Annotated in this window: 49 protein-coding genes (1 of these 49 running past the window's edge); 14 read left to right on the top strand and 35 right to left on the bottom strand. The window is 54.2% G+C overall.

What is annotated here, in order from left to right:
* The 6 genes from rpsM to ACIKP9_RS08270 form a co-directional block, all read left to right on the top strand.
* Positions 1-97: the final stretch of a 30S ribosomal protein S13 gene (gene rpsM / locus ACIKP9_RS08295; RefSeq protein ID WP_011478670.1), read on the top strand. It extends 266 nt beyond the left edge of the window; 97 of the gene's 363 nt are visible here — the last part of the coding sequence; its start codon lies off the left edge, out of view; it ends in the stop codon at positions 95-97.
* Between the two features lie 13 nt (positions 98-110).
* The gene (gene rpsK / locus ACIKP9_RS08290; protein WP_230346590.1) at positions 111-500 is read left to right on the top strand and encodes a 30S ribosomal protein S11; all 390 of its coding nucleotides are present in this window, start codon (positions 111-113) and stop codon (positions 498-500) included.
* Positions 501-581: 81 nt separating this feature from the next.
* A complete protein-coding gene (locus ACIKP9_RS08285; protein WP_400881388.1) occupies positions 582-1,568 on the top strand; it encodes a DNA-directed RNA polymerase subunit alpha in 987 nt (328 codons plus the stop codon).
* Between the two features lie 10 nt (positions 1,569-1,578).
* Entirely contained in the window at positions 1,579-1,974 is a 396-nt protein-coding gene (gene rplQ, locus ACIKP9_RS08280) for a 50S ribosomal protein L17 (RefSeq protein ID WP_230346588.1), read from the top strand.
* Between the two features lie 264 nt (positions 1,975-2,238).
* On the top strand, positions 2,239-3,678 hold the full coding sequence (gene mgtE / locus ACIKP9_RS08275; protein ID WP_230346587.1) for a magnesium transporter: 1,440 nt from the start codon (positions 2,239-2,241) through the stop codon (positions 3,676-3,678).
* On the top strand, positions 3,675-4,979 hold the full coding sequence (locus ACIKP9_RS08270; protein WP_400881386.1) for a mechanosensitive ion channel family protein: 1,305 nt from the start codon (positions 3,675-3,677) through the stop codon (positions 4,977-4,979). Before mgtE ends, ACIKP9_RS08270 begins: the two co-directional genes overlap by 4 nt.
* 1 nt (position 4,980) lies before the next feature.
* Here ACIKP9_RS08270 and ACIKP9_RS08265 read toward each other — a convergent pair whose 3' ends face one another.
* The 5 genes from ACIKP9_RS08265 to coaBC form a co-directional block, all read right to left on the bottom strand.
* A complete protein-coding gene (locus ACIKP9_RS08265; protein WP_400881384.1) occupies positions 4,981-5,337 on the bottom strand; it encodes a GIY-YIG nuclease family protein in 357 nt (118 codons plus the stop codon).
* Positions 5,338-5,716: 379 nt separating this feature from the next.
* Entirely contained in the window at positions 5,717-5,872 is a 156-nt protein-coding gene (gene rpmG, locus ACIKP9_RS08260) for a 50S ribosomal protein L33 (protein ID WP_011478679.1), read from the bottom strand.
* Between the two features lie 10 nt (positions 5,873-5,882).
* Positions 5,883-6,119: a 50S ribosomal protein L28 gene (gene rpmB, locus ACIKP9_RS08255; protein WP_011478680.1), complete on the bottom strand. Its 237-nt coding sequence runs from the start codon at positions 6,117-6,119 to the stop codon at positions 5,883-5,885.
* An 86-nt stretch (positions 6,120-6,205) separates the two neighbouring features.
* On the bottom strand, positions 6,206-6,658 hold the full coding sequence (gene dut / locus ACIKP9_RS08250) for a dUTP diphosphatase (protein WP_400881381.1): 453 nt from the start codon (positions 6,656-6,658) through the stop codon (positions 6,206-6,208).
* A 37-nt stretch (positions 6,659-6,695) separates the two neighbouring features.
* On the bottom strand, positions 6,696-7,895 hold the full coding sequence (gene coaBC / locus ACIKP9_RS08245; RefSeq protein WP_400881379.1) for a bifunctional phosphopantothenoylcysteine decarboxylase/phosphopantothenate--cysteine ligase CoaBC: 1,200 nt from the start codon (positions 7,893-7,895) through the stop codon (positions 6,696-6,698).
* Between the two features lie 68 nt (positions 7,896-7,963).
* Here coaBC and radC point away from each other — a divergent pair, with 68 nt between their 5' ends.
* Positions 7,964-8,638, top strand: a complete 675-nt coding sequence (gene radC / locus ACIKP9_RS08240) for a RadC family protein (protein ID WP_400881377.1) — start codon at positions 7,964-7,966, stop codon at positions 8,636-8,638.
* Between the two features lie 19 nt (positions 8,639-8,657).
* Here the strand turns inward: radC and ACIKP9_RS08235 are convergent, their stop codons facing one another.
* The 15 genes from ACIKP9_RS08235 to ACIKP9_RS08165 all read right to left on the bottom strand — a co-directional run bounded on the left by ACIKP9_RS08235 (position 8,658) and on the right by ACIKP9_RS08165 (position 30,178).
* Positions 8,658-8,939, bottom strand: a complete 282-nt coding sequence (locus tag ACIKP9_RS08235; protein ID WP_400881375.1) for a hypothetical protein — start codon at positions 8,937-8,939, stop codon at positions 8,658-8,660.
* 205 nt (positions 8,940-9,144) lie between these two features.
* Positions 9,145-13,305, bottom strand: a complete 4,161-nt coding sequence (locus tag ACIKP9_RS08230; RefSeq protein WP_400881373.1) for a sulfite reductase subunit alpha — start codon at positions 13,303-13,305, stop codon at positions 9,145-9,147.
* Between the two features lie 12 nt (positions 13,306-13,317).
* A complete protein-coding gene (nirD, locus tag ACIKP9_RS08225) occupies positions 13,318-13,719 on the bottom strand; it encodes a nitrite reductase small subunit NirD (RefSeq protein ID WP_400881371.1) in 402 nt (133 codons plus the stop codon).
* A 17-nt stretch (positions 13,720-13,736) separates the two neighbouring features.
* Positions 13,737-16,301, bottom strand: coding sequence for a nitrite reductase large subunit NirB (gene nirB, locus ACIKP9_RS08220; RefSeq protein WP_400881369.1), 2,565 nt, complete (start codon positions 16,299-16,301; stop codon positions 13,737-13,739).
* Positions 16,302-16,703: 402 nt separating this feature from the next.
* On the bottom strand, positions 16,704-18,398 hold the full coding sequence (locus tag ACIKP9_RS08215; protein WP_400881367.1) for a protein kinase domain-containing protein: 1,695 nt from the start codon (positions 18,396-18,398) through the stop codon (positions 16,704-16,706).
* An 11-nt stretch (positions 18,399-18,409) separates the two neighbouring features.
* Positions 18,410-19,621 (bottom strand): nitrate/nitrite transporter, encoded by a 1,212-nt coding sequence (locus ACIKP9_RS08210; protein WP_400881365.1) that lies wholly within the window; start codon positions 19,619-19,621, stop codon positions 18,410-18,412.
* A 43-nt stretch (positions 19,622-19,664) separates the two neighbouring features.
* Positions 19,665-20,417, bottom strand: a complete 753-nt coding sequence (gene cobA / locus ACIKP9_RS08205) for a uroporphyrinogen-III C-methyltransferase (RefSeq protein WP_400881363.1) — start codon at positions 20,415-20,417, stop codon at positions 19,665-19,667.
* 22 nt (positions 20,418-20,439) lie between these two features.
* Positions 20,440-21,156, bottom strand: coding sequence for a type IV pili methyl-accepting chemotaxis transducer N-terminal domain-containing protein (locus tag ACIKP9_RS08200; protein ID WP_400881361.1), 717 nt, complete (start codon positions 21,154-21,156; stop codon positions 20,440-20,442).
* A gap of 70 nt (positions 21,157-21,226) precedes the next feature.
* Positions 21,227-22,645, bottom strand: coding sequence for an alginate export family protein (locus ACIKP9_RS08195; RefSeq protein ID WP_400881359.1), 1,419 nt, complete (start codon positions 22,643-22,645; stop codon positions 21,227-21,229).
* An 83-nt stretch (positions 22,646-22,728) separates the two neighbouring features.
* A complete protein-coding gene (locus ACIKP9_RS08190) occupies positions 22,729-23,535 on the bottom strand; it encodes an ABC transporter ATP-binding protein (RefSeq protein WP_400881357.1) in 807 nt (268 codons plus the stop codon).
* A 14-nt stretch (positions 23,536-23,549) separates the two neighbouring features.
* Positions 23,550-24,449 (bottom strand): nitrate ABC transporter permease, encoded by a 900-nt coding sequence (gene ntrB / locus ACIKP9_RS08185; protein ID WP_400881355.1) that lies wholly within the window; start codon positions 24,447-24,449, stop codon positions 23,550-23,552.
* 71 nt (positions 24,450-24,520) lie between these two features.
* Complete coding sequence (locus tag ACIKP9_RS08180; RefSeq protein ID WP_400881916.1) at positions 24,521-25,822, bottom strand: CmpA/NrtA family ABC transporter substrate-binding protein; 1,302 nt, start codon at positions 25,820-25,822, stop codon at positions 24,521-24,523.
* A gap of 360 nt (positions 25,823-26,182) precedes the next feature.
* Positions 26,183-27,454 carry a nitrate- and nitrite sensing domain-containing protein gene (locus tag ACIKP9_RS08175; RefSeq protein WP_400881353.1) on the bottom strand — a complete coding sequence of 424 codons (1,272 nt, stop codon included), beginning with the start codon at positions 27,452-27,454 and terminating at the stop codon, positions 26,183-26,185.
* A gap of 131 nt (positions 27,455-27,585) precedes the next feature.
* Entirely contained in the window at positions 27,586-29,313 is a 1,728-nt protein-coding gene (locus ACIKP9_RS08170; RefSeq protein WP_400881351.1) for a protein kinase domain-containing protein, read from the bottom strand.
* A gap of 52 nt (positions 29,314-29,365) precedes the next feature.
* Complete coding sequence (locus ACIKP9_RS08165) at positions 29,366-30,178, bottom strand: formate/nitrite transporter family protein (RefSeq protein ID WP_400881349.1); 813 nt, start codon at positions 30,176-30,178, stop codon at positions 29,366-29,368.
* 243 nt (positions 30,179-30,421) lie between these two features.
* Here ACIKP9_RS08165 and ACIKP9_RS08160 point away from each other — a divergent pair, with 243 nt between their 5' ends.
* Positions 30,422-30,565 carry a hypothetical protein gene (locus ACIKP9_RS08160; RefSeq protein WP_400881347.1) on the top strand — a complete coding sequence of 48 codons (144 nt, stop codon included), beginning with the start codon at positions 30,422-30,424 and terminating at the stop codon, positions 30,563-30,565.
* 78 nt (positions 30,566-30,643) lie between these two features.
* Here the strand turns inward: ACIKP9_RS08160 and ACIKP9_RS08155 are convergent, their stop codons facing one another.
* Both ACIKP9_RS08155 and ACIKP9_RS08150 read right to left on the bottom strand, forming a co-directional pair.
* Positions 30,644-32,440: an ABC transporter transmembrane domain-containing protein gene (locus ACIKP9_RS08155; protein ID WP_400881345.1), complete on the bottom strand. Its 1,797-nt coding sequence runs from the start codon at positions 32,438-32,440 to the stop codon at positions 30,644-30,646.
* A 77-nt stretch (positions 32,441-32,517) separates the two neighbouring features.
* Positions 32,518-32,826: a hypothetical protein gene (locus ACIKP9_RS08150; protein WP_400881343.1), complete on the bottom strand. Its 309-nt coding sequence runs from the start codon at positions 32,824-32,826 to the stop codon at positions 32,518-32,520.
* Between the two features lie 127 nt (positions 32,827-32,953).
* Here ACIKP9_RS08150 and ACIKP9_RS08145 point away from each other — a divergent pair, with 127 nt between their 5' ends.
* Positions 32,954-35,023 carry a carbon starvation CstA family protein gene (locus ACIKP9_RS08145; protein ID WP_400881341.1) on the top strand — a complete coding sequence of 690 codons (2,070 nt, stop codon included), beginning with the start codon at positions 32,954-32,956 and terminating at the stop codon, positions 35,021-35,023.
* The gene (locus ACIKP9_RS08140; RefSeq protein WP_400881339.1) at positions 35,023-35,226 is read left to right on the top strand and encodes a CstA-like transporter-associated (seleno)protein; all 204 of its coding nucleotides are present in this window, start codon (positions 35,023-35,025) and stop codon (positions 35,224-35,226) included. The genes ACIKP9_RS08145 and ACIKP9_RS08140 overlap by 1 nt, the downstream gene beginning before the upstream one ends.
* Before the next feature lie 13 nt (positions 35,227-35,239).
* Here ACIKP9_RS08140 and ACIKP9_RS08135 read toward each other — a convergent pair whose 3' ends face one another.
* The 4 genes from ACIKP9_RS08135 to lgt all read right to left on the bottom strand — a co-directional run bounded on the left by ACIKP9_RS08135 (position 35,240) and on the right by lgt (position 40,500).
* Positions 35,240-36,673, bottom strand: a complete 1,434-nt coding sequence (locus ACIKP9_RS08135; RefSeq protein ID WP_400881914.1) for an aminotransferase-like domain-containing protein — start codon at positions 36,671-36,673, stop codon at positions 35,240-35,242.
* Positions 36,674-36,770: 97 nt separating this feature from the next.
* Positions 36,771-37,088, bottom strand: a complete 318-nt coding sequence (locus tag ACIKP9_RS08130; RefSeq protein WP_230346564.1) for a hypothetical protein — start codon at positions 37,086-37,088, stop codon at positions 36,771-36,773.
* A complete protein-coding gene (locus tag ACIKP9_RS08125) occupies positions 37,078-39,402 on the bottom strand; it encodes an FdhF/YdeP family oxidoreductase (RefSeq protein WP_400881336.1) in 2,325 nt (774 codons plus the stop codon). The genes ACIKP9_RS08130 and ACIKP9_RS08125 overlap by 11 nt, the downstream gene beginning before the upstream one ends.
* Before the next feature lie 300 nt (positions 39,403-39,702).
* Complete coding sequence (lgt, locus tag ACIKP9_RS08120) at positions 39,703-40,500, bottom strand: prolipoprotein diacylglyceryl transferase (RefSeq protein WP_400881334.1); 798 nt, start codon at positions 40,498-40,500, stop codon at positions 39,703-39,705.
* Between the two features lie 60 nt (positions 40,501-40,560).
* On the opposite strand from lgt, the gene ilvD reads away from it, so the two are divergent.
* Genes ilvD through ACIKP9_RS08105 form a run of 3 tightly spaced genes read left to right on the top strand, consistent with a single transcriptional unit; the run spans position 40,561 to position 43,762 of the window.
* Entirely contained in the window at positions 40,561-42,411 is a 1,851-nt protein-coding gene (gene ilvD, locus ACIKP9_RS08115; RefSeq protein WP_400881332.1) for a dihydroxy-acid dehydratase, read from the top strand.
* 57 nt (positions 42,412-42,468) lie between these two features.
* Positions 42,469-43,380, top strand: a complete 912-nt coding sequence (locus ACIKP9_RS08110; RefSeq protein ID WP_400881330.1) for a D-hexose-6-phosphate mutarotase — start codon at positions 42,469-42,471, stop codon at positions 43,378-43,380.
* Between the two features lie 55 nt (positions 43,381-43,435).
* The gene (locus ACIKP9_RS08105) at positions 43,436-43,762 is read left to right on the top strand and encodes a c-type cytochrome (protein WP_230346559.1); all 327 of its coding nucleotides are present in this window, start codon (positions 43,436-43,438) and stop codon (positions 43,760-43,762) included.
* An 82-nt stretch (positions 43,763-43,844) separates the two neighbouring features.
* Here the strand turns inward: ACIKP9_RS08105 and ACIKP9_RS08100 are convergent, their stop codons facing one another.
* Positions 43,845-45,743 (bottom strand): sigma-54-dependent Fis family transcriptional regulator, encoded by a 1,899-nt coding sequence (locus tag ACIKP9_RS08100; protein WP_400881328.1) that lies wholly within the window; start codon positions 45,741-45,743, stop codon positions 43,845-43,847.
* A gap of 302 nt (positions 45,744-46,045) precedes the next feature.
* On the opposite strand from ACIKP9_RS08100, the gene ACIKP9_RS08095 reads away from it, so the two are divergent.
* On the top strand, positions 46,046-47,917 hold the full coding sequence (locus tag ACIKP9_RS08095) for a methanol/ethanol family PQQ-dependent dehydrogenase (protein ID WP_400881326.1): 1,872 nt from the start codon (positions 46,046-46,048) through the stop codon (positions 47,915-47,917).
* A 187-nt stretch (positions 47,918-48,104) separates the two neighbouring features.
* On the opposite strand, the gene ACIKP9_RS08090 is transcribed toward ACIKP9_RS08095, so the two are convergent.
* The 8 genes from ACIKP9_RS08090 to ACIKP9_RS08055 all read right to left on the bottom strand — a co-directional run bounded on the left by ACIKP9_RS08090 (position 48,105) and on the right by ACIKP9_RS08055 (position 57,579).
* Positions 48,105-49,505 (bottom strand): APC family permease, encoded by a 1,401-nt coding sequence (locus ACIKP9_RS08090; RefSeq protein WP_400881324.1) that lies wholly within the window; start codon positions 49,503-49,505, stop codon positions 48,105-48,107.
* 94 nt (positions 49,506-49,599) lie between these two features.
* Complete coding sequence (hemF, locus tag ACIKP9_RS08085) at positions 49,600-50,517, bottom strand: oxygen-dependent coproporphyrinogen oxidase (protein ID WP_400881322.1); 918 nt, start codon at positions 50,515-50,517, stop codon at positions 49,600-49,602.
* A gap of 33 nt (positions 50,518-50,550) precedes the next feature.
* The gene (locus ACIKP9_RS08080; RefSeq protein WP_400881320.1) at positions 50,551-51,093 is read right to left on the bottom strand and encodes an L-threonylcarbamoyladenylate synthase; all 543 of its coding nucleotides are present in this window, start codon (positions 51,091-51,093) and stop codon (positions 50,551-50,553) included.
* 12 nt (positions 51,094-51,105) lie between these two features.
* A complete protein-coding gene (gene purD, locus ACIKP9_RS08075; protein ID WP_400881318.1) occupies positions 51,106-52,374 on the bottom strand; it encodes a phosphoribosylamine--glycine ligase in 1,269 nt (422 codons plus the stop codon).
* A 184-nt stretch (positions 52,375-52,558) separates the two neighbouring features.
* Complete coding sequence (purH, locus tag ACIKP9_RS08070) at positions 52,559-54,145, bottom strand: bifunctional phosphoribosylaminoimidazolecarboxamide formyltransferase/IMP cyclohydrolase (RefSeq protein ID WP_400881316.1); 1,587 nt, start codon at positions 54,143-54,145, stop codon at positions 52,559-52,561.
* A 27-nt stretch (positions 54,146-54,172) separates the two neighbouring features.
* Positions 54,173-54,406 carry a Fis family transcriptional regulator gene (locus tag ACIKP9_RS08065; protein ID WP_230346553.1) on the bottom strand — a complete coding sequence of 78 codons (234 nt, stop codon included), beginning with the start codon at positions 54,404-54,406 and terminating at the stop codon, positions 54,173-54,175.
* A complete protein-coding gene (gene dusB / locus ACIKP9_RS08060) occupies positions 54,406-55,434 on the bottom strand; it encodes a tRNA dihydrouridine synthase DusB (RefSeq protein ID WP_400881314.1) in 1,029 nt (342 codons plus the stop codon). The genes ACIKP9_RS08065 and dusB overlap by 1 nt, the downstream gene beginning before the upstream one ends.
* A gap of 195 nt (positions 55,435-55,629) precedes the next feature.
* Entirely contained in the window at positions 55,630-57,579 is a 1,950-nt protein-coding gene (locus ACIKP9_RS08055; RefSeq protein WP_400881312.1) for a methyl-accepting chemotaxis protein, read from the bottom strand.
* Positions 57,580-57,671: the final 92 nt, after the last annotated feature.

The following is a 57,671-nucleotide window of genomic DNA, read 5'->3' as shown; positions in this document are numbered from 1 at the left end:
CCGTCATCGTCGCGGTTTGCCTGTTCGTGGTCAACGTACCAAGACCAATGCGCGCACTCGCAAGGGTCCAATCAAGCCTATCAAGGCATCCAAGTAAGGAATAGCAAATAATGGCTAAAGCTAACGTACGCGTACGCAAGAAAGTCAAAAAGAATATTGCCGAGGGCATTGCTCACGTGCATGCTTCTTTCAACAACACCATCATTACCATCACTGATCGCCAAGGCAATGCTTTGTCTTGGGCTACATCGGGTGGTCAGGGTTTCAAGGGCTCTCGTAAGAGCACCCCTTTTGCTGCTCAGGTAGCTGCTGAAGCTGCTGGTAAGGCTGCTCAGGAATGTGGTGTTAAGAATCTTGAAGTGCGCATCAAGGGCCCAGGCCCAGGTCGTGAATCTGCTGTACGTGCATTGAATGCCGTTGGTTTCAAGATCACCAGCATTTCTGACGTAACCCCTGTGCCGCACAATGGTTGCCGTCCACCGAAAAAGCGCCGTATCTAAGCTGGATATAAGGTTGCAGCCACGATAACCTGGTTGTCGTGGTTGATTTATTTAAAGTAATCGAGGACCGTAAGGATAGCTATGCAAAACAGTCCGACTGAATATTTGAAGCCACGCGTTGTTGATGTCGAGGTGATTTCGCCCGTGCGTGCACGTGTGACACTGGAGCCAATGGAGCGCGGTTTTGGTTACACGCTGGGTAATGCCTTGCGTCGAGTATTGCTGTCTTCCATTCCTGGCTTTGCTATTACAGAAGTCAAGATTGATGGTGTAGTGCATGAGTACTCTACACTGGATGGCGTGCAGGAAGACGTGGTAGATATCCTGCTGAACCTCAAAGGTGTTGCACTCAAGCTGAATAGCAAGAGTGAAACTACGCTGACACTGAACAAGAGTGTTGAGGGTGTGGTAACTGCAGGTGACTTTGAAACAGGTCATGATGCAGAGATTGCTAACCCTGAGCATGTAATTGCTCATCTGACTAAAGGCGGTAAGCTCAATCTTGAAGTGAAGGTTGAAATGGGTCGTGGTTACCAGCCTGTTCCACAGCGTCAGAAGAGCGAAGATGAAGATCGTGTACTTGGGTTTATCCAGGTGGATGCTTCTTTCAGCCCGATTAGCAAGGTAAGTTACCAAGTTGAAAGTGCTCGTGTTGAGCAGCGTACTGACTTGGATAAGTTGATCATGGACGTTGAAACCAACGGCGTGGTCGAGCCTGAGCAAGCTATCCGTGATGCCGCACGTATCTTGATGGGGCAGCTTTCCGTGTTTGCTGATTTGGAAGGTGCTCCTTCTGAAGTGGAAGTAAAGCAAACACCTCAAGTGGATCCTATCCTGCTGCGTCCAGTGGATGATCTGGAGCTGACAGTACGCTCTGCAAACTGCTTGAAGGCAGAAAATATTTATTACATTGGTGACCTGATTCAGCGCACTGAAAATGAGCTGTTGAAAGCACCAAATCTAGGCCGTAAATCTTTGAATGAGATTAAGGATGTACTGGCCTCCAAGGGCCTGACATTAGGCATGAAACTAGAAAACTGGCCACCTGCGGGCCTGGAAAAGGTGTGAGGGAATCACTATGCGTCATCGCAACAGCAATCGTAAATTAAACCGCACCAGCAGCCATCGTCAGGCTATGTTGCGTAACATGGCTAACTCTCTGCTACGCCATGAAATCATCAAGACAACCTTGCCAAAGGCAAAGGAGCTGCGTCGTGTTGCAGAGCCTTTGATTACTCTGGGCAAGGAAGCAACGCTGGCTAACCGCCGTTTGGCATTCAGCCGCCTGCGTGATCGTGATATCGTTGGCAAACTGTTCAATGAGTTGGGTCCTCGTTACCAAACTCGTAACGGTGGTTACCTGCGTATCCTCAAGTGCGGCTTCCGCGTAGGTGACAATGCACCTATGGCGCTGGTTGAGCTGGTTGATCGCCCAGAATTGGCTACAGATGGTGAAGTTGTAGCAGCTGAATAAATCAGCAGTAGTTATCCATGAAAAAGCCGGTTTTTAACCGGCTTTTTTATTGTCAAAATACGTGGAAGTAATTGCTGGTGTTTTACGCTTGATGGTCTCTTGTGAAATATCAAGTTATAGAAAAATCTTGCGCTCATCCAAGATACTTAAAGAAATAGTTTAGTATTCGCTGAAGTGATCTTGATGCTGAATATATAATTTCTTACGGTAACCAATGCCTGCCAGGCATTTTCCTCAACATATTGGCACAGGTTTCAAAAGCATATGGCGGATATTCAGGAATCAAAGGAAAGTTTGCAGGAGAGCCTGCAGCAGGTGATTACCCTGCTGAACAAGCATCGTCTGGTTGAGGAGTTGGTGCATAAGCAGGAAATGCCTAAGCAGGAGTTAGTGCAGACGCTGGTACATAGGCAGAACCTTGCAGAGCTGCAAAAGAAGCTGGATAGCCTACATCCTGCCGACGTTGCTTATATCCTGGAGGCCTTGCCATTAGAGCAGCGTCTGGACGTCTGGGATCTGGTCAAGGCCGAGCGTGACGGTGAAATCCTGCTGGAAGTGTCGGATGCTGTGCGCCAGACGCTGATCGCAGACATGGACAGCGACGAATTGCTCGCTGCCGCTGAACAGCTGGATACGGACGAGTTGGCTGACCTGGCTCCTGACTTGCCGAAAGACGTGTTGCAGGAGTTATTGGAAAGCCTGGACAGCCGTAATCGCGAGCGTTTGCAGTCTGCGCTGTCGTATTCCGATGATGCCGTAGGTGGCTTGATGGACTTCGATATCATCACGATTCGAGAGGATATCAGCCTGGAGGTGGCTTTACGCTATTTGCGACGTATCGGTAGCTTGCCTGATCATACCGATAAGTTATTTGTCGTTGACCGCAATGATGTATTGCGTGGCGTACTGCCCTTGAAGCGTTTGGTGGTCAATGACCTGGATTCCGGCGTGGCTGATGTCATGGCGGACGATGCTGTGGTATTTCACCCGGAAGATAAAGCTGATGAGGCTGCCAAGGCCTTCGAGCGTTATGACTTGGTAACGGCTCCTGTGGTGGATGACAATAATCGCCTGGTTGGCCGGCTGACGGTAGATACGGTGATGGACTACATCCGCGAGGAAGCGGAAAGCGATATGCTGTCCATGGCAGGTTTGCGTGAAGAAGAAGATATCTTTGCCTCGGTATGGAAGTCAGTCCAAAACCGCTGGATGTGGCTGGCCATTAACTTGGTGACAGCATTCGTTGCCTCTCGCGTCATTGGCTTGTTTGAAGGCTCCATTGAGAAGATCGTGGCGCTGGCCGCCCTGATGCCGATTGTGGCAGGTATAGGCGGCAATTCAGGTAACCAAACGACAACTATGATCGTACGTGGCCTGGCGCTCGGGCAGATCGCAGGTCACAACACCAAGTCACTACTCATCAAGGAAACTGGCGTTGGTCTATTGAATGGCCTGATCTGGGGTAGTGTGTTGGGGATTCTTGCGTATCTGCTGTATGGCAGCATTGCCTTAGGGGTTGTGATGACTGCGGCGATGACATTGAACTTGTTGCTGGCAGCCGTGATGGGGGTCATGATCCCACTGGTAATGACGACAAAATTCAATCGTGATCCTGCGGTGGGTTCCAGCGTCTTGATTACGGCAGTCACGGATAGTGGCGGATTCTTTATTTTCCTCGGGTTGGCGACGATTTTCCTACTATGAACAATACGATATTCACGGTCTGGCAAGAGCTGGTTGATGATTTCTCCTCTGCAGCTATGCTATGGCAGGTCGGCATTATTCTGGGTAGCCTGCTGATTGCCTGGTCTATCAACAGCCTGCAGCGCGCTAGGCTTGCCAACAGCAATGTGCATCAGGCCGCGATCGAGGGATTAACGCGTGTCTTGTTCCCGATTTCGTCTTTATTGATGGTGTGGTTGGGGCAGTTGGTGATCAGTCATTGGTATAACGCCAACTTGTTGGAGCTTGCTTCCAGGCTATTGATTGCGATGGCGGTGATTCGCCTGGCTGTCTATGTATTGCGGTATGTATTCTCCCCCAGTGGGTGGCTAAGAGCGACCGAAAATGTATTTTCCACGGTGGTCTGGCTGATCCTGGTGTTACATGTGACTGGCTTATTGCCGGACATTATTGCGGCACTGGATAGCGTGCGCTTTAACATCGGCAAGAGTGCGGTCAGTCTGTGGTTGGTGATACAAGGCTTGTTCACGGTGCTGGTTACTGTATTTATTGCCTTGTGGTTGAGTCGCCTGATCGAAAACAAGTTGATGCAGGCGACCAATATCAACATCAATATGCGTGTGGTGATCAATAAAGTAATCCGCATTGCTTTTGTGTTTATTGCCGTTCTGGTGGCTTTATCTGCGGTCGGGCTGGATATTACCTTGCTGTCTGTATTTGGCGGCGCCCTGGGCGTTGGTTTGGGCTTTGGCTTGCAGAAAATTGCCAGCAACTATGTCAGTGGTTTTATCATCCTGCTCGATGAGTCTATGAGCCTGGGGGATTTTGTTACTATCGGTTCCTATTACGGTAGTGTGCAGGAGTTACGCTCAAGGTATATGGTATTGCGCCAGCTGGATGGCACTGACGTGATTATTCCCAATGAAACCTTGATTACCAGTGCCGTGGTTAATCATACTGCGACACGCAGGCGGGTGAAGATTGCCTTGCCTATCCAGGTGGGATATGACACTGACCTGAGGGCGACGTTGGAGCTAATGAAGGAGGTTGCAGGCCGTCATCCTCGTGTGATGAAGGAGCCAGCGCCGGATGCCAAACTGGTGGGCTTTGGGGAGAGTGGTATCGACCTTAACCTCACTGTATGGGTGCCCGATCCTGAGAATGGCGCAGGGGATATTCCCTCCACCGTGTACCTCAATTTATGGGATGAGTTCAAGGCTCGTGGTATTTCCATTCCGTTCCCGCAACGCGAGGTGCATGTGTTTGGGCATGGCATCAGCACCGAACAGGTAGGCGATGCACTTGATGGGGCTGTGAATTGAATCAAATAGCTTGTATGCTTTGTTTTTGAATCGCATGGTGTATTTCAACGATTCTCTCTATATAAGCCAGCGCTTCCTCAGTAAAGAACTCTCTCGACTTATTTAATCTGAAGTTTGCAAGCAGCTTGTGTAGGGCTTGCTCTAGTTCAATATGGTTAGAAGTTTGATATACCGCATGAATGATGAACTCGAATGGAACACCTGTGGTGTACAGTTGAGATATTCGTTGTGATACATCTTGCGAGGTATATCCAATTTTTATTATTTCTTTTCCATTTTTGGTAAAAGTCCCGGTTCTCAATACATAAACTTTACCTGAAGTGCTCTCAAAGTCTTCAACTTCAGGAATATCATCCATTAACTCTGTTCTACTCAGAGATATTTTCATCGGTTTAGAAGATCTGTCGCAAAAGAAATCTTCGTTGGTGCGAACTGCACCATAAATTTGAGCAAGGAGAGCGTGCCAGATTGGTGTAATTGCCTTTTGCTACATTGCGTTGATGTGATTCAGTGCTATAAAACTGTGGGTAATGTAGTTTAATTGCTTCTCTAATCTCCTGAGGCGTGAGCACAAGATTTGCTTCAGATAGAATATCCTTAATTACTTCCGGCAATGTGCTTATAGATATATCAAGATTAAGCATGATGAATCGATCAGAATTAAATAAAGTTGTTCGGTAGTATTGTGCAATAAAAAAAGCCCGCATTTGCGGGCTTTTTTATCTACCAATGCCGAATTACTTCAGCTTGGTTTCCTTGTACAGGACATGCTTACGAGCAACGGGATCAAACTTCTTGATCTCCATTTTTTCTGGCATGGTGCGCTTGTTCTTGGTCGTGGTGTAGAAGTGACCAGTACCTGCGCTGGATTCCAGTTTGATTTTTTCACGCATGATTCAGTCCTTAGATCTTTTCGCCGCTGGCGCGCAGATCAGCCAGAACAGCATCGATACCATTCTTGTCGATAGTGCGCAGAGCAGCATTGGTGATACGTAGGCTAACCCAGCGGTTTTCGCTCTCAACCCAGAACTTGCGGTTTTGCAGGTTAGGAAGGAAACGACGCTTGGTCTTGTTGTTTGCGTGGGAAACATTATTCCCAACCATCGGCTTTTTGCCGGTTACCTGACATACGCGTGCCATGGCGGACTCCGAAATTCGAAAAGACCGCATTTATACCATGAAAAACCAATTCTTTTCAAGTGGATTCAAAGATTTTTGTTAGAAACTTACTGTGTGCCTGTACTGCCAAATCCACCTGTGCCGCGCTCACTGGCGGCGAAATCCTCGACGATATTGAAGCTTGCCTGTATGACGGGGACAATGACCAGTTGAGCGATACGTTCCATCGGGTTAAGCAGGAAGCTTTCTTTACCGCGGTTCCAGCAGGAGACCAAGAGCTGACCTTGATAATCGGAGTCGATCAGGCCGACCAGATTGCCCAGGACGATACCGTGTTTGTGGCCCAAGCCAGAGCGGGGCAATATCAAGGCAGCATAGTTTGGGTCAGCAAGGTGAATGGCCATGCCGGTAGGGATCATGATGGTCTCGCCTGGTGCCAGGGTTTGCGTGTGTTCTATGCAGGCACGCAGGTCCAGGCCTGCGGAGCCTGGCGTCGCATAGCTGGGTAACATATGTTGCAAGCGGCTATCCAGTATTTTGACGTCTATGTTGAGGCTCATGAGTGTACTTTCTTGGTTGGGTTGTTCTGGGCGTGGTTTATGCAGCCTGCTGTTGATCCAGCATCCTGGCAATATGCAGTAGAAGGCCCCGTGCCAAAGTAAGCTTGGGGCCCTGTGGCAAGGGATGCGAGCCTGCGTCATCAAGCAATACCAGGCTGCTATCATCTTGTCCTAAAGCTTCGCTGGCAATATTGGCGGCGATCAGCGGCAGATGTTTTCGGCGGCGCTTTTCCTCGGCATATTGCAGCAGATTCTCGCTCTCTGCCGCGAACCCTACACAGAAGGGCGCATCGGTTCGTGCAGCAACAGTGGCGAGAATATCTGGATTGGCTTCCAGTGTGATAGTCAGTGATGCTGTGCTTTTCTTGATCTTGTGCTGGCTTGCCTGGGCTGGCCGATAATCTGCGACGGCTGCGACCGAGATAAAGATGTCCTGGCCATTGAGGTTGTCTTCAACCGCCGCGAGCATTTCCGCCGCGCTGGTGACCTGAATAGTGCGAGCGCCTGTAGGGTGGGCTAGCGAGACCGGGCCGCTGACCAGCGTAACATCGGCCCCCATGGCGATAGCGGTTTGCGCGATGCTATAGCCCATCTTGCCTGAGCTGTGGTTGGTAATGCTACGCACCGGGTCGATGGCTTCATGGGTGGGGCCAGCCGTGATGAGCATGCGCTTGCCAGCGAACAGCTTGGGCTGGGTGCTTGCCAGTAGCCGTTCGAGCAATTCCTCTGGTTCAAGCATACGGCCTGGGCCGGTTTCACCACAGGCTTGTGAGCCGATGGCTGGGCCCAACAGGCTGACGCCATCATGCTGCAACTGCCGGATATTGCGCTGTGTCGCTGGGTGGTGCCACATCTGTTGGTTCATGGCCGGTGCAACGAGCAACTTGCAGTTGCGCGCCAGGCATAGCGTGGAGAGCAGATCATCGGCAGCGCCGTGTACCAGCTTGGCAAGGAAGTCAGCACTGGCGGGGGCGACAAGAATGGCATCCACCTGGCGCGATAGATCGATGTGGGCCATGCCATTGCCAGCGTCTGGCTGCCATAAATCAGTATAGACAGGCTTGCCCGAGAGTGCCTGAAAAGTCATGGGGGTGACAAATTGCGTGGCGGCGTGGGTCATGGCGACCTGAACTTCGATGTCTTGCTTGACCAGTAACCTGACCAGCTCTGCGGACTTGTAGGCGGCAATACCACCAGTGACGCCGAGCAAGAGTTTTTTTATGGAATAATGGCTCATCAGTAGTAAGTGGCAGGTGCGCGCATACCGCGTATGGAGTTGCTTGATTTTATATGAAAGGCTGAACCGTGGCGATTACTGATTGGCCCGAGGGCGAGCGGCCCCGTGAGAAGCTATTGGCGGGAGGTGCCATGGCGCTTTCGGATGCCGAATTGCTGGCCATTTTCTTGCGTACTGGCGTGACCGGGAAAAGTGCTGTCGACCTGGCGCGTGATTTGTTGACACGGTTCTCCAGCCTGAATGGCATTTTCGCAGCCAGTATGGAAGATATTTGCCAAGTGCATGGCATGGGAGAGAGCAAGTTCGTGCAGTTGCAGGCCATTTTTGAGATGAGCCGGCGCGCCTTACTGGAGCAAATGCAGCAGCGCGATATCCTCACTTCGCCGCAAGCTGTGCGCCAATACCTTAGCTTGAAGATCGGCGCTTTGCCTCGTGAGGTATTCATGGTGATTTTTCTTGATGCGCAGCACCGGGTGCTGGCCGTGGAGGAGTTATTCAGTGGCACATTGACGCAGACCTCGGTTTACCCGCGTGAAGTAGTCAAGCGCAGCTTGCACCACAATGCTGCGGCCGTTATTTTTGCCCACAATCACCCGTCGGGTGTGCCCGAGCCCAGCCAGGCAGATGAATCATTGACCGATGCTTTGAAGGCCGCACTTAACCTGGTGGATATCCGTGTGCTTGACCACTTTATCGTCGCTGGAAACCAGGTGTTGTCATTTGCCGAGCGTGGGTTGTTGTAGTGCTCAGAATACGCTTGGCTTAACGACCCTTGCCACTCAGTGAGCCGCGGTTGAAGTCCTTGTCGCCAGGGCGGATGCAGCGGGTACCAAACCACCCACCCTGTGAGCCTGGTGGACAATCCTTGGCTGATCCACTGGGTTGGGGAGCATCTTGATCGGCATAGCGCCAACTACCATCATCATTCAGGATGATGCGTTCACCACTGGAAGTAGTGGCTTGTTGAGGATCATTTTGTTCCTCTGCCTGTGCAGGCAGGCTCAGCATGCTGGCCAGACTAAGTAATAGCAGTACCTGTTTCATGTCACGATCTCCTCGATTGTCATTTTTTGTTAGGCGCCATTGTGCCATTGTCAGGAATGACATGCACGCAAGGTGGATGGTTCCTTTAACTGAAGAGGGAGTGGGGCAATCTTAATGTATTTGCCGGGAGGAAAGCGTCTTGATAGTGTCGTGCCTAGCGTAGCTAGTAGCCAGGCACGACATTTTTCAACATCGGTACTGAGTGTTAATACACATCCCGCACATAGCGCTTGTCCTGCGCCATCTTGCTGACATATTGCGCTGCGGCTTCTGCGCTCATGTTGCCATGGGTCTGCACGATGTGCTTAAGGGCAGCATCGACATCCTTGGCCATGCGGCTGGCATCGCCGCAAACGCAGAAATGTGCGCCTTGCTCCAGCCATTGCCATAGCTCCGCGCCATGTTCCAGCATGCGATGCTGTACGTAGATTTTCTCAGCTTGGTCGCGTGAGAAGGCGGTATCGAGTCGCAAGAAGCCGGATTGCTGCATGCCATGCAATTCGTCTTGGTAATAGAAGTCGGTAGCCGCATGTTGCTCGCCGAAGAAGAGCCAGTTTTTGCCGGTGGCACCCATCGCTTGACGTTCTTGCAGGAAGGCACGAAATGGCGCAATGCCAGTGCCTGGGCCAACCATGATCAGAGGCGTCTCAGGATTTTTTGGTGGGCGGAAATGAGCGGATTTTTGCAGGAAAATGGGTACGGAGCCATTGGCCGCACGGTCTGCGAGGAAAGTCGAGCAAACACCACCACGGGGTGCCTGCTGGCTACCATATCGCACCACGGATACGGTGAGCTGTACTTGGTCGGGCGTATGCTTGGGGCTGGATGAGATGGAGTAGAGCCGTGGTTGCAAACGCTTCAATATGGCCAGCCATTCGCTGGCCTCTGCCTTGACTGGGTAAGCTTCCACCAGATCGAGAAACTGTTTACCCCACAGCCATTGCTTGAGTTCTGCTTTGTGGGCATCGTCAAGCAAGCTGCCCAGTGCCGCGCTTTTTGAGCGGGCGCTGATAAACTGCAGTAGTTCCGGAGTAATGCGGGTAATGTCGTAATGATGTGACAGCGCTTCCACCAAGGGCATGCTGCCGTGATCCTTAATCTCTACCTTGATCGAGGGATTCAGTTGTAATGCGGCCAATATATCGCCTACCAGCTGTGGGGCATTGGTCGGCCAGACTCCCAGTGCATCACCTGCCTCGTAGGTGAAATCGCTATTGCTAAGGTCAAAGCCAAATTGCCGCACTTCCTTTTCCGAACCTTCGGCATTCAGGCAATTATTCATCACTAGTTTTGCATGGAAGGGATGTTGGCGTGAATAGCTGGAGGCTATTGCAGGCGCAGCATCTTCAGGCAGGGTATTGTCTGCAGTTGTTGCCATTGCGGCCTGTTTGCTGGCGACCTGCTGATTGGCTTGCTGGGGTGTCAGGGCCTTGAGGACATGGTGGAGCCAAGCTTGTGCTGGTTCTTCGTATTCCGGTTCGCAATCCACACGTGCTGTCAGCGGCTTTGCCCCCAAGGCCACTAGGCGTTCATCTAGCTTGCGCCCAAAACCGCAGAATTGATCGTAGTTGGAATCGCCAAATGCCAAGACAGCATAGTGCAGCATAGACAGGTCGATTTGTTCTGCCTGTAATGCAGACCAGAACTGGGCAGCGTTATCTGGCGGATCGCCATCGCCGAATGTACTGGCGAGCAGGAGTACATGCGTGGTTTGCGCCAGGAGAGCAGGCTTGCTCTCATCCATGCTGTGTAGGCTGACATCCCAGCCTGTCGCACGTAGTTGCTCGGCACATTTCCCGGCAAAGGATTCTGCATTACCGGTTTGTGATGCCCACAAAATGCTGAGCTTGGGCTTGGCTATCGCTGGGATAGCGTCTGTAGCCTGATCAGTGTTAATCCATGTCCTGGCGAACATGCCGGCCAGGATGCCATCAATCAGTGTACGTTTTTCTGCCTGTAATGGTGCGGTGGAGGGAATGGTGGGTACACCGCCAGCCTGACGGGAAGGCTCGCTGCGCAGGCCGGTAATATAGCCTTGCAGATAGCGTTGCTCTTCCGCTGTGAGGGTCAGGGCAGGTGCCTGGTCGAGGCCGAGTAATGCAGCCAGGGCATCAATATCTTTCATGGCGATTTCCTTCTTGTTGCTTGTGCCTGGGGGGATGTCGGCAGATGTATCACGAGTTGTGCTGTCACTAGATGCCGGGACGGCAGCCTTGGCGACCTTTGCCAGGGCCACGGCACTGAACTTGAATTCTGGCTGTTGTGACAGTGGGTCGATGGCATCACTGGTGACGGCATTGATGGCAAGGTCATCACCAAACACATCATTCCAGTGGAATGGGGCAAAGCAATTGCCATGCAGCACCCGCGGGGTGACGATGGCTGGCAGCACGGCCCGGCCACGCTGCGAGCGGATTTCCACATGATCCTTGTCTTGTATGCCAAGTGCGATGGCATCTTCAGGGTGGATTTCCACGAAGGGGCTGGGGTTCAGCTTGTTCAATGTCGGGATCTTGCCGGTCTTGGTCATGGTGTGCCATTGATGTTGCAGGCGACCCGTATTGAGCACCAAGGGGAAAGCCGCGGTTGGCATTTCTGCTGGGGGTAGGTAGGGCCTGGCAAAAAACATGGCTTTGCCGCTTTCCGTGGCAAAAGCGATACGAGGCGTGCTGCCATCCGCCTGTTGCTTGAGCACTTGGCTGACGCCATCATTGATGTAGCGCATCGGGTGGCGATCCGTGTCACTGTCAGGCGGGCAGGGCCATTGCAGTGGAGTGTCGCGCAGGCGCTGGTGGCTTACACCACGGATGTCGTAACCGGTCTTGCTGTTGGATACCTGGCGGATTTCATCAAATACCTCGGCAGCCGATGTATAGCTAAAGCCATCGCTATAGCCCATTTCGCAAGCAATACGCGCGATGATCTCCCAATCTGGCATGGCATCACCAGGCGGAGGCACGGCTTGCTGCATCAAGGTCATGTTGCGTTCTGAGTTGATCATCACGCCTTCTGCCTCGGCCCAGAGTGCGCCCGGGAGCAGAATATCGGCATAGCGATTGGTCTCGGTATCGAGGTAGGCATCCTGGGTAATCACCAGTTCGGCTTTTTTTAGTGCCTCGATGACGTTCTGGCGGTTGGCGACACTGGCGATCGGGTTGGTGCAGATAATCCAGCAGGCCTTGATCTTGCCGACTTTCATCTGCTCAAACATGGCGATGGTGCCGCCCGCAGAACGAGTATGCAGGGTGCCTGCCGGAATGCCCCACAGTTGCTCCATGAAGGTACGGTCTTGTTCGACCAGGACTGAGCGTTGCCCAGGCAGGCCTGGCCCCATGTAGCCCATTTCGCGGCCACCCATCGCATTGGGTTGGCCTGTGAGTGAAAAGGGGCCGCTGCCCGGTCGGCAGATAGCGCCAGTGGCGAGGTGCAGGTTGCAGATCGCATTCGTGTGCCAGGTGCCGTGAGTGCTTTGATTGAGCCCCATGGTCCAGCAGCTCATCCAGTTCTTGGCCCGGCCTATCCAATCGGCTGCCTGGCGAATATCAGATGCTGTCAGCCCAGTGATGTCAGCCACTTTTTCTGGTGTGTAATCTTCCAGGAAGGCAGGCATGGCTTCCCAGCCTTCAGTGAATTCAGCCATGAAGCCGGGGTCGGTATGGCCGTTTTTGTGCAATAGGTACAGCAAGCCGTTGAGCAGGGCGAGGTCAGTACCTGGCCGGATCTGCATAAACAGGTCGGCTTTGTCTGCCGTGGCATTGCGGCGCGGATCAACCACGATCAACTTGGCACCTGCCTTGACTCTATCCATCATGCGTAGGAACAGGATGGGGTGGCAGTCGGCCATGTTGGCACCGATGACGAAAAAGACATCCGCCTGGTCAAAGTCCTCATAAGAGCCTGGCGGGCCATCGGAGCCTAGTGAAAGTTTGTACCCACTCCCAGCGCTTGCCATGCACAGCCTGGAGTTTGACTCGATGTTGTTGCTGCCGATATAGCCTTTGATCAGTTTGTTGGCTAGATATTGCGACTCAATCGACATTTGCCCTGACACATACAAGGCAATCGAATCCGGGCCGTGAGTGTCGAGGATATCGCGCAGGCGGCGAGCGGTTTCCTTGATGGCGACTTGCATATCGGTGCGGGAAGGTTCCTGCTGACGATCTTGTCGCATGAACGCTTGCTCTAGCCGCCCTGATTCGGTGATCGCCTGGGCGCAGGTGTTGCCTTTGGTGCACAGGCGGCCAAAGTTGGTGGGATGTTCCTTGTCGCCTACCACCTTGATAATGCGCTTGTCCTGCACTTCCATGACAATACCGCAGCCAACACCGCAGTAAGGACAGACCGATTTGACTTTAGTCGTCGCCATCGTTTGCTCTGCTTAGGCGAGGAGTTGCACCCAGATCATGCCCGCACGCACCTCGACGGCATAGGTGTTGAGCTGCGTATTGGCATCTTCCACACACACACCGCTACGCAATTGGTAGTGGTGCTTGTAGATGGGCGAGGCCACCACAGGCTCTCCACCCAAGTCGCCGACTAAGCCACGTGAAATTACGTTGGCGTCGCTATGTGGGTCGTGGTTATCCAGTGCATATAAGGCATCGCCCTTCATGCGGAAAATCGCGATCTGCCTGCCCGCCAGCAGGGCGCACACGCCAGTGTTCGGCCAGATATCCTCCAGTGCGCACACCATGTGCCAAGTGCCGGTTTCTGCTGCGGACATGGACATTTGCTGCCCACTTGTCGCTGGGGAAAAAGCGGATTGTTGTAATTGACTCATACTTTGTACTCCATTGATTACTCAGCCAGTGCCAGCACTGGGATGATCTTGGCCTGACGTTTTTCTTCCACTGTGGCGGGGCGCATTTGTTCGCGCTCCGGCACGAAGACGATATTGCTGTCGCCAGTGGTGCTGTTGATGAAGCTGCGGAAGCGCTTGCGCACCTCGGGATCGGTTACGGCGGTTTTCCATTCGTCCTGATAGTGGTCGACAACGTGTTGCATCTGGGCTTCCAGCTCTTCACTCAGCCCCAGGGAGTCGTTAATGACCACATCCTTGAGGTAGTCCAGCCCACCTTCCAGGTTGTCGCGCCAAGTGCTGGTGCGTTGCAGGCGGTCTGCCGTGCGGATGTAGAACATCAGGAAGCGGTCTATCATGCGGATCAAGTCTTCTTTGCTGAGATCGCTGGCGAGCAGTTCAGCATGGCGCGGCTTCATGCCGCCGTTGCCGCAGACATAGAGGTTCCAGCCATTCTCGGTGGCGATCACGCCGACATCCTTGCCTTGTGCCTCGGCACATTCGCGCGTGCAGCCTGATACGCCGAACTTGATCTTGTGCGGTGCGCGCAAGCCCTTGTAGCGGTTTTCCAATTGCACGGCGAGGCCCACGCTGTCGTCCACGCCATAGCGGCACCAGGTAGAGCCGACGCAACTTTTCACGGTACGCAGTGATTTGCCGTAGGCATGGCCGGATTCAAAGCCAGCGGCGATCAGCTCTTCCCAGATATTGGGGAGTTGTTCGACGCGTGCGCCGAACATATCGACACGCGCACCACCGGTGACCTTTGTGTAGAGGCCATATTTCTTGGCAATCTGGCCAATAGCGATGAGGCCATCAGGCGTGACTTCGCCGCCTGGCATGCGCGGCACGACGGAATAGCTGCCATCTTTCTGGATATTGCCGAGGAAGTAGTCGTTGGAGTCCTGCAGCGAAGCCAGGTCTTTCTTGAGCACGAAATCATTCCAGCAGGAGGCAAGAATGCTGGCGGCTGTCGGCTTGCAGATGTCGCAGCCCAGCCCCTTGCCATGTTTTTCCAGCAGTTCGTCGAAAGTCTTGATCTGGCCAACGCGTACCAGGTGGTAAAGCTCCTGACGCGAGTAAGGGAAGTGTTCGCATAAGTGGTTGTTCACTGTCATGCCTAGCTTCACCATCTGGGCTTTCATGACTTGCGTCACCAGGGGTACGCACCCACCACAGGCTGTGCCTGCCTTGGTGCAAGCCTTGATCTCGCCAATGGAGCAGGCACCGTTGGCAACTGCTTCGCCAATGGCACCCTTGGTAACATTGTTGCATGAGCACATGACGGCGCTGTCGGGCAGGGCATCAACGCCCAGGCCTGGTTTTTCCTTGCCACCGCTCGCGGGCAGGATGAGGAACTCAGGGTTTTCCGGCAATGGCATTTCATTGACGGTCATTTGCTGCAAGGTGCCGTATTCATCGGCATTGCCGATCAACACAGCGCCAAGCAGCTTCTTGCCGTCTTCGCTGATGACGATTTTCTTGTAGATGTTGCGCACTTCGTCCAGGTATTGGTAGCTGCGTGCACCGTGGGTTTCTCCGTGTGCATCGCCGACACTGGCGACATCTACGCCCATCAGCTTGAGCTTGGTACTCATGTCGGCACCCTGGAAGCTGGTGGCAGTGTCATTGGCGAGGTGGGCACATGCCACGCGTGCCATGTCGTAACCGGGGGCAACCAGGCCATACATTTGGCTGTTCCAGCTGGCACATTCGCCGATAGCGTAGATATTGTGGTCACTGGAGCGGCAGAAATCGTCGATCGCGACACCGCCGCGAGGGCCAATCGCCAGGCCTGATTCGCGCGCCAACTCGTCGCGTGGGCGGATACCGGCAGAGAAGACAATCATGTCGGTTTCCAGCCAGGTTTCGTCAAAGAACACCATGCGGTGGCGGGCTGTGGCGCCATTGGTGATTTCCACCGTGTTGCGGCTGGTGTGTACATGCACACCCAGCTCTTCGATCTTGGTGCGCAGCACGCGTCCACCAGCTTCATCTACCTGTACCGCCATCAGGCGTGGCGCAAACTCGACTACATGGGTTTTCAGGCCCATGTCGCGTAGTGCCTTGGCGCATTCCAGCCCGAGCAGGCCACCACCGACGACAACACCGCTTTTGGCGGTCTTGCCAGCTGCGGTCATTGCTTCGAGGTCTTCAATGGTGCGATAGACAAAGCAATTATCGCGATCACGCCCGGGCACAGGCGGTACGAATGGCACAGAGCCGGTGGCGAGTACCAGTTTGTCGTAAGACAAGATAACGCCATCGGTCAGGGTGACGGTGCGCTGGGCACGGTTTATGGAGGCAGCCCTGGCATTGAGCCGCAGCTCAAGGCCTGGCTTGTCATAGAAGCCGGGTTCGACCAATGACAGGTCTTCGGCACTGCTGCCGGAGAAAAAGCTGGAAAGGTGTACGCGATCATAGGCTGGGCGTGGTTCTTCGCCCAGCACGGTCACTTGCAGCCCGGCTGCGGCCAGGTCGGTGTGGCGTTTGACCAGCTCCTGCACAAAATAGTGGCCAACCATGCCATTGCCAACGACAACGATGCGGGTGAGTTCAGTCATGTTCATGTTTTCCCATCAAGTTGGAAAGCTGTCTTGGCGCACTCTGTTTCTGAATGCCGCCATGCTTTCCTGTTCGCAAGCTAAAAAACAAAAACGGCGTCCATCACCTGCATAGCAACTGCCTGGGCAGTTTGCTGCAAGTAATGGACGCCGTTGTCCGTTAGAGTGGGTTTTCGCAAGGAAAACCCAGTATGTTCATCAAGTACCTGTCTTATGTGAACAGGGTTTTGCTTTAACCTATGCAAAACCCATACCAACTTTCTTAATGTGGTTGATATTGCTTTAATCCATTGTATTGGCAGGGTTTATGGGGCGGCGTGGTAGCAGGGTGGTTGTGCACCGATATGGAATTCTTGCTCCATGTTGGTGCGCAATGGATGCTTTCTCTGAGTCTGGCTGGTTTCAGGAGATGATCAGCAGGTAGATCAAGACGGCATTTATCAGCAATGAGCATACGGCCAGCCATTGCCATTGCTGCAAGCCTGCGCGTGATACCAATGGGGTTCGTTGCACGGGCACAATGGGGCGGCTTTCACCGAGTTCCAGGGCGAGTAGCATTTCTTCTGCAGTCTCGAAGCGTGCTGCCGGGTTACGCGCCACGGCCTTGAGGATGATGTTTTCCAGCCAACCGGGAATATCCGGGCGGTAGCGCGTGGGCGGCACTGGTTCGCCAAAACGCGGATGTTGAAAAGGCTCAATCTCGCCGTAGGGGTATTTGCGTGTCAGCAGGTGATACAGCGTGACACCTGCGGCATAGAGATCGCTCGCCACGCTGGCCTCTGCATGCTCAAACAACTCTGGAGCCATATAGCTAGGTGTGCCGGGGTTGGGCATGGTGTCCTGCATCGAGACATGGCCGCTAGAGGCAACGCCAAGGTCAAGCAGGCGCAAGCGGCCATCCTTGCCCATATGCAGGTTGGCAGGCTTGATATCACGGTGCAGCACATGCATGCGGTGCAATGCACCCAGCCCGCGCAGCATTTCCTGCCCGATGCGGGTAATGCCTGCCGTGGTGAAATGGTGCCCATGTTGCAGGCGCTGCTGTAGCGTGGCACCTTCATGCCAACTCATGACGTAGTACAAGTGACTGCGCTGGTCGGCCTCCAGAGGCAAGACTTGTGGCAGGTATTGGGAGCTCATGCGCTTGGCCAGCCACTCTTCATTGAGTAGTGCCGAGCAGCTTTGCAGGTCATCCGCCAATACGGGTTGCAGGGTTTTTAGCACCCATAATTGCCCGCTGTCGCGATGGCGGACCTTGTAGACCAAGGTCGCTCGCGATTGATGCAATATTTCCATGACCTCGAATTGATCAATGCTATCGCCTGCCTTCAACTTGGTTGGTGGCTTGAGTTCGCGGCTCTCGGCAAGGAAGTCAGTCAGTGTGTCTTCGCCAAGGGCTTCCACCTGCACAACGACGACACTGGCATTGTCACTGCCACCTGCCTGCAGGGCTTCACGCGTCATTGCATCGGCCATGGCCTGTGGTGGGGCGTAGGGCTGCATCAATTGTTGCAGGCGGTGTTCTGGCAATGCCGACCAGATACCATCGCTCATTAATGCAAAGCGATCCCCAGCCTGTAACACCCCTTCGGCATAGTCCACACTGAGCTGCTGGTCTAGCCCGACCGCGCGCTTGAGCACATGGCGCATATCGGGCCTGTCCCAGACATGATCCGTGGTCAGGCATTCCAGCTTGCCATCACGCAGGCGATACAAGCGGCTATCGCCGACATGGGCTGCAAAGTAGCGTTGCCCACGTAGCACCAGGACTGTCAGGGTCGTGGCCATACCCGCCATCTCACGATGCTGCATGGCTTGCGCGAGTACCCAGCGATTGGCAGCACTAATTACCTTATCCAGGGCTGCCGGGATTTCCCAAGTATCCGGGGTAGCGTAAAAGTCGGTCAACAGGCTGCGTACCGTCATTTCTGCCGCTTCGCGTCCACCTGCGTTACCACTCACGCCATCGGCAACGGCAAAGATTGCACCCTTAAGCTTAAGGGTGCTGCCAGCGGGTGTGACCATGCTGACAAAGTCTTCATTGCGCTCGCGTTGACCTGTCAGTGAGCTCGATCCCGTCTGGAACATCAATGCCATGTGTTAAGCCTTTATATCTTTGCGCTGGTGACCGCAGCTGAGCCCCAGGTGGTGCGCCAGCGCTGCTTGACGAAGGTGAGGCCGACCAGTGCAATGATAGCAAGGCCAGCGAAGATGCTCAGGCCAACCTGGTAGCTGCCTGTGAGCTGCTTGGAGTAGCCCAGGCTGGAAGCGAGATAGAAGCCACCAATGCCACCAGCCATCCCGATCAGGCCGGTCATGACACCAATTTCCTTGCGGAAGCGTTGGGGCACTAGCTGGAAGACCGCACCGTTACCCATACCCAGGGCAATCATGGCGCAGATGACGACCAGCAGGCCGGTCAATTGGGTCTTGAGGCCCAGGCTGAGGATGAGCAGGAAGGCTGCCGCAATGACATACATCGTGCTGAGTGTGCGGATGCCGCCGATACGGTCAGCCAGGTTGCCGCCGATCGGGCGTACCAGTGAGCCGGCAAACACGCAGGCTGCTGTGAAGTAGCCCGCATGAACCGGGTCAAGCCCGTATTGGTCATTAAAATAGATGGTGAGCGAGGATGCCATGCCGACAAAGCCACCAAAAGTGACACTGTAGAAGAACATGAACCACCAAGCATCCTTGTCCTGCAATACCTTGAAATATTCGGTCAGCGACTTGGAGGCTGGTGGATTGGGCGCATCTTTGGCCAGTATGGTGTAGAGCACGAGTGTGATGATCAGTGGAATCAAGGCGAGGCCAAACACATTGCTCCAGCCAAATGCCAATGCCAGGCCGGGGGCAAACAAGGCAGCCATGGCAGTACCGGAATTCCCGGCACCGGCGATGCCCAGGGCGGTGCCTTGGTGTTCTGGCGGATACCAGCGCGAGGCCAGTGGCAGCGCCACGGCAAAGGAGGCACCCGCTACGCCGAGGAATACGCCGAGGGTCAGGGCCTGTTGATAACTATGGATGTCATTAAGCCAGGCGAATGCCAAGGCGGCAATCACAATGATCTGGCCAATCATGCCCGCCCTCTTGGGCTGTATCTGGTCAACCAGGATGCCCATGACCAAGCGCAGCAACGCGCCAGTCAATACTGGTGTTGCTACCATCATGCCTTTTTGCGCAGGGGAGAGGCCCAGGTCGCCTGCAATCTGTACCGCCAGTGGGCCAAGCAGCACCCAGACCATAAAGCTAAGATCGAAGTAAAGAAAGGCAGAGAAGAGCGTCGGTTTATGGCCTGCCTGCCAGAAGCTTTGTTTCATGTTATTTCCTTTTAGATCAATACTTGTGATGCAAAATACCAGCTTAGGCTGCTATTGAGATGGAATCCAGCAGCTCCTTGCCATGGGCCAGGTGCACGACCTCCCCCACGACAATGATGGCTGGGCTGGCGAGGCCAGCTTGTTGTACTGCCATGGGCAAGTGTTCCAGTGCACTGATGACATGCTGTTGCTCAGGGAGGGAGCCGTTCTGGATCGCTGCCACAGGCGTTGTGGGTGACATGCCTGCCGAGAGTAATTCACTGACGATACGGTGCAGGTGCTTCATGCCCATGTAAATCACCAGCGTGGTGCCGCTCTCTGCCAGCGCTTTCCAGTTTTGGCTGTGCTCGCCATCCTGCAAGTGCCCGGTGACAAAACTGACGCCATGGGTATAGGCGCGATGGGTGACGGGGATCCCGATAGTGGCGGGAACCGCAATGCCGCTGGTGATACCGGGAATGACATCAACCGGGATGCCTGCATGACGCAGCTCCAGCATTTCTTCACCGCCGCGCCCAAACAGGAAAGGGTCTCCGCCTTTGAGACGGGCGACTGTCTGGCCTTGTTCAGCCAGCGCTACCATCATGCGGTTGATAAAGTGCTGCGGCGTAGATTTGCAGCCACCACGCTTGCCGACTTCAATAACGCGCGCTTGTGGCGCATGCTGCAGTATCTCGCGATTGACGAGGTCGTCCAGCAGGACAACATCCGCTGCCTGCAATGCCTTGATGGCCTTTAATGTCATGAGGTCTGGATCGCCAGGGCCTGCACCTATCAAATATACTTTTCCTGTCATGTTTACTCTGCCTGCACTGATGTTATCTACTATAGGAAAACTGCATTACGCTGTGGTCTTTGGGGCTTAGTAGCCACTGTTCTTGACTGCTTTCAATCAACTCATCTAGCTCATTGGTGATGTTGGCCAGCACGCCGGCCACCACGGAGAATTCTCTCCCTGCATTGCCTGCCCTGGCAGCAATGATCTTGGCATTGACCGAGACGATCTTGGCTTGCTTGGTGATCTGCTGGATGTTTTCCATCAACTCCTGCTGCTGTTTCTTGTGTTGGTTTGCATGCTGCCTGGCTTCGGCTTCATAAATCTGGGTAATCTGGTTGAGCAGGGTGACCAATGGCGTGGCGTATTTGCCCAGTCGGTCTAGCTGCACTTGGGATAAGCTGTGTGCTTCATCTGTTATTTGCAAAGCCTGACGGGCATCCTGAATAAAGCGCCTGATGGTGGCATCTGCATTGTTCTCGCCGAAATAGGCCTGCTCCAGGGCAGGAGAAAAAATCCCCGGGAGGTGTTTGTTGCCTTCGACGAGATCCGCATGGGTGCTGGCGAACAAGGTCAGTGCTTCTTGTGCAATGTCGAGCGCATCTTCGTGCCCCAGGCTGGAAAGCATGGTGTTGAGAATGATGCGTTGCGACAACATACGTTGCCTACCGGCGAGGTTGATCAGCGAGCTGAAAATCTCGGTGCTGATGGCCTTGGGGGCATCAGGTGGTGGCTGGTGTTGTCGTAATGCGGATAGCATGAAATCAATCTCGATTCTTTATGTATGCCGGGGCATGAGGCCCCGGCATTTCTTTAGTTTGCTGTGCTCATCAGAAGGTATACATCAGGGTTAGCCAGACTTTTTCCGTATCTCGTACCCGTCCGCCCGCATTGTTGCCAGGCAAGGCGGTGTACTGATCCTTCTCGGAAAACTTGCCATACTCCAGCTTGGTCATCAGATGCGGATTGACGTTATAGGTGACGGCCGCATTCCACTCTGTCCCGTATTTGTCGCCAAAGCCACCGCCGACAGTGTTGAAGTGCTCATCGGATTTGATCAGGTGGTAATCGGCAAAAAACAGGAAATCGCCAACCTTGTAGGTGGCAGTGACAAAGGTATCCTTGATGCCTTCCAGCGGTGTGGTGAGGAACTTGTCTACCCAGCCCTGGAACAGGTGATTGGTGCCGAAAGGTGTCTGGAAGGCATAGCGACCATTGTTGCTGGAGAGCAGCTCCTGGTCCGCACGCAGGCTGAAGTTCCCATAGGCCGCACCGCCACCCAGCTTGTAGTAGTGGGCATCAATGCGCGAATCGCCACCGCGGTAGTCGGTTTGCTTGGCGTATTCGGCTGTGTAGAGGCCCTTCCAGTCTGGTGTGAAGATATGTACACCATCCAGGCGCACACCTAACACCTTATTACCCTGGTCGGCTTCCTGGTTGATATTGCCGTTCTTGCCTGCGGCAATCCCGCCAGTGCCGGCTGCATTGCCAAACCAGGCACGACCAAAGCCGAGGTCGTCGAAGCTGGAGAAATAGCCATAGCCAACCAGTGACTCTGTCGGTGAAATACGGTATTTGACGTTGGCGATTTCCAGTGCACCATCCGAGCGTACCTTGGTGGTGATCTGCTTCACGCGTTCAATGTGGCCAAGGTAGATTTCCGTATCTGGCAATGACTTGTTGAGCAGTGTGACACCATCAAACACCTGCATGACCTGGCGGAAGGCGATATCACCGATGAAACGCACGTTGTCGAGATTGATCTGCTGGCGGCCCAGACGCACACGGTTGTTCTTGATGCCAGTCCAGTCAACATAGAGCTGGTTGATACCTGTATTGTCCGGGTCAACGATTTTGGCGTAATCCAGCTTGTCGGGTTGGTTGGAGACACTGTTGATACGTGTACCATTGGTGCTGTCGTTGAAATCATCCTGGAATTTGCTGACGTCGATGATCTGCCCAGCAAAGCTGAAGTTGTGATACGGCGCGGTCTGCCAGCCAATCAGGCTACGCAGGGTGAGGCCGTTGGCATCCTTGAGCGGTTGGCCAGTCGGTGCGTTACCGTCTTGTTCTACATTCTCATAGCGCAAGCGGAAGCTGGTGAGGTTTTTGCCAGTCTTGATCGCATCCAGGAAAGTGTATTCCGGCAAGGCTTCTTCCGCCTGTACCGTGGGAATGGAGGCAATGGCCAAGCCCAGCAGGCTGCCGTAGCAGGCTTGACGCAGGGCGAATCTCGCATTACTTTGCATGTGTTGCTCCTTTTTTCAGATGAGGGGTGGCGGTATTACCGGCCCGTCCTGACCGACGGGCCATTTTTTTGCTCAGGGTTTGCTTATGCAGCCTTTTTCGCATGGCGCTCATACAGGAACTTCAGCACCTCGCTACGCAGGTGGTTGTAGTGGCTGTCTTCTGCCAGTTCCAGGCGTTTACGCGGGCGTTGCAGATCGACGGCCAATATCTCGCCCACGGTGGCCGCCGGGCCGTTGGTCATCATGACGATACGGTCTGACAGCAGCACTGCTTCGTCTACATCGTGCGTGACCATGACAGCAGTACAGCCAGACTTGGCCATGATCGCCATCAGCTCGTCCTGCAAGTGGGCACGGGTCAAGGCGTCTAGCGCACCAAAGGGTTCATCCAGCAGCAGTACCTTGGGTTCCATTGCCAATGCGCGGGCAATACCAACACGTTGCTTCATGCCACCGGAGATTTCATTGGGGCGCTTCTCGGCTGCATGGGCGAGGCCAACCAATTCAATCGCGGCTCGCGTGCGTTGTTGCAGTTTTTCTTTGCCTTCCTTTGCGCCGAATACACGCTCTACTGCCAGGTAGACATTCTCGAAGCAGGTGAGCCAAGGCAGCAGTGAATGGTTCTGGAACACCACGGCACGCTCAGGGCCTGGGCCGGCGACTTCACGCCCGGCGCAGAAAAGATTGCCCGCGCTGGGGTGTAGCAGCCCTGCAATCAGGTTGAGGACGGTAGATTTACCGCAGCCGGAGTGGCCGATGATAGAGATGAACTCGCCCTCGCGGATGCTGAAATTGACATTCTTGAGCGCCTCGAATGTGCCCTTCTTGGTGTGGAAGGTCATATCAACGTTTTCCAGTTGCACGTATCTTTCCTGAATAATCTTGTCCATGGTCTGGTTCTTTCCTATTCGTAGCTAAAGCGTTTGGCAAGCGAGGTCAGGGCCACTTCCAGCAGCAGGCCTACAATGCCCACCACGAAAATCGCGATGATGATGTGCTCGACGTTGAGGTTGTTCCATTCGTCCCATACCCAGAAACCGATGCCGACACCACCGGTGAGCATTTCTGCTGCAACGATCACCAGCCAGGCCACGCCAATGGAGAGCCGTACGCCGGTCATCATGTAAGGCAGGACGAAAGGAAAGAGTATCTTGGTGACGATCTTCCACTCCGAGAGGTTGAGCACCTTGGCGACATTCATGTAATCCTGCGGCACCTTGCTCACGCCGACTGCGGTATTGATGATCATGGGCCAGATAGCGGAGATGAAGATGACCCAGATCGCCGCAGGGTTAGCCGCCTTGAATACCAACAGGCCAATGGGGAGCCAGGCCAGAGGTGACACTGGGCGCAAAATGCCGATCACCGGGGCTGCCATGCGTGACATGAACTGGAAGCGCCCGATAATGAAGCCCAGCGGGATACCAATTAGCGCTGCCAAGCCAAAGCCCAGTGCGACACGCTCCAGCGAGGCCAGGATATTCCAGCCTATGCCTTGGTCATTGATATCGTTGACATAGAACGGATCACTGAACAGCTCAGTGGCGGCGTGCCAGGTGGATACTGGCCCAGGCAGGTTAGGCGATTGATAGGAAATCAGCGCCCAGACGACGATCAGCAGCCCAAGGCCAAAAAACGGTGGTAACAGCCACTGGAAAAACGTACGTGACTTCTGCGCGAACACGCCAGGGCGTGCGACGGCTGCAGGCCTTGCCTGGGGAGGCTGGCTGCTTGGAGTTGTAATGGTTTGATCATTTTTCATGATGGTCTTGATATCTTCCTTGCGGATACTGACTGCGCTCATAATGTTTGCCTCGTATCACCATGTCTTGGGGTGTGGTGCTGGCCTGGTGGGGCCTGCACCACCACGTATCATCAGGCCTTGATCTTGAAGCTATTGGCATAGGCCTTGGGATCCTTGCCATCCCAAACTACGCCATCAATCAGCTTGCTGCTGCGCATCGGGTCGCTTGGCACAGCGATGCCTAATGACTTGGCAGCTTCGGTATAGATATCAATACGGTTGACCTTTTTGGCGACAGCCAGGTAATCAGGGTCAGTTTTCAGCAGACCCCAGCGCTTGTGCTGCGTCAGGAACCACATGCCGTCGGATAGGTAGGGGAAAGTCACCTTGCCATCATTGAAGAACTTCATGTAGTTCGGGTCTTCCCATTTTTTGCCGATACCGTTGTCGTAATGCCCAAGGAAGCGGCCTTCAATCACTTCTTCCGGGGCATTGACGTAGGATTTGCCTGAAATCAGCTTGGCAACCGCAGGACGATTCGCTGTGGCATCAATGTAACGGCAGGCTTCCAGGATAGCCTTGGTCATGGCAAGCGCGGTGTTTGGATTCTTGGCAACAAAGTCTGCCGTCGTGCCCAATACCTTTTCCGGATGATCAGCCCAGATATCCTGGGACGTGGCAACCGAGAAGCCGATCTTGTCGTAAATCGCACGCGCATTCCACGGCTCGCCCACGCAGTAGCCATCCATGTTGCCGATACGCATATTTGCCACCATTTGCGGCGGAGGCACGACGATGGTTTTTACATCCTTGAATGGGTTAATGCCATAGGTGGCCAGCCAGTAGTAAAGCCACATGGCGTGGGTGCCAGTAGGGAAAGTCTGGGCAAAGGTGAAGTCGCGGTTTTCATTGTCGATCAGGCGCTTGAGCGTTTGGCCGCTGGTGACACCTTTTTCCTTGAGTTGGTTGGCCAGCGTGATGCCTTGACCATTGTTGTTCAGTGTCATCAGGACGGACATATCCTTCTGCTGGCCACCTATGCCCATCTGTACACCATAGACCATGCCATACAGCATATGCGCGGCATGTAGCTCGCCATTGGCTACCTTGTCGCGGATAGCTGCCCAGGAGGCTTCCTTGGAAGGCGTGATCTTGATGCCATATTTCTTGTCGAAGCCCATTTGCGCAGCCACAACCACCGGGGCACAGTCAGTCAAGGGGATAAAACCGATTTTCACCTCGGTGAGTTCGGGAGCATCCGAACCAGCTGCCCAGGCTTGCTGATGAAGAGCAGAGGGCACCATGTTCATCATGGCGGCAGCGCCTAAGGTGCTGGCCATCGCCTTGTGAAAGAATTGGCGCCTGCTGCTATTGATACCATCGCCATGGGGAGTGGATTCAGGTAATGATGGATCTGGTTTGGCAGTACTCATTTTATTGGAATTGCTCATCCTGGCTGCTCCTTGAATCAATCGAAAATGAAAAGCGTAAAAACAAAAAAGGCGTCCCGATTGCAGACGATCTGTTGTCTGCAATCGGGACGCCTTTGTCCTGGGTTGTTCAAGCCTTATGGCTTGCCATCAAATTACCGTGTGGCCCGTGAGGTTGCCATTATCAAACGCTGGCAACCGCCATTGGCCACCACTGTTCAGTTAGGCATTAGCAAATGCCGTGCCAGGAATGTGGTTGTTTTTAAATGATTGATTTTTAATTTATTTTTTTGTGTAGTGTGGATTATCCAAGGAATGGGCCATCAGCGTGCTTCGCACCACCCAAGTGCAGGTGCACCATCTTTAGTGCCTTGGTGAAGGTGATTTTTGCTTGGCCAGGATGTTGTCTGCGACATCAATAATCTTGCGGTTTTGCTCCATGGCGGTGCTGCGCATGACTTTATAAGCTTCCACTTCGCTGATGCCCAGCGTGCTCATGAGCACGCCTTTGGCTCGTTCAATCTGCTTTCTTTCTGCCAGCGCTTTTTTGGTTTCGGATAGTTCGTTTTCAATTTCGGCAATCTGCTGTGACTGCTGTTGCAGTAATGAGACGATGGATTCCATGGGGTAGGGGTGCTGGTTGTCATGTGCGAGGAAAGTGTAGGCGTTCTCCACCGGGATGGAGAGGTTGAAGAAGGCGCTATCCAGTGTAGCTGGGTGGCGGCGCATCTTTTCCAGATATTGGCGTGTTTTTGCCAAGTCACTTTTCGCATTGCTGACCAGGGTTTCCAGCATGTCATGCATGCCATTGATCAATTGGCACTGCATATGCCAGATATCGCTGAGACGTTGGCTGCAAAGCTCGAACCAGGCATCGCCATCATGCGCTTGCACGGCTTGGCCATCCTTGGCGTGGGTGAGCTTGTCGCGGTATTGCTGATGTAGGTGGTGGGTGCTGGTATCCTTCGAGGCTGTCCATGCTTTTTGCAACGGATTGCCGCCAAACTGGCTGAACAGCTCGAAGTGCCTTTCCTGCAAGGCGATCAGTTCCAGTAGCTTGTGTTGGTGCTCTTGCTGGATATGGCCGGAGCCAAACATATAGGAGCCCACGGCGCGTTCTTGCCCGGCAAATTCCTTGCCCTGCACCAGGTTGTAAAGTGCCAGCAGGTAGGTGGAGATCTGGCTATTCACGGCATTGTCGGTAATGTCAAAAATCAGCGAGATCAGGCTACCGATAAAGCGGTTGAACGACTGTATGCAATCGGGAAATGAAATCTTGTGCAACGTCACCTGGTGACGCAACGATTTCAGTTGATCAAATCCCAGCAGTATCCATGAAATCAGGGTGAGCTGTTTGGCATCAACCTGGTTGTTATGGCTCAGGTGGCGCTGCAATGCTTCTCGGAATTGCAGTTCCAGGCTCTGGTTTTTCTCAATGATTTCACTACGCTCCTTGCCGAAGCGTTGGCCTGCCGAGGCTAGGTAAAGGCAGCTTGCACCGCGCTCGGCCTGAATCTGGTGGATGATCAGGCCAATCGTTTCGACAAAACCGGTGCATATCGAGAGCCGCTCAAGCTCCTCGATATGCCGCATCTTGGCCAGGATAATGGTTTGGTCTGGTGAAATGTCTCTCATGGTATTTATTTGGTAGCAAAAATCATGCGCAGTGCCATTGTGATCGGGCTGATCACGGGGCATGGATAGCGCTTGGAACAATGACAATACGGAGTAGTGGTTGATGAAGCCTTTGTGCTAGTGCGTGTAACTCAGGAGAGTTGGATGATGTACAACAGGCCGATGACAAGCATGAATAATAACAGGCTTGTGATTTTCCAGAACAGGAGGGGATTCTTTTCCAGTAGTCCGCCCCGGTGCCGATGGAGGAAATCCTGGTTGGGGTGCCTCAGATCGTGGATGAATTCTGACAAGGCCTGATAGCGTTTCTCTGGTTCTGGATGTACGGCTTTGGCCAGTGCATCATCCACCCATGATGGCATGCTGTCGTGAATATTGATGGCCGATAGGTAGGATAGCCTTTGCAGTTGTCCACGAGATTTGAGTTTGGCGACCTGGGTGCCATACGGCAACTTGCCCGTGAGCATCTGGTAGGCGATGACACCGAGTGAGAATTGGTCTGATAGCGGCGATCCGGCGTCGCCGAGGAAATATTCAGGTGCCATGTATTGAATAGCACCTGGAATGGGAGAAATTTCCGCTAGATGGCACTCTTCCAGGCCTGCGACCCAGACGCTGCCGAAATCAATGATTTTGACGACACCGTGGTGGTCTATCATGATATTTTCCGGGCGCAAATCTTGGTGCAGCATCTCGGCGCGATGAAAGGCCTGCAAGCCCTTGGCAATTTGCTCGACAATGCCGCGTACCGTTTCCAGGCTCGGCCTGGGGTTATCCCGCATCCACTGCGCCAGGGTAATGCCTTCGATGAACTCCATCGCGACATAGAGATACTGTGGCTTGTGTTCACGTTTGCATGGCTTTAGCACATGTGCATTGTTGATGCGCCGCGCCACCCATTCTTCGAGAGTAAAACGGTTGAGTTGCGCTGGATTTGCACTGAGGTCGGTGGATGGCGTCTTTAGCGCCACTTGCTGGCCTGTATCACGATCAATCGCGAGATAAAGGTGGCTACGATGGCTGTGATGCAGCTCCCTGACGATATGATAGCCGTCGAAATCCGTCCGTGCTTCCAGCAGTGGTGGCGCAGGTAGGCTTGAGTGCGGCAATAGCGGGTTGGGCTGGCGTTGGTCAAGATGATCTATCCTGACAATTTGCACTGTCAGGTTGTCCTGGCTGCCGCGTTCCAGGGCTTGCTCCACAATTCGTCGTGCAGCGGCATCAAGGTCATGCGGGTGATCGGTAATGGCGGTGGCAATCAATGGTGCATCTGTATATTCATACACACCATCGGAAGCCAGCAGAAAGATGTCTCCTGTCTCGATGGGCATGGATAGGTAGTCGATCTCGATCTGCGGGCCTGTGCCGAGTGCGCGACTGAGATAGTTTTGCTCCGCATTGATGACGACCCTGTGATCCTCGGTGAGCTGTTCCAGAGATTGGCCGCTCAATCTGTAGATACGGGTGTCGCCAACATGAAAAAGATGTGCCTGGTTGGATTTGATCACTAGGGCGCTGATGGTGCAAACGTAGCCCTTGTCGCGGTCATAACGATACTGGCTGCGCCGGGTCTGGGCGTATAGCCAGGAGTTGATCGCATTCAGGACGCAATGTACGGCGTGCTTGACGCTCCAGGCGTCGGACGTGCAGTAATAGTCACTCAACAGGTTGCGGATGACAGATTCGCTGGCCACTTGGCTGACAGTGCTGCTGCTGATGCCGTCAGCCAGCGCAACCACAATGCCTTTGGTGGTCAATTGGTGGCCTTGCGGCACACGTGCACCATGAAAATCCTGGTTGATATCCTTGTGTCCTCGGTCAGAGTGCTGGCCGATGGAAATATTGAGTGTGTTGTCCATATTGCTGTGCCGGGGCGATGACGATGATGCCTAGTCATCGTCCCGTGAACAATTAACGCATGCTGCGCTTGGGTGCTGTCTTGATGTGGGTGGAGTACAAGGTCAGCCCAGTGAAGGCCAAGCCACCAACCAGATTGCCAAGAACCACAGGTAATTCGTTCCAGATCAGGTAATCCATGATGGAGAAATTACCTCCCATGATGAGGGCTGAAGGGAAAAGGAACATGTTGACGATGGAGTGCTCGAAACCCATGGCAAAGAAGACCATGATCGGCATCCACATCGCGATTACCTTGCCGGAAACGCTGGTGGAAATCATGGCACCCACAACACCGGTGGATACCATCCAGTTACACATGACGGCGCGAATAAAGACGGTCAGCATGCCAGCGGCACCAAACTCGGCGTAGCCCAGTGTGCGTTTCTCACCGATGCCGGCGATGATGGTGCCGACTTTGTCAGGCTCAGCTGCAAAGCCAAAGGTAAAGACGATGGCCATGAACACTGCAACGGTAAATGCGCCGAGGAAATTGCCGACAAATACCAGGCCCCAGTTGCGCAAAATGCCTTTGACGGTCACGCCAGGGCGTTTGTCGATCAAGGCCAGTGGCGTGAGAACGAAAACACCGGTGAGCAGATCGAAACCCAGCAGGTAAAGCATGACAAACCCGACAGGAAACAGTATGGCACCGATCAATGGATAGCCAGTCTGCACCGATGCTGTAACTGCAAATACGGCAGCCAAGGCCAGGATGGCACCTGCCATATAGGCGCGGATGATGGTGTCCCGGGTGGACATGAAGATTTTGGATTCGCCGGCATCGACCATTTTGGTCACGAACTCTGATGGTAATAGATAAGCCATAAGTACACCTCGTTAAAAATAAAAAAGCGCCCACTCCTGATATCCCTGGTAAGGAACACCTGAAGTGGACGCCGTTGTCCTATCGTGATTTTTTGTGGAGTATTGCGCTACATTCGCATGATCCACGCCCCCGTTGGCGCTATCTCATGCAGTACATCCAATATCTAGGCCAGCAAAAAATGTGCCGGGGTTGGGCGCTGACACAATGCCAGTGAAGGCAGCGTGCCATGCACGCTTTAGATCATGCAGATGTTAAGGATGTTGCCGGTTGATACGGGAGACAGGCTGTTGTGGGGATATCGTGGCGTGAATCGTGAGATATCTAGCAATACCAAAGGCGTGGTGCGCGTGGTGGCAGATGAGTCCGCCGCGGGCTTGCCGCCGTGAGCCCAGGATGGGGCTGTTAGCTTGTTTGCACGGTTGTAGTGCATTTGTGTGGATGTGGTGCTTTATCATGGTGCACGGTCACGGCTGGATATCCAGTTGCAGTTTCGCCAAGCGGCTATAAAGCCCGGATTGCCGCCTTAATTCGTGTGGGGTGCCTGTTTCAATGATGCGACCGTGCTCCAGAACCACGATGCGATCTGCGTTTTGAATCGTGGCAAGGCGGTGCGCGATAATCAGTGTTGTACGCCCTTGCATGGCCATATCCAGGCCTTGTTGCACCAAGTTTTCAGATTCAGCATCCAGAGCGCTGGTGGCTTCATCAAGCAACAGGATAGGTGCGTTTTTGAGAATGGCGCGTGCAATCGCAATGCGTTGGCGCTGCCCGCCGGAGAGCCGAGTGCCACGTTCTCCCAGAAAGGTGTTGTAACCCTGCGGCAGGTGCTCAATGAATGTATGCGCTTGTGCCGCCTGAGCTGCACGCTTGATTTCCTCGTCGCTGGCATCCGGTCTGCCGTAGCGAATGTTTTCCAGTGCATTGGCAGAAAAGATCACCGGGTCTTGCGGCACGATGGCGATCATGTTTCTCAATGAGCTGAGTGAGAGGCTGCGGATGTCCTGACCATTGATGGTGATGCTGCCTTCGTGGATATCGTAGAAGCGCAGCAAAAGCTGGAATAGGGTGGTTTTGCCTGCACCCGATGGCCCGATCAGGGCCACGGTTTCACCCGTTTTGACTTCAAGGGAGATTTGATCAAGCGCTGCCTGGTCAGGTTTTGACGGATAGTAAAAGCTTACTTTTTCCAGCCTGATGCTCGCCGTGCTCGGGGTTGCCAATGCCATTGGCGCGGATGGGTTACGGATAGCAGGTTCGCTGTTGAGCAGCTCTAGCAAGCGTTCGGTAGCACCAGCTGCGCGCATAATGTCGCCCCAAACCTCAGCGATGGTGCTGACGCTGCTGGCTACCAGGGCGGCATAGAGGATGAAGGAGGCCAGTTCACCGCCCGAGAGCTCACCTTGCGTGACTTGGTGTGCGCCCAGCCACAAGACAAAAATAATGGCCGCGCTAATGCCGGCAATGACAAAGGCTGCCAGGAAGGCACGCACGCGAATGCGGCGTATGGCAGCGTGAAAGCTGGTTTCCACACTGTGGTGGAAGCGCTGGTTTTCGCGTGGCTCCTGGGTGAAGGCTTGTACGGTTGGCATGGCATTGAGGATTTCCCCAGCCATGGCCGAGCTGTCGGCAATGCGATCTTGCGATTCACGCGAGAGCTTTCTTACCGAGCGGCCAATCAGCAGGATAGGCAGTGTCAGTAACAACATCAACCCAAGGTTTAGGCTGAACAAATACCAACTTGTGATCGCGAGCATGATCATGCCGCCGATAAATTGGAACAAGCTGCGCAAACCTAAAGAAATCGAGCTGCCAACTACGGTCTGGATCAGTGTTGTATCTGCACTTAAGCGTGAGAGCACCTCGCCGGTTTGCAAGGTTTCAAAAAACTGGGGCGATTGCATGAGTACCCGCTGATAGACCAGGGTACGCAGATCAGCGGTGACGCGCTCGCCTATCCAGGACACGATGAAATAACGGCATGCCACGATCAAGGCCCAGACAATCACCAGGCCGCAAATGAAAATAAAATGCCGGTTGATATCCTGCATGCTTTGCGCAGTAGCAGAATCCGTGCGAAAGCCTTGGTCGATCAGATCGCGAAATGCCCATGGCACCAGCAGCAAGATGGCAGAGGCCAGGCTGAGCAAGCAGAATGCGAGCAGGATTTGCCAGCGGTAAGGCCGTAATAGCGGCCACAATTCACTAAATAATCGTAAGGGACGGCTTGGGGTTTGCAGGGTGAACCTCGCTTGGGCTGGCACGGGATGTCTAGCATACCGCACTGGGCAAGGTTGGGGTAAGCAGGGTAGCCGCCAAATCGGCTACCCTGTGACAGGGTTTACCGGCCCTTGCCGCTGATGGAGCCGCGATTGAAGTCCTTGTCTCCAGGTGCAATGCAGCGCCCGATGCCAAAGACGCCACCTTGTGTGCCGGGAGGGCAGCCCTGATTTTCTGGGTATTGCTTGGCAATCTTGTCGGCTTCTGCTTTTTTCACCTTGTCGACATATTCCCACTTACCATTCGGATGCAGCAGGATTTTGTCCCCGCTCGCTGTCGTGGTTTCAGTCGGTGGCGCTTCTTCCGGTGCCGCAATGGCTGGCAGATGCAATGCCAGCAGTGCCAAAAAGCTCACACAGGTTAATTTCATGCTTATCTCTCAAGATTGTTGGTATAGGAGCCAATAGACTAGCAATATCCGTTCCGGGCAGATTACGCAGTCTGCAGGTTTGGTTTTATACTGCTGGTCATTAATTTCCATCACATCATAAACCTAAATGAATAAAACCTTGCAGTACCTGATCTGGTTCTTGATCGCCATTATTGGGGCTAGCGCAGTGGGCGGTATTGCCCTGCATCGCGGTGAAAGCATTAATGCGCTTTGGTTCGTGGCAGCAGCAGTCTGTGTGTTTGCCATCGCCTATCGCTTCTATGCAGCCTGGATTGCCGCCAAGGTGTTGGTGGTGGATGCGACGCGAGCCACGCCTGCCGAGCGGCTGGATAATGGCCGTGATTATGTTCCCACCAATAAGTGGGTGGTGTTTGGTCACCATTTTGCCGCGATTGCAGGCCCCGGGCCATTGGTTGGGCCAACCTTGGCGGCACAGTTTGGCTACCTGCCCGGTACTTTGTGGATATTGGTGGGCGCCGTGCTCGGTGGTGCGGTGCAGGACATGGTCACCTTGTTTCTCTCGACACGTCGTAATGGGCGCAGCCTTGGCCAGATGGCGCGTGAGGAGCTGGGGCCGATCGGTGGTTTTGCCGCGCTGGTGGGGACGTTCACCATCATGGTGATCCTCATCGCGGTGCTCGGGTTGGTCGTGGTCAACGCCATGAAGCACAGCCCGTGGGCAACTTCCACTGTGGCGGCCACTATCCCGATCGCCATGATTGTCGGTATTTACATGCGCTTGATCAGGCCGGGCCGTGTGCTGGAGGCATCCATTATTGGCGTGGTCTTGTTGTTGCTATCGGTGTTCGGTGGCGGCTATATCGACCATCATCCCTTCCTGCGCGGTTTGTTTGATCATGATGGCCTAACGCTGGCCTGGTGGGTGATTGTCTACGGTTTTGCGGCTGCCATCCTGCCGGTGTGGTTGTTATTGGCTCCGCGTGATTACCTCTCTACGTTCATGAAGCTGGGCACCATCTTCCTGCTGGCCGTGGCGATCATCCTGCTGCAACCCGAAGTCAAGATGCCTGCATTGACCCAGTTTATTGATGGTACTGGCCCCATCTTTGGCGGCACCTTATTCCCGTTTGTCTTTATTACCATTGCCTGCGGGGCTGTCTCGGGTTTTCATGCCCTGATCGCTTCAGGCACTACGCCTAAGCTGATCGCCAATGAGTCCGATATTCGCATGATAGGCTACGGAGCCATGTTGCTGGAGTCGTTCGTGGCCATCATGGCCATGATTGCGGCTACCGTACTGGAGCCTGGCGTTTTCTTCGCCATCAACAGTCCGGCTGGGCTGGTGGGCAAGGAGGCGGCTGATGCCGTTGCGACCATTTCCAGTTGGGGTTTTCCTGTCACGGTGGAGCAGATGGAAACGCTGGCGCGGCAGATGGGTGAATCTACCTTGTTTGCGCGTACCGGTGGTGCGCCTTCGCTGGCGGTCGGTATGGCGAGTATTTTTGGTAGCGCTTTTGGTGAACACCTGTTGGCCTTGTGGTACCACTTTGCCATCATGTTCGAGGCGATCTTCATCCTGACTACCTTGGATGCTGGCACGCGCGTTGGGCGGTTTATGTTGCAGGATATGCTGGGCAATTTCTGGCCCAAGCTGGGGCAGACTTCATGGTATCCCTCGGTACTGTTTACCAGCGCAATTGTCGTCGCAGGCTGGGGCTATTTCCTCTACATCGGTGTGATTGACCCCAATGGCGGGGTCAATATCCTCTGGCCCTTGTTCGGTATTTCCAACCAGATGCTGGCCGCCATTGCCCTCTCAGTAGGCACAGGCATCCTGATCAAGTCAGGCAAGCTCAGGTATGCCTGGGTAACCGGGCTACCGCTAAGTTGGCTGGTAGTGGTGACGACGACTGCCGCCTGGGAAAAGATTACCAGCGCAGATGTGCGTGTAGGCTTTATTGCGGCGGCCAATGACATGTCGGCCAAGCTGGCTGCCGGAGTGCTGCCGCCCGAGAAGGCTGCCGTGGCGCCGCAACTCATCTTCAACCAGCAGTTGGATGCTGTATTGACGCTGTTCTTCGTGGCGGTGTTGTGGATCGTGATTCTCGACATGCTGCGCGTCAGTTACCGCAGTTTGAGCGGCAAGCCTGTCTTGCCCTCGGTAGAGGCTGACCATATGCAGACCAAGCTGGATACTGCCTGGGTGCGTGACTGATGTGGCAGGCCACCAAACGATGCCTTGACCGTACTTGGCGCTTTTTGCGCCAGGTGTCGGGCGACGATGCTTACGAGCGCTATCTGGCGTTATATCGCAGCAACCAGGAAAAGCACCAACACCACGAGCCTCCGCTGACACGGGAAGTGTTCTTCAAGCAATGGCAGCAGCAGAAGTGGGATGGTGTGAAGCGTTGCTGTTGAGGATATGCTGGCGTTAACCCTGCGGCACATGTGACGCCAGCATGTCGTGTGCCAAGGCGCCCACGTCGCGTACTGCCTGCTCAATAGCCAAGGTCCACAGGTGGCTGAAATTCAAGCGGATATAGTGGGTGAGGTCTTTTTTGCGGGAAAAGATAGTGCCTGGTGCCACGGTAATGCCATTGTCGATGGCTAAGCGGTAAAGCGCCAGGGCATCCAGTTGCGCTGGTAGTTTGACCCAGATCACATAGCCGCCTTTCGGTTCTGAAAGCTGGGTGCCAACGGGAAAGCTTTCTGCAATCACATTACGGATCAGCACATATTGCGAACGCAGGGTGTGACGCAATTGTTTGAGATGTTGCTCAAAGCTGTCGCGCTGCATGAACTTGGCAATCGCGATTTGCGGGGCGGATGGCAGCGAGAGGCTATTGAGGAACATCAGGCGTTCCACTTCCTGCCGATAGCGCCCGGCGCTGGTCCAGCCCACGCGATAACCTGGTGCCAATGACTTGGAGAATGACGAGCAATGCAGCACCAGGCCAGAACGGTCAAAGGCCTTGGCAGGCTTGGGTGCTGTTTCACTAAAGTACAGCTCGCCATAAACATCATCCTCGATCAATGGAATCTGTTGCTCTGCCAGAAATTCCACTAATGCTTGTTTCTTTGCGTCCGGCATGACAAAACCCAACGGGTTCTGGAAATTGGTCGTGAGTACCACGGCGGCAATACGCACATTATCCGTAGTGGCGCGTAATGCATCCAGGTCGATGCCGGATTCTGGGTCGGTGCGCAGTTCGGCGACCTTCATGCCCAAGCGTTCTACCGTATGCGCCAAAGCATAGTAGCCAGGAGCTTCCAAGGCGATGATGTCGCCAGCCTTGGCGACGGCTTGCAGGCAGAGCGTGATGGCCTCGGTGGCACCATGCGTGATGACAATGTCATCCGGTGAAACATCCATGTCATTGGCAAGATAGCGGCGGGCAATCTGCTGGCGCAGCATTTCGTTGCCCGGTGGCAGGTCACTCAAGATGCCCCATTCCCCTTCATCGTCTGTGAGGGCTTTTTCGTACTGGTGAATCTTCTTGAGCGGGAATAGTTGTGGATCGGGAAACGGTGAGCCCAATGGTACCGTGCCAAATTCGCGAATGGACTTCAACGTGGTGAGCACCAGCTTGCTGGCATCAACTTCTGACAGGTTGATGTCTTTGGATAGCGGCGAGGTGTTGCGTTGCTGCAAGCGTTTGCGCGGTGTGACGTAGTAACCGGATTGTGGATGGCTGCTGATGATGCCTTCCTGCTCCAGTAGAAGATAGCCGCGCAATACGGTGCTGATGCTTAGCCCGTATTTCTGGCTGGCTTGCCGCACTGAGAATATCTTGTCGCCGGGTCGCAATACGCCTTCATCGATCATCGCGCGTATGCGGGCAGCAAACGAGACATAAAGCTTCATGGGGGCCGGGGTGGAGTCTTTGATGCCTGTCATTGTACTCCAGCCGCGCAGGGGTGCGGCTGGAGTTTGCCAATGGTGGTGGTTCGGTGGTTGCTGCTCAGGCAGCTTGCAGCGCTTGGGAAATTTCCTCGCCACCGGCAGTCAGCGCGGCGACTAGCCGGTCTTTCTCGGTGGATACTTCGACCAACGCCTGCTCGCTCAAGGCAGTCATCAGGCGTTGCAGTGTGCTCATGCGTATCCCCAGCCGTTTGCAGATGGCTGCCAGGGGCATGCGGGCACGGCCTTCTTCATGCTCGGCATGAAGAAGTTCCAGGATACCAAGCATCAGGACAGCACTCTGGTCTAGTTGGGCGTGGTCAGAGGAAAAATCAGCCTGTTCTGACTGCTCATCGTGATATTCGCGCTCAAGCAGCATTGGCTACCTCGGGTGCAGTGGTTTTCTCGATGATCACCGGGATAGACTTGGAAGTTGGCGTATGCGACAAGTCAGCCACGCTTTCCAACGGCACCAGATTGTTGGTCTCAGGGTAATAGCCACCCATGCAACCTTGCGGAATATCGTAAGAGACGACGAGGAACTTGTCGGCACGACGCGTGATACCATCCTGCCAAACGCTGACCAGATTGATCCAGTCGCCAGCCTTGAGGCCCATGCGCTTGATATCGTCAGGGTTCATGAACACCACACGGCGCTGGCCGAAAACGCCACGGTAGCGGTCATCCATGCCATAAATGGTGGTGTTGTACTGATCATGTGAGCGGGTGGTCATCAGCACGAACATCTGGTCGCCGTACTGCTCACGCGCCTGGTGGATGGGCGAATTGCGCGGGATTTCCTGCAAGGTGAATTCGGCCTTGCCTGATGGCGTGATCCAGACGCGATCGCTGGAAGGCACAGGCATACGGAAACCGCCAGGATGCTTGATGCGCTCGTTGTAATCCTTAAACGCCACCGGCATGGTCTGCTCAATGGCGTCGCGAATCTTGCTGTAGTCCTTGATGTAGTCCAGCCAAGGTGTCTTGCTGTGTTTGAGAGTGGCTTGTGCCAGGCGGGCGACGATGGCAGGTTCCGACAGCAGGTGCGGTGAAGCTGGTTTGTTCATGCCATAGGAAATATGCACCATGCTCATAGAATCTTCCACCGTGACGCCTTGCGGCCCGGTTTCCTGAGTGTCAATCTCGGTGCGGCCCAGGCATGGCAGGATCAAGGCTTCCTTGCCATGCACCAAGTGGCTACGGTTTAGCTTGGTCGTGACATGTGCGGTGAGGTCGCAATTACGCAGGCCTTCCCAGGTACGGTCAGTATCAGGTGTGGCAATCGAGAAGTTGCCGCCGAGTGCAAAGAAAAACTTGGCCTTGCCGTCTATCATGGCCTGGATGGCGGAAACTGCATCGTAGCCAGGCTCCTTCGGCACATTGATATCAAATACGCGATCCAGGCTTTCGAGGAAAGCCATTGGCATCTTTTCATAGATACCCACGGTGCGGTTACCCTGCACGTTACTATGGCCGCGCACTGGGCACAGGCCAGCGCCTTCCTTGCCAATATTGCCGCGGAGCAACATCAGGTTGACCAAGGTCTTGATGGTGGCAACGCCGTGCTTGTGCTGGGTGATGCCCATGCCCCAGGTGGAAATCACACGGTCGCCGGTGGCGTAAATACGCGCAATTTCCTCGATCTGCTCCAGCGATACGCCGGATTCTTCCAGGATGGCGTCCCAGCTTTCCTTGCGGGCATCTTCAGCAATCGCCTCGAAGCCATTGGTGTGCTGCTGGATAAATTCCACATCCACCACGCGCTCGGTGCCGTTCTTGATGGCTTCATCATCCCACTGGATGACGAATTTGATCATGCCCTTGATGAGGGCCAGGTCACCGCCCAGCTTGGGCTGGATGAACATGTCACTGATCTTGCTGCCCTTGAATGACAACATGTCGAACGGGCTTTGCGGATCGGCAAAGCGCTCCAGGCCACGTTCCTTCAATGGGTTGATCGCCACGATGCGTGCACCGCGCTTGGCTGCTTCGCGCAACTCGCCCAGCATACGCGGGTGGTTGGTGGCAGGGTTCTGGCCAAAAATCAGCAAGGTATCGGCATGCTCGAAATCATGCAAAGTAACCGAGCCCTTGCCGATACCCACGGTAGGTGGAAGGGCCATACTGGTTGATTCGTGGCAAAGGTTGGAGCAATCTGGGAAATTGTTGGTGCCAAACTCACGCACGAACAATTGATACAGGAAAGCTGCTTCATTGCTGGCGCGACCAGAGGTGTAGAAAATTGCCTCGTTCGGGTCGGACAGTTGATTCAGATGCTTTGCCATCAGGGCAAAGGCGCAGTCCCAGGCAATTTCCTCGTATTTGTCCGTTGCCGGGTTATAACGCATAGGATGGGTCAGGCGGCCTTCGTTCTCCAGATCGAAATCGCTCCATCCCATCAACTCGGTGACGGTATGCTTGGCGAAGAATTCCGGTGGCACGCGCTTGGAGGTAGCTTCCGCCGCTACAGCCTTCACACCGTTTTCACAAAACTCAAATGTGGAGGTGTGCTCCTTGTCTGGCCAGGCACAACCTGGGCAGTCGAAGCCATCTGGCTGATTCTGCGAGAGCAGGGTCATGACGCCCTTGACGGGAATCTTCTGCAGCGCGAGCTGCGCGGCAACTTGCTTCAATGCACCCCAGCCAGCGGCAGGATGGTGGTAAGGCTTGATGGCGGCTTTAGGTTGCGACATATCTTCCTACTTGGTGAGCAAAATTAGGCTGGCGAGAATGAAGTCTGGCTAGCACATGAATACACAATGACGATTACAGCAATCGTAAGAGGGGTAACAGATGGAAACCAGATACAGAAGTGGTGGAATTTTTAGAGTACAGTTTGGAACTTAATTAACGCGAATGGCCCGCGGATACATGGGTGGCGGTGATGTTTGGTAAGCGCCAGTTGTATGATCAGGCATGAGGGCATGCCTGTGATCCAACAACGAATGTTGAGCATTCGTTGTTGGAGAGTGGAAGGGTACGGAGGCTGTTAATTAAGGGTGTGTGTGGCGTTTCAGGCTGCTCATCATTAACCAGATGCCCGCAATCACCATCGGTAAACTCAACCATTGCCCCATGCTTAAGCCAAGAGACAATAGTCCCAGGAAGCTATCCGGTTCGCGTGTGAATTCCACCAGGAAACGGAAGCTGCCGTAGCCGATGAGGAACAGGGCAGAGATGGTGCCCCTGGCGCGTGGTTTGCTGGAGTACCACCAGAGAATGGTGAACAATACGATGCCTTCGAGCAGGAATTCATAAAGCTGAGATGGGTGACGTGCAATGTTGTCGACTTGAGGGAAAACCATCGCCCAGGGTGCATCGCTGGCGCGGCCCCATAGCTCGCCATTGATGAAGTTGCCCATGCGTCCTGCGCCCAGGCCGACTGGCACCAGGGGCGCAACGAAATCCATGATGCCGAAGAAAGTGAGCCCACGTTTTTTCGCGAATAGCAGCATGGCGGCCATGACGCCGATGAATCCACCGTGGAAGGACATACCGCCTTGCCAGAGGAAAAGGACTTCATGCGGGTGGGCCAGGTAGTAGTCATGTTGGTAGAACAGGGCATAGCCTAGCCTGCCGCCCAGGATGACGCCCAATGCGCCGTAAAACAGTGCGTCGTCCAGTGTTTTGTATGACCATCCTGATTGTGCCCACCAAGGCTGGTGAGCGATGCGCCAACGTCCTAGCCAAAGGAATGCGAGAAAACCGATGAGGTACATCAATCCATACCAATGAATGCCAAACGAGCCCAGGTGAATGGCGACGGGATCAAATTGTGGGTGAACAAGCATTGGGATTGGCCCTTGGATTGGAGTAAAATCTCCTAATTATACGTTTAGTTTAGGGTTTTTATGCCGCAATACCGCTCCAGAACCTCCACTCATGGCCGCAACATGGCAGGCGCACGCGCACTTTGGCGTGCCACTGGTATGAAGGAAGATGATTTCCAGAAACCTATCATTGCGATTGCCAATTCATTCACGCAATTTGTGCCCGGCCACGTGCACCTCAAGGATTTGGGGCAGTTGGTAGCGCGCGAGATTGAGCGTGCCGGTGGTGTGGCCAAGGAGTTCAACACCATTGCGGTGGATGACGGCATTGCCATGGGTCACAGTGGCATGCTGTACAGCTTGCCCAGCCGCGACCTGATTGCGGATGCGGTGGAATACATGGTGAATGCGCACTGTGCTGATGCGCTGGTTTGTATTTCTAACTGTGACAAGATTACGCCAGGCATGTTGATGGCAGCCTTGCGCCTGAATATCCCAGTGGTGTTTGTCTCTGGTGGCCCGATGGAAGCTGGTAAGGTGAACTGGCAGGGTAATGTGCACAAGCTGGACCTGGTGGATGCCATGGTGGCAGCTGCAGATAGCAATATCTCGGATGAAGAGTCTGATGCGATTGAGCGTTCTGCCTGCCCGACCTGTGGTTCCTGCTCCGGTATGTTTACCGCGAACTCCATGAACTGCCTGACAGAGGCCTTGGGCTTGAGCTTGCCGGGTAACGGTTCCACGCTGGCGACACATGCAGCACGCAAGGAGTTGTTCCTCAAGGCTGGTCGCCTGATCGTGGAAATTACCAAGCGTTATTACGAGCAAGATGACGAAAGCGTCCTGCCACGCAGCATTGCCAACCTGCATGCCTTTGAGAACGCCATGAGCCTGGATGTGGCGATGGGCGGTTCTACCAATACCGTATTACATTTGTTGGCGGCTGCTTATGAAGGCAAGGTAGATTTCACCATGGCGGATATTGACCGCATCTCGCGCGGCGTGCCGTGTGTGAGCAAGGTGGCGCCAGCGACAGCCAAGTACCATATGGAGGACGTGCACCGTGCAGGTGGCGTCATGGGTATCTTGTCCGAGTTGAGCCGTGCTGGCTTGATCCACCGTGATACGCCGACTGTCCATAGTCCTACTTTGGGTGCTGCCCTGGATAAGTGGGACATCATGACCACCACCGACGAAGAAGTGAAGAAGTTCTACCGTGCGGCTCCCGGTGGCATTTCCACCACGATCGCGTTCAGCCAATCCATGCTGTGGCCTGACCTGGATACCGATCGTAAGGAAGGTTGTATCCGCGATAAGGAGCATGCCTATTCACAGGATGGTGGTCTCGCCGTGCTTTACGGCAATATCGCGCTGGATGGCTGTATTGTGAAGACGGCTGGCGTGGACGACAGTATTCTCAAATTTACTGGCCGTGCGCGTATTTTCGAGAGCCAGGACGATGCCGTGGCCGGTATCCTCGCCGACAAGATCGTGGCAGGTGACATTGTCATCATCCGTTATGAAGGTCCACGTGGCGGCCCTGGTATGCAGGAAATGCTATATCCGACCAGCTACCTTAAATCCAAGGGCTTGGGCAAGGCTTGTGCCTTGCTGACTGATGGACGCTTCTCTGGTGGTACTTCCGGCCTGAGTATTGGCCACGCTTCTCCTGAGGCGGCAGAAGGCGGAGCGATTGGCTTGGTGGAAGAAAACGATATCATCGAGATCGATATTCCGAACCGTACCATTCATTTAGCGGTCAAGGATGAGGTGCTCGCACATCGACGCGCTGCCATGGAGGCGAAAGGCAAGGATGCATGGAAGCCGGTCAACCGTGAGCGTCATGTATCCGTTGCATTACGTGCGTACGCTGCGATGAGCACTTCGGCTGCCAAGGGTGCCGTGCGCGACGTGAGCCAGATCGAGAAATAAGCGTTTGCTGGCTCAGCTTAATAAAAAGAATTGATTAATCAGATTTAAAAAGAGCGTATGCAATCAGTACATGAATTGAATGCCCGTTACGGGGTCGGGCATAAAATCCATTTTTCCGCAGACCTGAATGGCCTGGTGACATTGGAGATCGAAAATCCCCATGCCACTGCCAAGATCGCCCTGCAAGGCGGTCACGTCATGCAGTGGAACCCCCGTCATGCGGAAGCGCCAGTGCTGTGGTTGTCTGACCAGGCACGTTTCGTTGCAGGTCGTTCCATCCGTGGTGGCGTGCCTGTGTGCTGGCCGTGGTTCGGCCCCCATGCTACCGATGAAACCTTGTGCCCTCATGGCTTTGCGCGCGTGGTGCCTTGGGAAGTGGTGGATGCTACACCTCTGCCAGATAACACCACTACCCTGGTGCTCAGGCTGGTGGAGAGCCGCCAGGTGGAAAAGCAATGGCCTTATGATTGTGAGTTGACCTTGACCATCAATATTGGTCCCGTGCTCAAGATGGCGTTGACGACCACCAATAAGGGTAGCGAGCCATTCGTGATTGGCGAGGCTTTACATACTTATTTCCAGGTGAGTGACATCGAGGTGGTGAAGGTGCAGGGCCTGGATCATACCGAGTATGAAGACAAGGTAGAGGATTACGCCCTCAAGCGCCAATCTGGCGAAATCACCTTCAATGAAGAGGTAGACCGTGTCTATCTCAATACCGAATCTACCTGTGTGGTGGAGGACCCTGGCTTGCGTCGCAAGATTATTATTGAGAAGTCCGGTAGTCGCTCCACCGTGGTCTGGACACCATGGGAGCGCAAGGCCGCCGAAATCGGCGATTTAGGTAGCCATCATGGTTGGCGCAATATGCTGTGTGTCGAGAGCTCGAATGTCAGGGGCAATGTCGTGACTGTCGCACCTGGCAGTTCGCATACCCTGAGTGTGCAGTACAGCACTGAGAGCTTGTAAGTTAGGTTGTTGTAACGTGGTTCAGCGGGAGCAGCAAGCTTCCAAGGAGTAATGAATGAAGACCATCGTACATATCTTAGTCGCCACGGGGTGCCTGCTGATGGCAGGGCAGGCGGCGGCAGTGGATGCAAAAGTGGCGGAGTCGCTGGCGCAAAAAAATGGTTGCCTGGCTTGTCATACCATCAAGCAAAAAGTCATTGGGCCGGCGTTGCGGGATATCGCGGCAAAATACCGTGGTGAAGCGGGAGCCGAGGCCAAGCTGGTGGGCAGGGTCAAGAATGGTACCAGCGGTGTCTGGGGGCCTGTCCCAATGGGGCCGAATAGTCCTCAGGTGAAGGATGAGGACATTAAGCTCATCGTGCAGTGGATACTGACCTTGTAATCGCTTGAAGTTGATATATCATGAAAAAGCCTGCCCTATTGGGCAGGCTTTTTCGTTTTGAGGTAGTAGTGCCCTGATGATTTCAGGCGAGGCCAAGGGCCTTTAGTTTGCGGTACAAGCGGTTACGGCTCATGCCAAGTTCACGTGCGGCAGCCGAGATATTGCCTTCATGGTGTTGCAGGGCCAGCTTGACCGCTTCATTGGTGATGTCATCAATGGAGCCTGCAGTGATCGTTGTTGTGTTCGCCAGTTCTTGCTCTGGAGCATAGCTGCCCAGTTCATCCATAAAACCAGGCGGCAAGTGCTGCCGGCGTAAGGGATTGCCCGCTGCTAATGCCAGCATGGTTTTCAGCACATTATGCAGTTGGCGGATGTTGCCTGGCCAAGGGTGCTGGCGGAACAGTTGGATGACGTCGTCATGAATATCAAGGTTGCCCGCTCCTTGCGCTTCCATGATGTGATGCACGATGCCAAGCAAGTCTTGGCGCTCACGTAAGGGGGGTAACGTCAGGCTGATGCCATTCAGGCGGTAATAAAGATCCTTGCGGAATGCGCCCGAGGCGACCTTGTCCTGTAGTTTCTGGTTGGTGGCACTGATCACGGCAAAATCTAGCTTCCTTGCCTTGCTGCCACCAAGTGGGGTAATACTGCGCTCTTGCAAGACGCGTAATAATCGTGCCTGTAAGAGCAATGGCATATCGCCGATTTCATCCAGGAACAGGGTGCCGCCGTCTGCTTGTTCTATCTTGCCCTGGCTGCCTTTTTGTCGAGCACCGGTGAAGGCGCCTTCTTCGTAGCCAAACAGTTCTGCTTCAATCAAGCCTTCCGGCAGTGCGGCACAGTTGATGGCGATCAATGGCCCTTGTGCGCGAACGCTACTGTGATGGATGGCGCTGGCCAGTAATTCCTTGCCTACGCCGGTTTCTCCCTGGATGAGGATGGCGATATCTTGATTCATGACCAGCTTGGCCTGGGCCAATATCTCGCTAATGCGCGGATCGTTACTTTGACTGGCGAGCAATGGGTTGCTTGTCACGGCATGGCTGCTGCGGATAGCGGTAACGCGTGGCGAAGTATTGCTGGTATCTGATTCAATCCGCAAGGTGCCATGGATGGTGTCGCCATTGCTCAAGGATAGCTTGAGTATGCTATCTCCAGCTTGGCTGCATACCTGCTTAAATGAGGGCAGGAACATTGCTTCGAAATGGTCGGGAACGCAATCCAGGCCCGCAAGCGTCAGGCCATTCCTGTTGATGGCCAGTAACTCACCTTGCCTGGAGAATACGGCCATGCCTTCCCAGGCAGAGCCAACGAAATCCGCGCTGGTATGGAAATGGAGTTGTACCGGCCCTTGGTGGCAAGCACGGAATATACGGTTCTCGATCTGTTGTGCCGCCATTTTGACCAAGGCTAGCGTGTGCTGCTGGTGGGCTGAAAACGCATTGGAGACATTGAGCGTGCCGAGTAGCTGTTGATTCGGGCCAAAGATGGGGACGGCATAGCAACTGAACCCGTGTAGCTGTTCGACAAAGTGTTCAGCCCCTTGTACTGCCACGGCTTGTTTTTCCACAATGGCAGTGCCGATAGCGTTGGTGCCACGTTCATTTTCACCCCACGAATAGCCCGGGCTCAAGATTGCGCTAGGAGCGAGGTCTGTCAGCATGTGCTGTCCCTCACTATGCAGGATGACGCCTTCGGCATCCGTGAGGGCGACCATGCTATAGGAGTGCGCGATCTGCTCGTATAGGGTGGTGATTTCCGGTGTTGCCTGGGTTAGCAGCAAGTGGTTCTTGCTGCGTTTCTTTTCTAGTTCGGTGGTGGCCAGGGTACTCGTGCTGAGCGGGGCGTAAGCGTTGATACCGTTGTTCAGGCTGCGTTGCCAGGATTGCGCAATGGTGACGTTGACGACTCCCTCCACCATATTGCCTTGTTCAAGAAACTGTAGTCTTGCATGCTCTATTTTCTGCAATGACTTTGTCATGGGGTGTTGCATGGTGAACTTCATGGTTGGTGTGAGGAATTGTTCCCAAATGTAGCACTTGTGCAGTTTCGTTACAACTGATTACAGTGGGTTTGAGTCGATAGTTAGGAATAAATTCATCAGGCAACGTATTATTTTTTCATGGTTTTCGGGAATTATTCCTGATTGTGGAGCAGGCTGGCATGAGGATTGCTGAATAGGGCCTGCAAGTTGATGACCGGATGACATGGTCATGGTGCTGGCTGAGGTGGAGAACATCAGCGCAGCAATAAAACAACAAACACACTATCGGAGAATATCCCTTGAAAGCGAAGCATTTGAAAATAGCACTGGGTGCTGGCCTGATCGGCCTGGTATCCCTTCCTGCTTTTGCAGCAGACGACCTGGAAAAGCTGATGCAGGATGACAATCAGTGGGTGTCACAGCGTAAGAACTATGCCAGCAATGGTTACAGCAAGCTGTCCCAGATCAACAAGGCCAACATCAAGAACCTGAAGGCTGCCTGGACGTTTGCGACCGGTGTGAACCGTGGTCATGAAGGTGCGCCACTAGTGATCGGCGATACCATGTATTTTGCCACTGCATTCCCTAACAACGTGTACGCGCTTGATCTGAACAACGAAGAAAAGATCAAGTGGTCTTACTTCCCCAAGCAAGATCCTTCTGTCCAGGCGTTGCTGTGCTGCGATAACGTGACCCGTGGCCTGGCTTATGGCGATGGCAAGATTTTCCTGCAACAGAACGACGGTGTATTGGTTGCTCTGGATGCCAAGACTGGTGCCAAGGTATGGGATACCACCGTTGTTGACGTGAAGCAAGGTGCGACAACCACCAATGCTCCTCATGTGTTCAAGGACAAGGTCATCACCGGCTGTTCAGGTGGTGAGTATGGCGTGCGCTGCTACCTGACTGCTTACAACATCAAGGATGGTTCGATTGCATGGCGTGCCTACAGCACAGGCCCTGATACTGAAGTGCTGATTGATAAGGACTTCAACAAGGACAACCCTCACTACAGCGCACTGTCTGTTTATGAAGACGTGAACGGTGGTAACAAAGAAGGCGGTTCCTACAAGGCTCTGCCCAAGGACAAGCTGAAGTTCCCAGAGAAAGACTTGGGCGTGAAGACATGGCTCAAGCCACAAGCAACCAAGAATGGTTGGGAACAAGGTGGCGGCGCGACTTGGGGTTGGTACTCCTACGATTCCGCGTTGAACCTGGTTTACTACTCCACAGGTAACCCATCTGTTTGGAACCCGGATGTACGTCCTGGTGACAACAAGTGGTCCATGACTATTTTCGCTCGCGACCTAGACACTGGTTTTGCCAAGTGGGGTTATCAGTTGACTCCTCACGATGAGTGGGACTTTGACGCTGTCAACGAAACCATCCTTTGGGAAGCTGATGGCAAGAAATTGGCCAGCCATTTTGATCGTAACGGTTTTGGCTATACCTTAAACCGTGAAACCGGCAAGTTGCTGGTGGCTGAAAAAATGCATCCATTCGTCAACTGGGCGACTGGCATTGATCTGGCGACTGGTATTCCACACAAAGATCCTAAGTTCTCTACCCATGAAGATGTGAATGTCACAGGCATTTGCCCTGCTGCGCTAGGTGTGAAGGATCAGCAACCTGCGGCTTACTCTCCCAAGACCAAGTTGTTCTATGTACCGCTTAACCACGTTTGCATGGACTACGAGCCTGTAGAAGTGAAATATGTGGCTGGTCAGCCTTGGGTGGGCGCAACCCTGAGCATGTACCCTGGTCCTGATGGTGTCATGGGTGGTTTCATGGCTTGGGATGGTCTCAAGGGCAAGCAAGCTTGGTACAAGAAAGAAAAGTTCTCCGTTTGGAGCGGTGCTTTGGCCACTGCATCTGACGTTGTCTTCTATGGCACGCTGGATCGCTGGTTGAAAGCGGTTGATGCTAAGAGCGGCAAGGAGCTTTGGAAATTCCGTGTGGGCTCTGGTGTTGTCGGTAACCCGATCACCTACGGCCACAAGGGCAAGCAATACGTCGCAGTTCTCTCCGGCATTGGTGGCTGGGCAGGTGTGGCAATGAACCTGGGCCTGACCAACGATAACGATGGTCTGGGCGCAGCCGGTGGTTACAAGGAGTTGAAGGAGTGGAATGCAGCACCTGGTGGTGGTGCACTCAACGTCTTCGGTCTTTAATAACCATCGTTAGTAGTATCCCTGCCGCAAGGCAGGGCTCATCTCCATTTTAGTAGTCCCTTCTGCCAGTCCCTTGTGGACTGGCTTTTTTTTGCCTAACAGCACAAGCGTGAGTTCCACCAGAAAAGAAGAAACCCAGCAGACACTAGGCAGTGTTGCACCGCAACACCATTCAGATTGGCCTAAGTTAGGGTTGCCTGAGTTTGCTGTGGTGCATGGAGTAAGCGAAATACGTGACCATGCCTATACCTACCCAGATGAGGAAGCGATGCCAGGTTTCACCAGGTAGGAAGGCCATTAATGTGCTGCATGAGACTATACCTAGCAGGGGAATGGTAGGGCCCCAAGGGTTCTTGAATGGGCGTGGCAGGTTGGGCTGGCGTTTGCGCAGGACGATGACGCCGATGCACACCATGACGAAACTGGCGAGGGTACCGATGTTGACGGTTTCTGCCAGGGTGCCGAGCGGGAAAAAGCCGGCAACGATGGAAATCATGCTGCCACAGAACAGGATGACACGATTGGGTGATTGTCGTTCTGGATCGACCTTGGAAAAGGCGGCGGGCAGTAGTCCATCGCGGCTCATGGCATAGAGAATGCGGGTGAGGCCATAAAGCAATACCAGTAATACCGTGATGAGCCCGGCCAGTACGCCAGTGGCAACCAGTGTGGATGACCAGCTGTAGCCTATTTTGCTGAGTGCATAGGCCACGGGGGAGGAGACATTCAGGTCAGAGTAGTGCACAACACCGGTGAGTGTGCCTGAGACCAGGATGTAGACGATGGTGCAGAAGGTCACGGAGGCGATGAGGCCGATAGGCAGATCGCGCTGTGGATTACGGGCTTCATCGGCGGCGGTAGAAACGGCATCGAAGCCAAAGTAGGCAAAAAAGACCAGTGAGGCACCGGCAAGGATGCCGATATTATTGCCATCTGGCTGTGTAGCGAACCAGCCGAATGGCGAGAATGGCTGCCAGTTATCTGTGTTGATATGCCCGACGGCAATGGCGAGGAAGATGGCAATGGTGCTGAGCTTGATGGCCACCATGATGTTATTGACGGTGGAGCTTTGTTTGACGCCGCTAATCAATACCAGGACCAACACCCAGATGATGCCAAAGGCGGGCAGGTTGATGATGCCTCCTTGGCTAGGTGCCTTGGTCCAGGCTTCTGGAATGGTGATGCCGAAGTTGGCCAGCGTGTTGATAAAGTAGCCCGACCAGCCATTGGCAACGGCGGCAGCCCCCACGCCATATTCGAGTAATAGTATCCAGGCAATCATCCAGGCGCTGAATTCGCCAAACGCCACATAGCTATAGCCATAGGCACTACCAGAACCACCGACCGAGGCTGCGAGTTCGGCATAAGCGAAGCCTGCAAATCCTGCGGCCAGCCCGGCGATGATGAAGGAAACAATAACGGCAGGGCCAGAGTACATGGCAGCGGCAATGCCTGTCAGTACAAAGATGCCCGTTCCGATGGCACAACCCACGCCCAGCAAGGCGAGATCAAATGCAGTCAGGCATTTTCTTAGCCCGCTGTGATGGCTAGCCGCGACAGGTTTGGTGCGGAAGAGTTGTGCAAACATACGGGCTCCCTTTGAGGGTGTTCTAGTTGGTGTTTCTAGTATGCACGAATTATGCCCAGGCTCTCAATTTCACCCAGCCTGGGCATGTGTGGGCTTATTTCGCCTGGGTGCTTTCCGCTAGCCAATCACGCCCGGTGATGAAGTCGGTATAGAGCTTGGCTTCAGCGGAGCCTGCTTCAGGCTCCCAATCGTAGCGCCATTTGACGATAGGCGGCATGGACAACAGGATGGACTCGGTGCGGCCATTGGATTGCAGGCCAAAGATGGTGCCGCGATCGTAGATCAGGTTGAACTCGACATAGCGGCCACGGCGGTAAGCCTGGAAATCGCGCTCACGCTCACCGTAGGGCGTATCCTTGCGGCGTTGCACGATGGGCAGGTAAGCATTGATGAAGGCATCGCCTACGCTGCGCTGGAAGGCAAAGCTTTGCTCGAAACCCAATTCGCTGAAATCATCAAAGAAAATACCGCCTATGCCGCGCGCTTCTTTGCGGTGCTTGAGGTAGAAATACTCATCGCACTCTTTCTTGAAGCGGTCGTAATAGTCATCGCCAAATGGTGCAACTGCATCGCGGCAAGTGCGATGGAAGTGCACCGCGTCTTCTTCAAAGCCATAGTAAGGCGTAAGGTCCATGCCGCCACCAAACCACCAGATGGGCGCTTCGCCGGGTTTTTCTGCCACAAAGAAGCGTACGTTCATGTGCACGGTAGGGACATAAGGGTTACGCGGATGGAACACCAGCGAAACGCCCATGGCTTGCCAACTGCGCCCAGCAGCCTCGGGGTGGGCGACGCTGGCGGAAGGCGGCAGTTTGCTGCCGATGACATGGGAGAAACCGATACCCGCGCGCTCGAACACATTACCTTCTTCCAGCATGCAGGACGTGCCGCCACCGCCTTCCGCTCGCTGCCAGCTATCGTGCAGGAAGCGCTTGCCATCTACCAGCTCGATAGATTCCACGATGCGGGTTTGCAGGCCTTGAAGGTAGTCGAAGATTGCATTGGTGTTCATGAAGCTCTCCAGGTATCACCGGATCATATGGCATCACGGGCGCAGGATAGTGCCCGTGAGCAGATCCTGTATGGTCGAAGGTTTACTCGCGCCGCCAGTCCTGCCGGGCAAGACCCTGACACGGCTGCCAAACAGGCGAAGACATTCACGAGTGGTTTTGGCCGGAACCCGGCCGTTGTGGTTGGCACTGGTAGAAACCAATGCCATGCCAGCATTGCGGCAGAGATTCGCCGCGAATGGGTTGGCCGTGACGCGCACGGCCAGAGAGGTATGCTTGCCCCGCAATAGGGCAGGGCAACGTTTTGACGCTGGCACCAGCCAGGTATGCGGGCCTGGCCAACGCTCAAACATGCGTTGCTTTTGTTCCGCGGTGGTCGGGGCAATCAGTGCTTGCAAATGGGCAAAACGGTCAGTAATGACGATCAGGCCCTTGCGTTGTGGACGGCCCTTGATGCGTAGCAGGCGTTTGAGAGCATGCGGGTTGGTTGGGTCGCAACCAAGCCCGAAGCAAGACTCAGTGGGATAGGCAATGACACCGCCGCTACGAAGAAATGCCTGTAGTGCGCGTGCTTGCAAGATATCGATTCCCTAGGATTTGACGGCGCGGTAGCCAATATCGCGGCGGAACTGCATGCCATCGAAATGGATGTCATCAACAATCTTATAGGCGCGTGCTTGCGCGTATTTCACCGTTTCGCCCAATGCAGCAACGCATAGCACGCGGCCACCGCTGGTCACGACCTTGCCATCCTTCATGGTGCTGCCTGCATGGAAGACGTGGGCATCTTCCAGTGTTTTCGGCAGGCCGGTAATCTCGTCGCCCAGGCGCGGGGTTTCCGGGTAGTTGGCCGAGGCCAGTACAACACCCAAGGCACTACGGCGATCCCAATCGGTCTGCGCTTCGTTCAGGGTGCCGTTGACAGCGTGCTCTACTAATCCAACCAAGTCGGTCTTCAGGCGTAGCATGATAGGCTGTGTTTCGGGGTCACCCATGCGGCAGTTGAATTCCAGCGTCTTGACGTTGCCATCTTCACTGATCATCAGGCCAGCATAGAGAAAGCCGGTATAGGGAATGCCATCCTTGGCCATGCCTGCCACAGTCGGCGCAATGATTTCACGCATGACTTTGGCGTGGATGTCAGGCGTGACCACAGGCGCGGGCGAGTAAGCGCCCATGCCACCAGTGTTCGGGCCTTGGTCGCCGTCGAGCAGGCGCTTATGATCCTGGCTGGTGGCGAGTGGCAGAATGTTTTTACCATCCACCATGACGATAAAGCTGGCTTCTTCGCCCGTGAGGAACTCTTCAATCACTACGCGTGCACCGGCGGCACCTAGCTTATTGTCAGCCAGCATGGCATCAATAGCGTCATGTGCTTCGTCTTCGCTCATGGCGACGACCACGCCCTTGCCAGCAGCTAATCCATCGGCCTTGATGACGATAGGGGCGCCTTGTTGCTTCACATAGTCATGGGCAGCTGCGGCATCCGTGAATGTGGCATAAGCTGCAGTCGGGATTTCATGGCGGATCATGAATGCCTTGGCGAAATCCTTTGAGCTTTCTAATTGGGCTGCTGCTTGAGTGGGGCCAAATATTTTGAGATTAGCTGCACGGAAGGCATCTACAACGCCTTGTGATAACGGAGCCTCAGGGCCGACGACAGTGAGGCCGATTTGTTCTTGTTGCGCAAACTCGACCAAGTCGGGCACTGTAGTGATGGGCACATTGACCATATCGGGATCAAGCGCGGTGCCTGCATTGCCTGGTGCCACAAATACGCGGCTGATACGCTCGCTCTGAGCGAGTTTCCATGCAAGTGCGTGCTCACGTCCACCGCCGCCAATTACCAGAACTTTCATTGTTATCCTTTAACGCTACAAACTGAGCTATGAAGTCAGCATTTTAAACCCGTGGCAATATTTTATTTGCCCATCACGGCGAGAAAATAGAACAGGTTCTTGATAGCAAGGCGCGGCGACGCATGCGGTACATTTGGGTACGACCAGGAGTCGCAACGCCGCTAGCAAAGATATGTTCTATTCTTTAATGGCGGAAGTGGCGGATATTGGTGAATATCATCACCAAGCCATGCTCATCCGCTGCCGCAATCACCTCATCATCACGAATGCTGCCACCCGGCTGGATGACGCAAGTCGCACCGGCTTCTGCCAGCACATCCACGCCATCGCGGAACGGGAAGAAGGCATCGGAAGCCACGGCAGAACCTTGCAGGGTTAGCCCGGCATTCTGTGCCTTGATCGCTGCGATCTTGGTACTGTCGACACGGCTCATCTGGCCTGCGCCTACACCCAAGGTCATGCCATTGCCGCAGAAGACAATAGCATTGGACTTGACGTACTTGGCCACGCGCCAGGCGAACAACAGGTCTTCCAGTTGTTCGGGTGTTGGTTGCTTCTTGGTGACGACCTTGATGTCAGCGACATTAATTTCGTGATTATCAGCAGTCTGGATCAAGAGGCCTGAGCCTACGCGCTTGGTATCGTGGGAGTTGCGGCCACGGCTCCAGGCGCTGTCACCGCCGCTAGGCAGCGCAATCTTCAGTACGCGTACATTGGCCTTGGCCTTGAAAACTTCCAGTGCCTCCTCGGTGTAGTCCGGGGCAATCAGCACTTCAACAAACTGCTTGGAAACAGCTTCTGCAGTTGCCTGATCAAGGGTGTGGTTAAAGGCAATGATGCCGCCAAATGCGGAAGTAGGGTCGGTTTGGAAGGCTTTTTGATAGGCTTCAAGTGGGCTTGCACCAATCGCTACGCCGCATGGGTTGGCATGCTTGACGATGACGCAGGCAGTGCTATCGAAACTCTTGACGGCCTCCCAGGCGGCATCGGCATCTGCGATGTTGTTGTAGGAGAGTTCTTTGCCCTGCAATTGCTGTGCAGTCACCAAGGAACCAGGGGCTGGGTAAAGGTCGCGGTAGAACGCAGCCTTCTGGTGTGGGTTCTCGCCGTAGCGTAGATCCTGTACCTTAACCAGGCGGCCATTCACTTGGCCAGGGAATTCATTGCGGGTGCCGTCGGCATTGAAGGACGACAGGTAGTCACTGATCGCGCCATCATAGTTGCTGATGCGGTTGAACGCTGCAACAGACAGGGCAAAGCGTGTTGCTTTACTGGTTGCGCCATTGGTGCTGCGCATTTCTGCCAACACATCTTCGTACTGGACTGCATCGGTCAATACGGCAACGTCTTGCCAGTTCTTGGCGGCAGAGCGCACCATGGCCGGGCCACCGATGTCGATGTTCTCGATCGCGTCTTCCAGCGTAGCATCAGGGCGTGCCACCGTGGCTTCAAATGGGTAGAGGTTTACCACCAACATATCAATGTTGGGGATGTCAGCCTGTTGCATCGCAGCCACATGCTCCGGTAATTCGCGGCGACCCAGCAGGCCACCATGTACCTTGGGGTGTAGTGTTTTGACCCGGCCATCCAGCATTTCCGGGAAGCCAGTGTAGTCACTGACTTCGATCACGGCGATGCCGTGGTCACGGAACAGCTTGGCGGTACCGCCGGTGGAAAGGATTTCAACGCCAAAGCCGGAAAGGGCTTTCGCAAATTCGAGGATGCCGGTTTTATCAGAAACACTGATAAGCGCACGTTTGATCACAGCCATAATGAAAAAGCTTCTTAAGAGAAGAGGTTATTGAAGATTGTGTTGCTGGAGTTTCTTACGCAGGGTATTGCGATTGAGGCCAAGAATCTCGGCCGCCTTGCTTTGGTTGCCGCCCGCTCGGTTCAGCACGTATTCCAGCAAGGGTTTTTCCATGCATTGCAGCACCATGTCATAAACGGCATGGGGCGGTTGACCATCTAGGTCCTTGAAATATTCATCCAGGGCCGCGCGTACGCAGCTGGCGAGATCCTGGCTACTCATTACGCGGCGATCGCCTCATCGTCAGCGGCAGGTTCAGCCGTGTATTGCAGGCGCGTATCGCGCTGCTTGAGTTCGCTAAAGAAGTCGTTGATCGACTGCAATTGTTCTTCGACAGTCTGCAATTGGTTCATGTGGTGGCGGAAGTTTGCCGAGCCCACCAAACCCTTGGTGTACCAGGAGATATGCTTGCGAGCCACGCGCATGCCAGTCAGCTCGCCATAGAAGTCGTACAGGTCGTGGATGTGCTCCAGCATGACTTGATGGATTTCGTCCACTTCCGGCGCGGGTAGGTGCTCGCCAGTGGCAAGGAAATGCTCGGTTTCGCGGAAAATCCAGGGGCGGCCTTGTGCGGCGCGACCTATCATCACTGCGTCAGCCTTGGTGTAGTCAAGCACGAACTTGGCTTTTTCTGGCGTAGTGATGTCGCCATTGGCGATCAGTGGAATGTTGATGGCTTGCTTGACGGCGGCAATCGTGTCGTACTCTGCATCGCCCATATACAAGCAGGCGCGGGTACGGCCATGCATGGCAAGTGCTTTTACGCCAATGTCTTCTGCCATCTTGGCGACAGCCACGGCATTGCGGTTGTTTTTGTCCCAACCAGTACGAATCTTGAGCGTGACCGGTACATCGACTGCCGCGACTACTGCTTTGAGGATTTGCGCGACTAGCGGTTCGTCCTTGAGCAGGGCGGAGCCAGCCATGACGTTACAGATCTTCTTCGCGGGGCAGCCCATGTTGATGTCGATGATCTGGGCGCCGTTATCCACATTGTGCTTGGCGGCTTCTGCCATCATCTTGGGGTCGGCACCAGCGATCTGGACCGAGATCGGGTCGACTTCGCCTTCATGGTTGGCACGGCGCAGCGTCTTGGCGCTACCGTACAACAGCGAGTTGGAAGTCACCATCTCGCTTACGGCGAGGCCTGCGCCCATTTTCTTGCAGAGTACGCGGAAAGGCCGGTCAGTCACGCCTGCCATGGGGGCGACGACCAGATTGTTCTTTAGCTTGTAAGGACCGATCTGCACCAGACTATAACCGTATCAGTGACATGGAAAAGCTGCCTATTTTATATGCAAATCGAAGGAGAACAAAGCATATATTCATGGCGTTGATTCCACTTTCGCTTCAATACAGGGAAGTTAACTCAATGTTTTACTTTAACTTGCACGCCTAATAGGCTGGGTGACTTAATCTCTCTATGCTTTTATATGGGTGCGTTTTCATGACAATTTAAAAACGGAAATCGCCTTGATCAATTGTTGGGCCTGGTCATCCAGTGAGTGTGCTGCGGCCATCGCTTCTTCTACCAGTGCGGCATTTTGCTGGGTGACTTCATCCATGGAGGTAATCGCGATATTGATCTGTTGAATACCGCTGCTTTGTTCCTCCGAGGCATGGGCAATTTCAGTCATGATGTTCGAGACCTGTTGCACGGCATGGACAACATCCTGCATGGCACTTCCAGCATCTACGACTTGCGTAGAGCCTTGAGTAATCATATTGACCGAGCCATCGATCAATTGCTTGATCTCCTTGGCAGCGCTGGCGCTGCGCTGGGCTAGGTTTCGCACTTCCTGTGCTACGACGGCAAAGCCACGCCCTTGCTCGCCTGCGCGGGCAGCCTCCACTGCAGCATTCAGCGCCAGGATGTTGGTTTGAAAGGCGATGCCCTCAATGACGCTGGTGATATCAGACATCTTGCGCGACTCTTCGCTGATTTGCTGGATGGTGTTGACGGCATCACTTACCTTGTCGCTAGCACGCGCGGCGGTGCTTGAGGCAGAGGCCGCCAGTTGGTTGGCAGTGCGAGCATGCTCGGTATTTTGGTCTACGGTGGAGGTGAGTTGCTCGACGCTGGCGGCTGTTTCTTCCAGTGACGCTGCCTGGTTTTCGGTGCGGCTGGAGAGGTCGCTATTACCGAGGGCGATTTCCGAGGCGGCGCTGGAGACATGCTCACTGATGGCACGGATATCACTCACAATATGACGCAGACGTTCTTGCATTGCACTCATCGCGTGCAGCATGCTGTCCTTGTCGCCTGCGGCAAGCGAGACAGGTGTATTCAGGTTGCCCTCGGCAATGTTATGCGCTAAATCCGAGGCTGTTGCGGGTTCCCCACCAATGGGGCGAATCACCATGCGGTCCAGTAGGTAGGCCAGCGCAACCGAGACAAGGATGACACTGAGCAGGCCGATGATGATGGCGGTATTGCGTAGGTTGCGGACGCCTTGCAAAACTTGGTCTTCTGGCACCGAGATTGCAAAGGACCAAGGTGTCTGGCTTTGGGCGATATGAATCGGCTGGAAGATGCGCATGACCCTAGTCTTGAGTACGCTGTCTAGTGCTTTATCTTCATAGCCTTCACCCGCACGAATGGCCTGGCGAATTCGCTCCCAATCCGTTGCTTTGGGTGTGGGCTTGCCAACATTGGCGGCATCACGATCACCGATATAGCTGCCTTGGTGAGAGAGCAAGCTGGCAAAACCGTTCTCGAACGGCTTGATCTGGCTGACTTTATTCTGGAATTCAGACAGCAGCATATCCACCCCTGCCACACCTACCACCTTGCCTTGGTAGCGGATAGGCACCGCCATGCTGGTGATCAACACATTGTTGCCATTAATTTCGTATTCGTAAGGTTCTAGCAGGGTTTCCTCAGCGCTATTACGTGCGAGTAGGTAATAGTCACCAGCGCCAGGCTGGTCATAATCCGTGAGGGCTGTGACTTCGACCTTGCCGCTGCCACGATTCCAATAGGGGATGTAACGTCCGCTGCCATCCGTACCTGCCTGGTTCACGAATTCACTATCGCGCCCATCGAAGGCATTGGGTTCCCAGATTGTCCAGATGCCAATGAATCCGGGATTGTTCTCCAGTAGATGCTTGAGCATATTGTCTGCGAGCTTGCGATTGGCTAAGCCTGCTGTGTGCAAGCCTTCCAGTGATTGGGCCAGCGTGCGTGCGGTATCGAATGCGCTTTCGATTTCGGCTTTGACTTCTTCGGCATGCTGCCTGGAGAGAGTGCGGGTGTATTGCAATGCTGATTCGCTTTGCAGCGTAGAGGATTTGTAGGTCAGCACCGCGATAGTCAGGCCAAAGCCCAGTAACACCATAGTGCTGACGATCGCCAATACTTTGCTGCGTAGTGGCAGTTGGTTGAAAGAAGCCATGAAAGTACTTTGTGATGAGGTTGAAAGCTTTAAGCAAATAATATTCCTGACAATAAACTCATCACTGCCCACTGGCGGGCGATGGTCTAAGT

Origin of the sequence: Methylobacillus methanolivorans, from assembly GCF_044751345.1 — a bacterium.
Taxonomy (GTDB): Bacteria; Pseudomonadota; Gammaproteobacteria; order Burkholderiales; family Methylophilaceae; genus Methylobacillus; species Methylobacillus methanolivorans.
The sequence above is the reverse complement of the archived record's forward strand: the minus strand, read 5'-3'. Positions and strand labels throughout refer to the sequence as shown.

Excerpts from the sequence above, each read along its gene's own strand:
- ilvD (WP_400881332.1), top strand. The coding sequence starts at position 40,561 with ATGCCGCAATACCGCTCCAGAACCTCCACTCATGGCCGCAACATGGCA.
- nirD (WP_400881371.1), bottom strand. The coding sequence starts at position 13,719 with ATGAGTCAATTACAACAATCCGCTTTTTCCCCAGCGACAAGTGGGCAG.
- ACIKP9_RS08110 (WP_400881330.1), top strand. The coding sequence starts at position 42,469 with ATGCAATCAGTACATGAATTGAATGCCCGTTACGGGGTCGGGCATAAA.
- lgt (WP_400881334.1), bottom strand. The coding sequence starts at position 40,500 with ATGCTTGTTCACCCACAATTTGATCCCGTCGCCATTCACCTGGGCTCG.
- rpsK (WP_230346590.1), top strand. The coding sequence starts at position 111 with ATGGCTAAAGCTAACGTACGCGTACGCAAGAAAGTCAAAAAGAATATT.
- ACIKP9_RS08180 (WP_400881916.1), bottom strand. The coding sequence starts at position 25,822 with ATGAGTACTGCCAAACCAGATCCATCATTACCTGAATCCACTCCCCAT.
- dut (WP_400881381.1), bottom strand. The coding sequence starts at position 6,658 with ATGAGCCTCAACATAGACGTCAAAATACTGGATAGCCGCTTGCAACAT.
- ACIKP9_RS08210 (WP_400881365.1), bottom strand. The coding sequence starts at position 19,621 with ATGAAACAAAGCTTCTGGCAGGCAGGCCATAAACCGACGCTCTTCTCT.
- ACIKP9_RS08215 (WP_400881367.1), bottom strand. The coding sequence starts at position 18,398 with ATGGCATTGATGTTCCAGACGGGATCGAGCTCACTGACAGGTCAACGC.
- mgtE (WP_230346587.1), top strand. The coding sequence starts at position 2,239 with ATGGCGGATATTCAGGAATCAAAGGAAAGTTTGCAGGAGAGCCTGCAG.
- purH (WP_400881316.1), bottom strand. The coding sequence starts at position 54,145 with ATGGCTGTGATCAAACGTGCGCTTATCAGTGTTTCTGATAAAACCGGC.
- ACIKP9_RS08200 (WP_400881361.1), bottom strand. The coding sequence starts at position 21,156 with ATGCTATCCGCATTACGACAACACCAGCCACCACCTGATGCCCCCAAG.
- ACIKP9_RS08190 (WP_400881357.1), bottom strand. The coding sequence starts at position 23,535 with ATGGACAAGATTATTCAGGAAAGATACGTGCAACTGGAAAACGTTGAT.
- ACIKP9_RS08090 (WP_400881324.1), bottom strand. The coding sequence starts at position 49,505 with ATGTTTGCACAACTCTTCCGCACCAAACCTGTCGCGGCTAGCCATCAC.
- ACIKP9_RS08170 (WP_400881351.1), bottom strand. The coding sequence starts at position 29,313 with ATGGACAACACACTCAATATTTCCATCGGCCAGCACTCTGACCGAGGA.
- ACIKP9_RS08140 (WP_400881339.1), top strand. The coding sequence starts at position 35,023 with ATGTGGCAGGCCACCAAACGATGCCTTGACCGTACTTGGCGCTTTTTG.
- ACIKP9_RS08100 (WP_400881328.1), bottom strand. The coding sequence starts at position 45,743 with ATGACAAAGTCATTGCAGAAAATAGAGCATGCAAGACTACAGTTTCTT.
- ACIKP9_RS08285 (WP_400881388.1), top strand. The coding sequence starts at position 582 with ATGCAAAACAGTCCGACTGAATATTTGAAGCCACGCGTTGTTGATGTC.
- rplQ (WP_230346588.1), top strand. The coding sequence starts at position 1,579 with ATGCGTCATCGCAACAGCAATCGTAAATTAAACCGCACCAGCAGCCAT.
- ACIKP9_RS08135 (WP_400881914.1), bottom strand. The coding sequence starts at position 36,673 with ATGAAGCTTTATGTCTCGTTTGCTGCCCGCATACGCGCGATGATCGAT.
- ntrB (WP_400881355.1), bottom strand. The coding sequence starts at position 24,449 with ATGAGCGCAGTCAGTATCCGCAAGGAAGATATCAAGACCATCATGAAA.
- coaBC (WP_400881379.1), bottom strand. The coding sequence starts at position 7,895 with ATGAGCCATTATTCCATAAAAAAACTCTTGCTCGGCGTCACTGGTGGT.
- ACIKP9_RS08160 (WP_400881347.1), top strand. The coding sequence starts at position 30,422 with ATGCAGATGTTAAGGATGTTGCCGGTTGATACGGGAGACAGGCTGTTG.
- ACIKP9_RS08265 (WP_400881384.1), bottom strand. The coding sequence starts at position 5,337 with ATGGATGATATTCCTGAAGTTGAAGACTTTGAGAGCACTTCAGGTAAA.
- cobA (WP_400881363.1), bottom strand. The coding sequence starts at position 20,417 with ATGACAGGAAAAGTATATTTGATAGGTGCAGGCCCTGGCGATCCAGAC.
- ACIKP9_RS08230 (WP_400881373.1), bottom strand. The coding sequence starts at position 13,305 with ATGGCGACGACTAAAGTCAAATCGGTCTGTCCTTACTGCGGTGTTGGC.
- ACIKP9_RS08065 (WP_230346553.1), bottom strand. The coding sequence starts at position 54,406 with ATGAGTAGCCAGGATCTCGCCAGCTGCGTACGCGCGGCCCTGGATGAA.
- ACIKP9_RS08055 (WP_400881312.1), bottom strand. The coding sequence starts at position 57,579 with ATGGCTTCTTTCAACCAACTGCCACTACGCAGCAAAGTATTGGCGATC.
- hemF (WP_400881322.1), bottom strand. The coding sequence starts at position 50,517 with ATGAACACCAATGCAATCTTCGACTACCTTCAAGGCCTGCAAACCCGC.
- ACIKP9_RS08105 (WP_230346559.1), top strand. The coding sequence starts at position 43,436 with ATGAAGACCATCGTACATATCTTAGTCGCCACGGGGTGCCTGCTGATG.
- nirB (WP_400881369.1), bottom strand. The coding sequence starts at position 16,301 with ATGACTGAACTCACCCGCATCGTTGTCGTTGGCAATGGCATGGTTGGC.
- purD (WP_400881318.1), bottom strand. The coding sequence starts at position 52,374 with ATGAAAGTTCTGGTAATTGGCGGCGGTGGACGTGAGCACGCACTTGCA.
- ACIKP9_RS08150 (WP_400881343.1), bottom strand. The coding sequence starts at position 32,826 with ATGAAATTAACCTGTGTGAGCTTTTTGGCACTGCTGGCATTGCATCTG.
- rpmB (WP_011478680.1), bottom strand. The coding sequence starts at position 6,119 with ATGGCACGCGTATGTCAGGTAACCGGCAAAAAGCCGATGGTTGGGAAT.
- ACIKP9_RS08270 (WP_400881386.1), top strand. The coding sequence starts at position 3,675 with ATGAACAATACGATATTCACGGTCTGGCAAGAGCTGGTTGATGATTTC.
- ACIKP9_RS08165 (WP_400881349.1), bottom strand. The coding sequence starts at position 30,178 with ATGGCTTATCTATTACCATCAGAGTTCGTGACCAAAATGGTCGATGCC.
- ACIKP9_RS08235 (WP_400881375.1), bottom strand. The coding sequence starts at position 8,939 with ATGAAACAGGTACTGCTATTACTTAGTCTGGCCAGCATGCTGAGCCTG.
- ACIKP9_RS08145 (WP_400881341.1), top strand. The coding sequence starts at position 32,954 with ATGAATAAAACCTTGCAGTACCTGATCTGGTTCTTGATCGCCATTATT.
- ACIKP9_RS08125 (WP_400881336.1), bottom strand. The coding sequence starts at position 39,402 with ATGTCGCAACCTAAAGCCGCCATCAAGCCTTACCACCATCCTGCCGCT.
- ACIKP9_RS08175 (WP_400881353.1), bottom strand. The coding sequence starts at position 27,454 with ATGAGAGACATTTCACCAGACCAAACCATTATCCTGGCCAAGATGCGG.
- rpmG (WP_011478679.1), bottom strand. The coding sequence starts at position 5,872 with ATGCGTGAAAAAATCAAACTGGAATCCAGCGCAGGTACTGGTCACTTC.
- ACIKP9_RS08130 (WP_230346564.1), bottom strand. The coding sequence starts at position 37,088 with ATGCTGCTTGAGCGCGAATATCACGATGAGCAGTCAGAACAGGCTGAT.
- ACIKP9_RS08195 (WP_400881359.1), bottom strand. The coding sequence starts at position 22,645 with ATGCAAAGTAATGCGAGATTCGCCCTGCGTCAAGCCTGCTACGGCAGC.